General features: G+C 47.5%; 53 protein-coding genes, 3 pseudogenes and 1 riboswitch (1 of these 57 running past the window's edge). Of the genes and pseudogenes, 42 read left to right on the forward strand and 14 right to left on the reverse strand.

Going from position 1 to position 57,671, the window contains the following annotated elements; all coding sequences use genetic code 11:
- The 8 genes and pseudogenes from LQ229_RS16265 to LQ229_RS16300 all read left to right on the forward strand — a co-directional run.
- Positions 1 to 105 (forward strand): annotated as a pseudogene (locus LQ229_RS16265) (IS200/IS605 family transposase); the annotation flags it as partial.
- Positions 106 to 691: 586 nt separating this feature from the next.
- The gene (locus tag LQ229_RS16270; protein ID WP_216538184.1) at positions 692 to 1,426 is read left to right on the forward strand and encodes a hypothetical protein; all 735 of its coding nucleotides are present in this window, start codon (positions 692 to 694) and stop codon (positions 1,424 to 1,426) included.
- An 18-nt stretch (positions 1,427 to 1,444) separates the two neighbouring features.
- Positions 1,445 to 2,395, forward strand: coding sequence for a DNA adenine methylase (locus tag LQ229_RS16275; RefSeq protein ID WP_216538185.1), 951 nt, complete (start codon positions 1,445 to 1,447; stop codon positions 2,393 to 2,395).
- Positions 2,396 to 3,441: 1,046 nt separating this feature from the next.
- Positions 3,442 to 4,131 carry a hypothetical protein gene (locus tag LQ229_RS16280; protein WP_216538186.1) on the forward strand — a complete coding sequence of 230 codons (690 nt, stop codon included), beginning with the start codon at positions 3,442 to 3,444 and terminating at the stop codon, positions 4,129 to 4,131.
- Between the two features lie 14 nt (positions 4,132 to 4,145).
- Entirely contained in the window at positions 4,146 to 5,033 is an 888-nt protein-coding gene (locus LQ229_RS16285; protein WP_230192280.1) for a hypothetical protein, read from the forward strand.
- A gap of 304 nt (positions 5,034 to 5,337) precedes the next feature.
- Positions 5,338 to 5,934, forward strand: a complete 597-nt coding sequence (locus tag LQ229_RS16290) for a recombinase family protein (protein WP_216538188.1) — start codon at positions 5,338 to 5,340, stop codon at positions 5,932 to 5,934.
- Between the two features lie 710 nt (positions 5,935 to 6,644).
- Complete coding sequence (locus LQ229_RS16295; protein ID WP_230192281.1) at positions 6,645 to 6,812, forward strand: hypothetical protein; 168 nt, start codon at positions 6,645 to 6,647, stop codon at positions 6,810 to 6,812.
- Between the two features lie 77 nt (positions 6,813 to 6,889).
- Positions 6,890 to 8,521, forward strand: coding sequence for a recombinase family protein (locus LQ229_RS16300; protein WP_230192282.1), 1,632 nt, complete (start codon positions 6,890 to 6,892; stop codon positions 8,519 to 8,521).
- Positions 8,522 to 8,628: 107 nt separating this feature from the next.
- Here the strand turns inward: LQ229_RS16300 and LQ229_RS16305 are convergent, their stop codons facing one another.
- A complete protein-coding gene (locus LQ229_RS16305) occupies positions 8,629 to 8,778 on the reverse strand; it encodes a hypothetical protein (protein WP_230192283.1) in 150 nt (49 codons plus the stop codon).
- Between the two features lie 552 nt (positions 8,779 to 9,330).
- On the opposite strand from LQ229_RS16305, the gene LQ229_RS16310 reads away from it, so the two are divergent.
- Positions 9,331 to 9,948, forward strand: a complete 618-nt coding sequence (locus LQ229_RS16310; RefSeq protein ID WP_230192284.1) for a hypothetical protein — start codon at positions 9,331 to 9,333, stop codon at positions 9,946 to 9,948.
- Between the two features lie 311 nt (positions 9,949 to 10,259).
- Here the strand turns inward: LQ229_RS16310 and LQ229_RS16315 are convergent, their stop codons facing one another.
- The gene (locus tag LQ229_RS16315) at positions 10,260 to 11,384 is read right to left on the reverse strand and encodes a DL-endopeptidase inhibitor IseA family protein (protein ID WP_230192285.1); all 1,125 of its coding nucleotides are present in this window, start codon (positions 11,382 to 11,384) and stop codon (positions 10,260 to 10,262) included.
- A 199-nt stretch (positions 11,385 to 11,583) separates the two neighbouring features.
- On the opposite strand from LQ229_RS16315, the gene LQ229_RS16320 reads away from it, so the two are divergent.
- The 5 genes from LQ229_RS16320 (at position 11,584) to LQ229_RS16340 (ending at position 14,303) form a co-directional block, all read left to right on the forward strand.
- Positions 11,584 to 11,883, forward strand: coding sequence for a DUF2089 family protein (locus LQ229_RS16320; RefSeq protein WP_216538192.1), 300 nt, complete (start codon positions 11,584 to 11,586; stop codon positions 11,881 to 11,883).
- A complete protein-coding gene (locus LQ229_RS16325) occupies positions 11,883 to 12,170 on the forward strand; it encodes a hypothetical protein (protein WP_230192286.1) in 288 nt (95 codons plus the stop codon). The genes LQ229_RS16320 and LQ229_RS16325 overlap by 1 nt, the downstream gene beginning before the upstream one ends.
- 125 nt (positions 12,171 to 12,295) lie before the next feature.
- Positions 12,296 to 13,000 carry a sigma-70 family RNA polymerase sigma factor gene (locus LQ229_RS16330; RefSeq protein WP_230192287.1) on the forward strand — a complete coding sequence of 235 codons (705 nt, stop codon included), beginning with the start codon at positions 12,296 to 12,298 and terminating at the stop codon, positions 12,998 to 13,000.
- Positions 13,001 to 13,013: 13 nt separating this feature from the next.
- Positions 13,014 to 13,457, forward strand: coding sequence for a GNAT family N-acetyltransferase (locus LQ229_RS16335; protein WP_230192288.1), 444 nt, complete (start codon positions 13,014 to 13,016; stop codon positions 13,455 to 13,457).
- A gap of 18 nt (positions 13,458 to 13,475) precedes the next feature.
- Positions 13,476 to 14,303: a GNAT family N-acetyltransferase gene (locus tag LQ229_RS16340; RefSeq protein WP_216538194.1), complete on the forward strand. Its 828-nt coding sequence runs from the start codon at positions 13,476 to 13,478 to the stop codon at positions 14,301 to 14,303.
- Positions 14,304 to 14,344: 41 nt separating this feature from the next.
- Here the strand turns inward: LQ229_RS16340 and LQ229_RS16345 are convergent, their stop codons facing one another.
- Positions 14,345 to 14,938 carry a hypothetical protein gene (locus tag LQ229_RS16345; RefSeq protein ID WP_230192289.1) on the reverse strand — a complete coding sequence of 198 codons (594 nt, stop codon included), beginning with the start codon at positions 14,936 to 14,938 and terminating at the stop codon, positions 14,345 to 14,347.
- 802 nt (positions 14,939 to 15,740) lie between these two features.
- On the opposite strand from LQ229_RS16345, the gene LQ229_RS16350 reads away from it, so the two are divergent.
- Positions 15,741 to 18,350, forward strand: a complete 2,610-nt coding sequence (locus LQ229_RS16350; protein WP_230192290.1) for an FtsX-like permease family protein — start codon at positions 15,741 to 15,743, stop codon at positions 18,348 to 18,350.
- A 22-nt stretch (positions 18,351 to 18,372) separates the two neighbouring features.
- On the forward strand, positions 18,373 to 19,080 hold the full coding sequence (locus LQ229_RS16355; protein ID WP_230192291.1) for an ABC transporter ATP-binding protein: 708 nt from the start codon (positions 18,373 to 18,375) through the stop codon (positions 19,078 to 19,080).
- 85 nt (positions 19,081 to 19,165) lie between these two features.
- Here LQ229_RS16355 and LQ229_RS16360 read toward each other — a convergent pair whose 3' ends face one another.
- From LQ229_RS16360 to LQ229_RS16370, 3 genes are all read right to left on the reverse strand, one after another.
- Positions 19,166 to 19,612 (reverse strand): YbaK/EbsC family protein, encoded by a 447-nt coding sequence (locus LQ229_RS16360; protein ID WP_216538198.1) that lies wholly within the window; start codon positions 19,610 to 19,612, stop codon positions 19,166 to 19,168.
- Positions 19,613 to 19,791: 179 nt separating this feature from the next.
- The gene (locus LQ229_RS16365; protein ID WP_216538199.1) at positions 19,792 to 20,490 is read right to left on the reverse strand and encodes a response regulator; all 699 of its coding nucleotides are present in this window, start codon (positions 20,488 to 20,490) and stop codon (positions 19,792 to 19,794) included.
- A 16-nt stretch (positions 20,491 to 20,506) separates the two neighbouring features.
- Positions 20,507 to 22,033 carry an ATP-binding protein gene (locus LQ229_RS16370; RefSeq protein ID WP_216538200.1) on the reverse strand — a complete coding sequence of 509 codons (1,527 nt, stop codon included), beginning with the start codon at positions 22,031 to 22,033 and terminating at the stop codon, positions 20,507 to 20,509.
- A 268-nt stretch (positions 22,034 to 22,301) separates the two neighbouring features.
- A riboswitch (cyclic di-AMP (ydaO/yuaA leader) is annotated at positions 22,302 to 22,481 on the forward strand.
- A 118-nt stretch (positions 22,482 to 22,599) separates the two neighbouring features.
- Between LQ229_RS16370 and LQ229_RS16375 the strand changes: the two genes are divergently transcribed.
- The 11 genes from LQ229_RS16375 to LQ229_RS16420 all read left to right on the forward strand — a co-directional run bounded on the left by LQ229_RS16375 (position 22,600) and on the right by LQ229_RS16420 (position 34,177).
- Positions 22,600 to 22,941, forward strand: coding sequence for a hypothetical protein (locus LQ229_RS16375; RefSeq protein WP_230192292.1), 342 nt, complete (start codon positions 22,600 to 22,602; stop codon positions 22,939 to 22,941).
- Complete coding sequence (locus LQ229_RS16380) at positions 22,923 to 23,030, forward strand: hypothetical protein (protein ID WP_230192293.1); 108 nt, start codon at positions 22,923 to 22,925, stop codon at positions 23,028 to 23,030. Before LQ229_RS16375 ends, LQ229_RS16380 begins: the two co-directional genes overlap by 19 nt.
- Positions 23,030 to 23,107, forward strand: coding sequence for a K(+)-transporting ATPase subunit F (kdpF, locus tag LQ229_RS27325; protein WP_356711054.1), 78 nt, complete (start codon positions 23,030 to 23,032; stop codon positions 23,105 to 23,107). The genes LQ229_RS16380 and kdpF overlap by 1 nt, the downstream gene beginning before the upstream one ends.
- A 32-nt stretch (positions 23,108 to 23,139) precedes the next feature.
- The gene (gene kdpA, locus LQ229_RS16385; RefSeq protein WP_216538203.1) at positions 23,140 to 24,810 is read left to right on the forward strand and encodes a potassium-transporting ATPase subunit KdpA; all 1,671 of its coding nucleotides are present in this window, start codon (positions 23,140 to 23,142) and stop codon (positions 24,808 to 24,810) included.
- A gap of 25 nt (positions 24,811 to 24,835) precedes the next feature.
- Positions 24,836 to 26,863 carry a potassium-transporting ATPase subunit KdpB gene (kdpB, locus tag LQ229_RS16390; RefSeq protein ID WP_216538204.1) on the forward strand — a complete coding sequence of 676 codons (2,028 nt, stop codon included), beginning with the start codon at positions 24,836 to 24,838 and terminating at the stop codon, positions 26,861 to 26,863.
- An 18-nt stretch (positions 26,864 to 26,881) separates the two neighbouring features.
- Entirely contained in the window at positions 26,882 to 27,454 is a 573-nt protein-coding gene (gene kdpC / locus LQ229_RS16395) for a potassium-transporting ATPase subunit KdpC (RefSeq protein ID WP_230192294.1), read from the forward strand.
- 78 nt (positions 27,455 to 27,532) lie between these two features.
- Positions 27,533 to 29,863: a universal stress protein gene (locus LQ229_RS16400; protein ID WP_230192295.1), complete on the forward strand. Its 2,331-nt coding sequence runs from the start codon at positions 27,533 to 27,535 to the stop codon at positions 29,861 to 29,863.
- 491 nt (positions 29,864 to 30,354) lie between these two features.
- A complete protein-coding gene (locus LQ229_RS16405) occupies positions 30,355 to 30,840 on the forward strand; it encodes an Rrf2 family transcriptional regulator (protein ID WP_216538207.1) in 486 nt (161 codons plus the stop codon).
- Positions 30,841 to 30,897: 57 nt separating this feature from the next.
- Positions 30,898 to 31,815, forward strand: a complete 918-nt coding sequence (locus LQ229_RS16410; RefSeq protein ID WP_230192312.1) for an NAD(P)/FAD-dependent oxidoreductase — start codon at positions 30,898 to 30,900, stop codon at positions 31,813 to 31,815.
- The gene (locus tag LQ229_RS16415) at positions 31,812 to 33,248 is read left to right on the forward strand and encodes an MDR family MFS transporter (protein WP_230192296.1); all 1,437 of its coding nucleotides are present in this window, start codon (positions 31,812 to 31,814) and stop codon (positions 33,246 to 33,248) included. The genes LQ229_RS16410 and LQ229_RS16415 overlap by 4 nt, the downstream gene beginning before the upstream one ends.
- A 167-nt stretch (positions 33,249 to 33,415) precedes the next feature.
- Positions 33,416 to 34,177 (forward strand): class I SAM-dependent methyltransferase, encoded by a 762-nt coding sequence (locus LQ229_RS16420; protein ID WP_230192297.1) that lies wholly within the window; start codon positions 33,416 to 33,418, stop codon positions 34,175 to 34,177.
- Between the two features lie 300 nt (positions 34,178 to 34,477).
- Here LQ229_RS16420 and LQ229_RS16425 read toward each other — a convergent pair whose 3' ends face one another.
- The 3 genes and pseudogenes from LQ229_RS16425 to LQ229_RS16435 form a co-directional block, all read right to left on the reverse strand.
- On the reverse strand, positions 34,478 to 35,038 hold the full coding sequence (locus LQ229_RS16425; protein WP_216538211.1) for a cupin domain-containing protein: 561 nt from the start codon (positions 35,036 to 35,038) through the stop codon (positions 34,478 to 34,480).
- A 605-nt stretch (positions 35,039 to 35,643) separates the two neighbouring features.
- Positions 35,644 to 35,724 (reverse strand): annotated as a pseudogene (locus LQ229_RS16430) (flavin reductase family protein); the annotation flags it as partial.
- Between the two features lie 102 nt (positions 35,725 to 35,826).
- On the reverse strand, positions 35,827 to 37,329 hold the full coding sequence (locus LQ229_RS16435; RefSeq protein ID WP_230192298.1) for an MFS transporter: 1,503 nt from the start codon (positions 37,327 to 37,329) through the stop codon (positions 35,827 to 35,829).
- Between the two features lie 413 nt (positions 37,330 to 37,742).
- Here LQ229_RS16435 and LQ229_RS16440 point away from each other — a divergent pair, with 413 nt between their 5' ends.
- The 7 genes from LQ229_RS16440 (at position 37,743) to LQ229_RS16470 (ending at position 44,825) form a co-directional block, all read left to right on the forward strand.
- Positions 37,743 to 38,636 carry an arylamine N-acetyltransferase gene (locus tag LQ229_RS16440; protein ID WP_230192299.1) on the forward strand — a complete coding sequence of 298 codons (894 nt, stop codon included), beginning with the start codon at positions 37,743 to 37,745 and terminating at the stop codon, positions 38,634 to 38,636.
- Positions 38,637 to 38,791: 155 nt separating this feature from the next.
- Entirely contained in the window at positions 38,792 to 39,772 is a 981-nt protein-coding gene (locus LQ229_RS16445) for a LacI family DNA-binding transcriptional regulator (RefSeq protein WP_216538214.1), read from the forward strand.
- A gap of 15 nt (positions 39,773 to 39,787) precedes the next feature.
- On the forward strand, positions 39,788 to 40,675 hold the full coding sequence (gene rbsK / locus LQ229_RS16450) for a ribokinase (RefSeq protein ID WP_216538215.1): 888 nt from the start codon (positions 39,788 to 39,790) through the stop codon (positions 40,673 to 40,675).
- Complete coding sequence (gene rihC / locus LQ229_RS16455; RefSeq protein ID WP_216538216.1) at positions 40,672 to 41,592, forward strand: ribonucleoside hydrolase RihC; 921 nt, start codon at positions 40,672 to 40,674, stop codon at positions 41,590 to 41,592. Before rbsK ends, rihC begins: the two co-directional genes overlap by 4 nt.
- A gap of 101 nt (positions 41,593 to 41,693) precedes the next feature.
- Positions 41,694 to 43,121 (forward strand): C4-dicarboxylate transporter DcuC, encoded by a 1,428-nt coding sequence (gene dcuC / locus LQ229_RS16460; protein WP_216538217.1) that lies wholly within the window; start codon positions 41,694 to 41,696, stop codon positions 43,119 to 43,121.
- A 123-nt stretch (positions 43,122 to 43,244) separates the two neighbouring features.
- Positions 43,245 to 43,931, forward strand: coding sequence for a FadR/GntR family transcriptional regulator (locus LQ229_RS16465; protein WP_216538218.1), 687 nt, complete (start codon positions 43,245 to 43,247; stop codon positions 43,929 to 43,931).
- Positions 43,932 to 44,048: 117 nt separating this feature from the next.
- Positions 44,049 to 44,825: an ABC transporter ATP-binding protein gene (locus LQ229_RS16470; RefSeq protein ID WP_216538219.1), complete on the forward strand. Its 777-nt coding sequence runs from the start codon at positions 44,049 to 44,051 to the stop codon at positions 44,823 to 44,825.
- On the opposite strand, the gene LQ229_RS16475 is transcribed toward LQ229_RS16470, so the two are convergent.
- Entirely contained in the window at positions 44,820 to 45,437 is a 618-nt protein-coding gene (locus tag LQ229_RS16475; protein ID WP_216538220.1) for a histidine phosphatase family protein, read from the reverse strand. The two genes, LQ229_RS16470 and LQ229_RS16475, sit on opposite strands and share 6 nt — an antisense overlap.
- Before the next feature lie 339 nt (positions 45,438 to 45,776).
- The gene (gene dapA, locus LQ229_RS16480; protein ID WP_230192313.1) at positions 45,777 to 46,661 is read right to left on the reverse strand and encodes a 4-hydroxy-tetrahydrodipicolinate synthase; all 885 of its coding nucleotides are present in this window, start codon (positions 46,659 to 46,661) and stop codon (positions 45,777 to 45,779) included.
- A 223-nt stretch (positions 46,662 to 46,884) separates the two neighbouring features.
- On the opposite strand from dapA, the gene cyoA reads away from it, so the two are divergent.
- From cyoA to LQ229_RS16510, 6 genes and pseudogenes are all read left to right on the forward strand, one after another.
- Positions 46,885 to 47,796, forward strand: coding sequence for a ubiquinol oxidase subunit II (gene cyoA, locus LQ229_RS16485; protein WP_216538221.1), 912 nt, complete (start codon positions 46,885 to 46,887; stop codon positions 47,794 to 47,796).
- Positions 47,797 to 47,826: 30 nt separating this feature from the next.
- A pseudogene (locus LQ229_RS16490) lies at positions 47,827 to 49,799 on the forward strand (cbb3-type cytochrome c oxidase subunit I).
- 59 nt (positions 49,800 to 49,858) lie between these two features.
- Positions 49,859 to 50,413, forward strand: coding sequence for a cytochrome o ubiquinol oxidase subunit III (cyoC, locus tag LQ229_RS16495; protein WP_230192314.1), 555 nt, complete (start codon positions 49,859 to 49,861; stop codon positions 50,411 to 50,413).
- Positions 50,414 to 50,743 (forward strand): cytochrome o ubiquinol oxidase subunit IV, encoded by a 330-nt coding sequence (cyoD, locus tag LQ229_RS16500; protein WP_216538224.1) that lies wholly within the window; start codon positions 50,414 to 50,416, stop codon positions 50,741 to 50,743.
- The gene (locus tag LQ229_RS16505; RefSeq protein ID WP_230192300.1) at positions 50,740 to 51,087 is read left to right on the forward strand and encodes a cytochrome c; all 348 of its coding nucleotides are present in this window, start codon (positions 50,740 to 50,742) and stop codon (positions 51,085 to 51,087) included. The genes cyoD and LQ229_RS16505 overlap by 4 nt, the downstream gene beginning before the upstream one ends.
- A 52-nt stretch (positions 51,088 to 51,139) precedes the next feature.
- A complete protein-coding gene (locus LQ229_RS16510; RefSeq protein WP_216538236.1) occupies positions 51,140 to 51,679 on the forward strand; it encodes an SCO family protein in 540 nt (179 codons plus the stop codon).
- A gap of 161 nt (positions 51,680 to 51,840) precedes the next feature.
- Here the strand turns inward: LQ229_RS16510 and LQ229_RS16515 are convergent, their stop codons facing one another.
- The 3 genes from LQ229_RS16515 to LQ229_RS16525 all read right to left on the reverse strand — a co-directional run bounded on the left by LQ229_RS16515 (position 51,841) and on the right by LQ229_RS16525 (position 54,860).
- Positions 51,841 to 53,286 carry a PLP-dependent aminotransferase family protein gene (locus LQ229_RS16515; RefSeq protein WP_230192315.1) on the reverse strand — a complete coding sequence of 482 codons (1,446 nt, stop codon included), beginning with the start codon at positions 53,284 to 53,286 and terminating at the stop codon, positions 51,841 to 51,843.
- A 193-nt stretch (positions 53,287 to 53,479) separates the two neighbouring features.
- Positions 53,480 to 53,896: a CBO0543 family protein gene (locus tag LQ229_RS16520; RefSeq protein WP_356711058.1), complete on the reverse strand. Its 417-nt coding sequence runs from the start codon at positions 53,894 to 53,896 to the stop codon at positions 53,480 to 53,482.
- Positions 53,856 to 54,860 carry a DUF2515 domain-containing protein gene (locus LQ229_RS16525; protein ID WP_356711042.1) on the reverse strand — a complete coding sequence of 335 codons (1,005 nt, stop codon included), beginning with the start codon at positions 54,858 to 54,860 and terminating at the stop codon, positions 53,856 to 53,858. Before LQ229_RS16525 ends, LQ229_RS16520 begins: the two co-directional genes overlap by 41 nt.
- A 210-nt stretch (positions 54,861 to 55,070) precedes the next feature.
- On the opposite strand from LQ229_RS16525, the gene shc reads away from it, so the two are divergent.
- Positions 55,071 to 56,945 (forward strand): squalene--hopene cyclase, encoded by a 1,875-nt coding sequence (gene shc / locus LQ229_RS16530; protein ID WP_230192302.1) that lies wholly within the window; start codon positions 55,071 to 55,073, stop codon positions 56,943 to 56,945.
- A gap of 92 nt (positions 56,946 to 57,037) precedes the next feature.
- A protein-coding gene (gene aepX / locus LQ229_RS16535; protein ID WP_230192303.1) for a phosphoenolpyruvate mutase crosses the window boundary here: on the forward strand, positions 57,038 to 57,671 show its 5' portion. The gene runs 263 nt beyond the window's last position; the window shows 634 of its 897 coding nt (coding positions 1-634); the start codon lies at positions 57,038 to 57,040; its stop codon lies beyond the right edge, outside the window.

Below are 57,671 nucleotides of genomic sequence, written 5' to 3' on the forward strand. Positions count from 1 at the left end.
GAATACATTCGCAATCAGCTGGCAGAGGATAAGAATTACGAACAACTCACAATGAAAGAACTGTTCGACCCGTTTACGGGTGAGTCGGTAGGAAAGGGCAAATAAAAAAGCCCCTTTGAGGGGCAAGACCGAGACCGCTCGCGGTTGGCAGACTTTCAGTGCGCCTTCTTAGGCGCTTGCTAGTACCATGCCCTTATAGGGCTGATGGAAGCCACCGGCTAAGCCGGTGGTTATGACTGAACAGACTGAATGTACCGCTGAGTTATTGATTCCTTGGGCAGAATTTGTATCCTGAAATGCCGAAGCACGTTTCGTTCACGGGTGATCATTTAGTAAAATCTCGAGTTATATTTGCTCGGTGCGTATATTTTATCTATGCCGTCAGTTAGGTTTTGAAAATAGCAGTCTTTTATAGGAAATCGGGCATTTTTCATGGAGTTACTGATGGGCACATGCTTCCAAACCCTCCGATCCGTATTCTCTATTAGGGGTACTTTTTGACGCAGATCAACTGGCTTTCCCGCGACATTTTTATGCTTGGTAGCAGTTTGAACGTAGCGGTTCATTGAGTCGGCTATTTTATTATGGATTCCCCTTACCAGATATTTTTGATAGAATTTACCTAGAGGTTATCGACAAGCTTCGAGCTCGTTGCTTGAGGTGTGATAAATTCAACGAGGGGAGAATCTTTATGTTACAGTTGGTCAAGGAGCGCAGCAGTGCCGCCGCTAGCGTACAAGCTAAGGAAATGGCGAATCCAGTAGCTGATCTCTGGGAAATAGAGCTTTTATACGGCAAGCATCCGTCATATTCGGAGAATACATATGCGGTGAACTTCACAACGAAACTTGAGGGAAACGCTTCGAAATGTTTCTTGGTTATTGATCTTCGGGATAGATTCGATGAATACCTGCGTGATCTGAATGTCTTCGGTGTACTTGAGAAATCGGATTTTCACAGAGTTATCGATTATGTAAAGCACTTAAAAATAAACGGTATCTTCAGGCGTGTACCTAATCTGCTATCGGTCATCGAGGGGTCTGCCAGTACTGATGACAGTTTGGAGCTATTTGAAATGATTGTAGACGCTGTTCTCAGCGATCCTGATGCCTTTCCGACGATCAGTAGCGATGAGTATAAGCATGGCGCTTCATCGGGGATACGACTTGACACGGAACAGTATGTCGAAAAGTATGGGAGAAATGCGGTCGGCATCACCACAGAGGCTTTGCTGGATATTTTGAATCTTGAGGGTAGTACCAAGAGCGTCCGTTTTATGGAGATCACGCGCGGCTGGCGGGAGCAAGGCTTCCTTCTTAAACTGAGCCGCCAATCCCGCTTACAGGAGCCTGTAAAGCCTAATATTAGCTCCAAAGAAGTTAAGCGCTTCTACATCTTCAGGATCGATGCCCTTGGGCAGGAATAGCTTGCTGGAGGGGGTTAGATGGGCGTGATTAGGCGTGAAAGTCGGTCAGAGTATAATAACGGGCATCCGCATTCGGTTATCAGTTATATAGGGGGTAAATCTCAGCTAATTTCCAATATCGTTCCGCTTATCATCTATGCAGCTAATACCTACAGCTTGAGTAGCTACTATGAGTTGTGCGGTGGAGGCGCGAGGATGCTCTTAAATCTCCCGACCGCTCTTTTCCAGCATCGCTCTTATAACGATATGGACAGAGGTTTATGTTCGCTATTTGCTTGTCTTGGTGATAAGCAGTACCTGTATGACCTGATGGCGATGCTGGAGGATTTAGGGGTAGGCGAAGATATCTTTCTTCGTGCCAAGCATGCACGGGAGTACGAGGCGCGAATGCTGTCGCAGGGGTCGGACTTCAGGCTTGATCTCGTCACTTCGGCAGCCTATGCTTTCATTCTCGCCATGCAGTCGAGGGCGGCGGATATGGAAACATTTGATTTCTCGCGCGTAAAGGATCAGAAGCGGCTCCGTTCGTATTTCAAGAGGATTCGGGAACTGGACTTGTTCTATCCGACTTTAGAGGATATTGAGGTTACTCGTGGAGACTGCCGCGAACTATTGAAGTTGCTGAATGGCAGGGATGATGTGTTCGCATATCTTGATCCTCCATACACTCCCGAAGAAATGGTGTTAAAGGATCATTACGGCGACCGTTCTTGGACTTTGGATGATCATGAGCGATTAGTCGATCTGTTGCTAAAAACAATCGGTGTAAAGATGGCTCTTAGCGGTTATGACAATCCCTGTTATGACAGACTTGTGTCGGCGGGCTGGCGGAAACTGTACCTCAAGAATGTTTTTGTAGCGTCTAGCTCCGAAGCGCGGCGCAGGAATGATGAATATCTCTGGATTAACTATGACGTTCCTGTTTCCCTTCTAGACCAGATATCCGAGTTTAATTATACGGCATGGTAGAGGAATGGTTCTAAAGCCATTCAGTTGGTTTATAAAACCTACATATCGGCTCTAAAACCATCAAAGCCATTAAAACCTATCGAAATGTGCTTCCTGTTTGTGCTCATGAGGGAGGCACATTTTGTATTTCCCTGTGAAGGTGGCTCTACTTTAGGGAAAGTGAAACTGAGTTAAAGTATATAAGAGGACATAGGAACGCCGAAAATCGAGCAAAGAAGCAACATTGTAAATAGTGCAACACGAATCGGTTAGGTCACCTCAATGGAGCAACTCCGCTTCCCTCCTACATTGGTTTCCTCCCCGCGACTTTCCCTATAATTTCGCTAATATCGGTTGCGCGGCGCAATATTAGTCGCTGGTAGAGTTTAAACGTGGTAGGCGTAGTTAGCCCGCCGCGCATTCACATACATGCAGCCATCACCTTTTTCGCCAGTTAACTTTGCTGGCAGTGATGGTTTGGAGGCGGTCGGCATACATAATTCGCAGTTTCGATGGTTCTTCTGGCAGTTTGGCGGATCGTTTTCCTTCCTTATCCCCTGAGGGGTACCGTTTAAAGCCGGACTTGGCTTGGCAGCTAGGCGCGAGAAGGCTAGTCATCGCCCAATCGTGATCGTATGCGCCTAATCACTCATTCTAATCGGTCAGTCTTATAGGGTATCAATTGAAAAATACAATCTGGATGCAGATCAAGCGATTGTATTTTTGTTTTCAGGGGTATCGCATTTTATGAAAACTTTTCGCCGCCGGGCATCTGAAAGGGCAGTAGCAGCTACGTTACTCTGAAAGCGTACTCCTACAAAAATCTCGGTTTCGTTCTTGTTGTATTTCCGTGAAATCCGAACGCCTTGGTAGCACTGCATTACCTCCTGCACTAATGACCGTAAACAAATATTAGGGCTGTTTTATTGGAGTACGCTTTCACTTTTTCTCGGAGTCCTCTACTCTCGCCCATCGCGGCAGTTAGGGGTACGGATTATGCTTTTTCGTTTGGAGTTCGTCATTTGCTGTATCAGAATTTCGCCAGAGGCGAGAGGGAGGAATTAGGTATGTTGATTTTCAAAGAGCTAGCCGAAGAGGTTAGCGAAGTACAGAATCGTCTGGCAGTATGGGATGAGGGAGAAGATCACGCCCAAGATGAGAAGAAGCTGGACTTGCTCTTACGGCTGGTCGCCTTTACCAACAGCTATGTCTGGTTATCACATGGGAAGTCGCGGGAGAAGCTCGCTTACTTCTTGAAAAACGGGTACGACTACCGTGATACGGCAGTAAAATTCGGAGTATCGGTCAAGTCCATTCATGCATCCGTCTCCTATGCAGCTAATCGCCTGAAAAAGCGTATTGGGCTAGCATTGGAATTGTTGCGTTCGGGTGATCTTGTCGCGGCGGAACGGGAGTTTGCCTTGGGAACAGGTGCTTATAACACGAATCTGTTTATCAGTGCGATCCATGATAGGTTCGTTCCTGTAAAGCATTCAGGGGTAGACCTGAGCACTTGTCACAAAGAACTTGGTCTTTTGTTTCGCTTTACGCATCACCACTTCGGTCGGGTTCTGGATGCCTTAGATCAGCAGAAGCTGGAGCATCTGCTGTTCGTTCTATCGCATAATGATCGCAGCTATATGACAGAACGCTCTATTCTTTTCCGCTGTTTGGAAGGTGAGTTTTCGCCTGATGAGGCGCTAGCTCTGTTGCGTGATTTTAACATCTACTCTGCACCAACTCTATTTGAGGATTGAGGTGGGGTATGGTTATGGACATGGATATAAGTTCTCATCCGTCTTGCTTTGAGTACAGGGGCATAGATGTATTCTTGCCTGGAGCATGCGTTAATAATCGGTTGCACGCCTATTTGTTCAGGTTAGGTCAACAGCGGAAGCGTCTCTATAAGTTTAACTGCCCGCATCCACAGCCGATGATCGGTTCGGATGATGTGAGGGGTATCAGCTTGGATGGGGCGCCGCTTGATACTTGGATCGCCAAATGCCAAGCCTTATTCTTGGCTCAAGGGGGTATCCAGTTGCCCGCTGGCTTTGTAAATGACCATCGGGAATCGCTGGTTAGCTCCTATTTGCTGGGCAGTTCCCTTTGCGTAGCAGAGACAAAATCGGGTGGGCTTTGGGAGTATAGTTTCGTGACCAAGAGTCCTGAGATTCTACGAGCGCACGAAGATCAATTGGCTCCAACTGATCGTAAAAAAGGGTTCGACCGTTTTTCCGAGCAGCTCTCGACCAGTTACAAAGAGCTAAGTAGCGGTTCGTATGCCACAGTCAGGCTATTCGCGGATGTGGATGGGGTTCGCCTTAGCAAGAGGACTTTAGGCGTAAGCAGTTCGCGTTTCATATTCCCTTATTACGGGGTGAACAGCTTTGCTATGCGGTTGAAAAATGCTTTGGAGCGACAAAAAGTACGGTTGACCTATCGTGATACAGGGGGCTTGCGCCCGCCGTTGGTGACTACGCTCGATACTGGCGTAGTTGCTAGCTGGCTTGGTACGACTCCTACAAAGGCTGAAATGACTAAGTGGGCGGATTGGAGCAGCAGTGCTTCTATGGGGTACATGTCACTCCCTGATCTTTCACATCGCGGTCAGTTTGTATCAGTACCGATTCTTCATATAGAGAAGATGGAACGTTGCTAGCGCTTCATAAATATGTGTTTATGGTTTCGCCCTATTTGCTTGCCCTTGAGGGGATTCGGGAATCCCTTTAAGGGTATTTTCTTTTGCTTTGAGAGGTTCAAAAACTATTGATACTGCTCCCGCTAAAAAATGCGAGTTATTTGGGTTCCAGATGGGTCGTTGGTGTTGCAAAAATATTCCCGTTAGCTTTTTCCCACAAATCCTGCAATTTGTTTGGGACAAATCTTCCCGTTTTCCTTGAGATTAAGTTTTAGGATCGGATATTTTTCTAGTCTCCTTATAACCATTAGGAGGCTGATAAGGTATGGCGAGTAAGGTTTGGGGGTATGTGAGGATCAGCAAGGCAGTTGGACAGGTAGAGGATCGGCAGGTTGACCTGCTGATGCAGGAATACGGCATTCCTGAGTCAGATATTTTCATCGATAAGATGAGCGGCGCACGCTTGGATCGGTCGGCTCTGGCGGAACTACAGCGTATCGTTCGCGAGGGTGATGTCATTGTGGTGGAATCGTTAAGCCGCATATCGAGAAGCTCGAAAGATTTATTGGCTTTGCTGTCCGATTGGGAGCAGAGGGGAATCACATTTATTAGCCATAAGGAGAAGCTTGATTTCAGTTCGACAACAGGCAAGCTTATGCTGACATTGCTTGCCGCTCTTTCCGAGTTTGAAAGAGAGACATTGCGTGATCGCGTGCGTGAAGGGCTTGCTTCGGCTAGAGCTAGAGGTCGAATCGGTGGTCGCCCCAAAACCGATAAGAAGGCTTTGGAAAAAGCAGTAAAGCTGTACGAAGCGAAGGCACATTCGATTTCGGAAATTGTTTCACTGACTACGGTGTCGAAATCAGTCCTGTATCGAGAGTTGAAGCGATTGCAGCAACAGGAACTGGTGGAGGAAGCGTAAAAAATTGCAGTTTGATTTTCTTAGACCATTCATTAATCGGTTTTATAGATGGTATAGGCTGAAAACTAGCGGTTGGTCATATGGGTTTCGTTTAGAAAGTATGGTGGGGTTTGCATAATTGGTGGTTCTGGTCAGTGATATGGCAGGTGAGCGGAAGACACTTCATTGAGGTGCTCTAGCGCTAACCTGTCTTTTTATGTGGGCTTGTTGCTCCGTTAGGGGGAGACATTTTGTTTTAGCAGTAGGAGATTCCTCCGTTTTCAGCACTTGATGGGTGAGCTGTTTTATTAGCTATGTAGGGGCAGTCGCTCCTAACTAATCATTTGTTTGGAGGAATGCGTAATGGGGGTTCTTAGTAATTCTGGTTTGAGAGTCGCTAGTTATTGTCGTATGGGCAATGAAAGTCGGTTATTAGAGGCGCGGCGGGAAGAAGCTGAAAGGCGCATGCAACTTATGGCTTCTAAAGCACAGCTCGGAAAACTTCATGTAATTCAAGGAATGGAGTTGTATTGGTTGTTTAGGGGTGCTTCGTCTCAAGAGTTGCGATAATTGCAGGACAATCTAACAATAAAAAATGTAATAATATGTAAATTTCGTGTAATTGAACGAGAACAAATGTTCTTTTATACTTGACTCTCTTTAACAGACCATGCTATTACATACAACAGCATTTGTCTGTAGAGGGTGGTGGTAAAGCAAATTGTAAAGGAATGGTGACCGAAATGGATCATTATACACAAGTTGATTCTTGTGGAACGCAGGGACTGGAAAGTAATACACTGCTGACTTTAGATGAAAAGGAATTGAAGAGAGAAGAGTTGATCGGTGTACTGGCTGGATTGATTAAAAATTATGCGATGAAGCAGCCACAGAAGTAACCTTGTTTGATACTTATCGGGTTTCCAGATTCTGGGAAGCCCACAAACTAATTTTAATAATCATGGAGGAATGTACAATGATGGTAGCAAATAGGAAGCCAAAAGCCGCGTTGTATTTGCGTGTATCGACTGAGGAACAAAAGAAGGAAGGCTTTTCACTTGGTGCTCAGGAAGAAATTTTGAAAGGGTATTGCGTTTCAAAGGGCTATGAAGTTTTCGAGATTTATAATGATGGCGGCTACTCTGGCAAAGACTTCAACCGACCGGATATGCAGCGGTTGTTAAGAGATTCAAGAGATCATAAATTTGATATTGTATTAGCAATAGCAGTGGATCGAATTTCTCGGAGCAATCTGGATGTACTGACTTTTGTTGATCGAGAACTTCATCCACGCGGACAAAAGTTGGTTATTAGTACATGCGATATTGATAGTTCAACGGAAACCGGGAAAATGTTCATTTCCTTGTTGGGAACATTTGCTGAATACGAACGCAGGTTGATTGTTGGACGAGTAAAAAAAGGAATGGAGAAACGAGCAAGCGAAGGCTTAACAAATGGAGGTCGTACTTTAGGCTACGATTCCGTTGATGGGAAATTGGTCGTGAATGCGGAGGAAGCCGCTATTGTGAAAGAGATTTTCGAACTTCGCGCTGAAGGTAAAGGGTTTAAGACCATTGCCACGATGCTAAACAAAAAGGGCAAGAAAACAAAGGGAACAAAGACCAAGCCGGGATCGAGTTTCAGTATTAATGCAGTAAAGACGATTCTTGTAAATGAGAAGTACACAGGCAGCATGAGTTGGGGGAAATTGAGAGATTGGAGTAGCAAAAGAAGGGCGGGCAAGTCAGATCCGACAATTGTTCAAGAGGCGCACGAAGCTATTATAGATATGGAATTGTGGAATAAGGTTCAAGCTGTCAACAAACTGAACAATGAACAATATAGCAGCCAAAGCAATAATCTTAAAGGTGAGTTCATATTAACGGGGTTGTTGCGTTGCCCTGTATGTGGTGCCGGAACAGTGATGAGTAAGTCGCAGAAGAGGGACGGTTCAGGCTACCACTTATACTATATGTGCCAAACGTACCACTCTAAGGGCAAGACGGAATGTGGTTCGAACCTAATCAAGAAAGAACTTGTAGAAGAACAAGTGTTAAAGTGGATTGGGACGATTCTTGCAGATGAACAGATCGTAGACGGTATCATGAATCGGCTGGAGCGTGAAGAGACTCTAGGTAAGGATGAGCTTGAGAAGGATTTGCATATTCAGCAGACCAGTCTTAAGAAGTTGCTGGACAAGCAGAAAAAACAGGACTCCGATTATTATGCTGGCGAGATCCGCGCGGCACTGTATAATCGGTTATCCGAAGCGATTGAAGATGAAATCAATAAGGTCGGGCAATCGATCGCACATCTTAAGCGTGAAATTGAAAAGTTAGAGTCAAAGGTCATCCTCAATAAGGATATAATAATTGAGGCTTTGCAGAATTTCGAGGTCTTGTTTAAGGAAGCAACCAATGATGAAAAACGGTCGCTCCTGCGGGCGCTGATTAAGGAAATTCACGTGGAAGCTGACCGCAAGAGCATTAAGAATATCGTCTTCTGGTTCACAGAAGACGATTCCTTTAGTCATTTTGCTTTACCAGTGAGTGACGTGCGGAGAACCTTATCACAAGTAGGGCGAAGTTTTTGCTGTGTACCCATATAATTATTAATATTGTTTGCATGGTGTGACTTTGATGTATCTGTACAGTACGGTGCGAATCAGCCAGAGTATACATTGTCATGTGCAGGGTGACAGAATGCTCAAAGTGCTCAGGATAAAGGAAAAGCCCCTTGCGCTATTGGTTCAGCGGAAGGGGCTAAGCTTAAAAAATGCTTTTCGGTCTCCTCGTTGAAGGAGAGCTCGACACTGCCGATGTGCTTCCTGTCGTCCAGCGTGATCCTCTTCACGATCAGATGCATTAGGGTCTTGCGCTGCGGGAAGGCCTTTTTGATACGTTCCTACGTACACTGGGATATCCCTAAATTCACCTTAAGCCATTGGCCGGATTCCTGTTCAGATCATCTTGGGAATTATCTGCTCGCGTTGCGAGTATTAGGAAAATGCCGATAACTGACATAACGATGACAATGATAAAGGAGATATGCCATTGTGTACTAGTTTCATTTTCATATGCTCATTCCCTCCTTTTATTGTTTTTACAAAATGAATCTATATTAGCTTTCATTATACATATCAAATGTCGAGAACTTATGCAGATCTCCTCTATTTTGCGATTTTGCGTGGATTTCTTTCAGAGAAAACAAAAACCTGATCCCATGCTCTTGGATGGGACTTTCATTATTGAACTCTTCGCTCAACAAACTGGCAGATTAGTGGAGTAATTAGGAATACATAACAAAGACAATCCACTGGATTATTATAACGCTATATGGGTATTTTTTGCAGTCTTGAAGTTTCAGTCGTTGCCAAGTACCCTAATGTTGATGAGGAAAAAAAGGGGGTGGGATTGAATGAAGCTAGGGGATATTTTCTTAAATAGCAGAGGTCGTAGTTTAAGCGATTACGGTTATAAGCCTGATCCAGGAGGTATTGAACTCACTGCTTCCGGCAAAATAGCCTTTTATCATTACACAAGGGAAGACAGAGTGGAGCAGATTTTATCTGCAAACGGCGGTCTGTTTGCCGGACGTCCGGTTGACGTATGTCCGAATCCACCAGAAGAGTTTACTGGTAGTTTTCTGGCGGAGGGATTCCTTGAGCCTCTTCCATTATGGTTAACAAGTAACCCTTATTTTGGTGACTTAGGAATTGAAATGGTAAAGAAATACATCGGGAATGTTTTGTTAAGAATTGAGGTGCCTTATAATTATAAAGGGCTTTTTATCGCTGATTACGCACATGTACTGGAAGGAAAACACTTAAATGAAAGAGGGTCGACGCCCCTTAACCTAGGTTATGATTGTAGTACGGGTAGAGAGGTTACTCAAGCATATGTTAATTCATATGTTTCTGCAAACCAATATAAAAACAATTATACTGCACCTGTAATGCAAGCAATCCGAAAAGGGCAAGGCATCGTTATTCCAGTTGAATATATAACTTTAGCTGCTGAACAACCGTTAAGCTAACGGAGTACGTTATTTGAACGAATCACTCATAAAAAGAACTCTCCAGACGAGGAGGGTTCTTACATTTTTATCCATGTGTTTGCGGGTGGTGTCAGCTACGCTGGTAATCCCCCTGTTTGGAGGAACTGAGTCCCTTCCGGAAAGCGAAAGTCCATAAGAAGCCGACTTCTTATGGACTGCAATCATAGGCGTTATAATACCTGAACGGGCCTACGCGGCGGAATTTCGAACTAGATATTGGGGCAGGATTGGTCAATGAATTTTTTTAGATGAGAAAAGATATAACGATGAGGGCAACGAATCTACCGGGTTTAACGAATCGCTTCCGGTGAATTGCTCAAACGCCAGCCTTTCTCTTTGCTGTAGACAAAACTGATTGTTTTGGTTTCAAAGCCATCCTCGCCTACTGGCACTTTAAGTGTGTAGGTAACATTTGTTTGCTCGTTCGGCTTCGTTGAAGAGACAACAGTCGCGTCCTTCCAGAACAGCTGACTGCCGGCATCCGCGTCTACTTGTGCCAGTTTACCGGCGATTTCGATTATCGATTTGCCGTTCAGTTTATCCTGAACGAATTTCTCGCTTGCTTCTTTTGTGTATATTTCTTCCAGGTAAGCAAGCAGCTTCTCTTTCGTGTTTAAATCTTCTCCAAAGAAGCGGTAGTTCAACTCGCTGCCTTCCGGTTTGAAGGTACTCACCGGGCCATCCGGCATCCTCCCACCATCAGAAATATGCCAATAACGCTTTTGCGCTTCGGCTGCGAACCGGATGACGGTCTCGTTATCCAGCTTTTGGTTAGGTTTATTAAACGATAGCGGCTGCTCCTTACTGTCGGTAGCGTCTCCATAGTCGGTAATTAGCCACTGGTCATCGAACTTCTTCACGATCACTTTCAACAACCATGGCCCTTCACTGCCTTCTGAAGTCGCCATTTGGAAGTTCACAAGGAATTCTGCGGTAGTGGCATTTACTTGCTTTTCACTTTGAATCGCAGCGCTTGACACCCATGGACTGGAAACGCCGATCACCCAGCCGCCCTCATCGGCAACTCTTTTGTCTCTAATATCCGGAGCGAGAATAGCGTGCAAGAGCGCGCCATTGCGTGTCTTATAGCTAGTGATAAACGACTCTGCGGCTTCTTTTGCGGAGTGGGGAGCAAGGGCTTTCTCCAGCTGCTCGATCCGCAGCTTTTCCTCTTCCTTCCCGGTGTCAATCAATACTGCTTGCCGCTTGGCATCCCAGGTTACCTTCGCTCCTATAATCTCGCCAAGCGATTTGACGGGAACCATTACGTGGTTACGGATATTTTCAGGTGCGCTGCTTGTCTTGATGACATTTCCGTCGACAATTAATTTGATTGGATTGTTGGCAAAGACAGTTCCTGCCACAACCGATGCGATTACCATTGCGGTTGTAATGCTGAGCCAATGTTTTTTCATTACGATCTCTCCTGTTACCGTTAAGATAATATTTCCAATACATAAGACGATTTCGATGATGAAATGTTTCGAGAAGTAGACCAATTTTACTTTTACTATTTATCGATAAGATGATGAACATAAATTAAATTAAATGAAATTTTTATTGAATAAAATTTATATTTGTTTTAATATAATTAATTATCAGGGGGTGAAAAAGATGAATCGTGAAGATGTACCAGCCTGGATATTAGCTCTGGATAAAGAATCCCTTGAATTCATAAGGAAATTTATCATTAATTCCGGGTCATTAAAAGAAATCGCAAAAATTTATGATGTTTCCTATCCAACAGTAAGGGCTAGGTTAGATAAATTAATCCAGAAAATTGAATTGCATAGCAAAACAGAAGATGTAGAGTTCGTAACGATGATTAAAAATTTGGTCATCGATGAGCGGCTTAGTTTAGAAACCGCAAAATTGATTATCGACAAATATAAAAATGAGAGGACGGATGGCTAATGTTTCATGTATATGGATGGTTGATCGCAATTGGAGTGCTGGTCGTTCAATTTTTATTATCTCGAAGAACAAATGTTTACTGGGGAGCGATCTTACCCGTTTTGTATGTGGTCTTTATCATCATCTGGTTACCCGAAAGATTTGGGAAGGAAATCACATTCTCCGTTATATTAGCCGCTGTAGGCGGGTTGGTTTTTCTATTAGGCATGTGGATTAACGGAAGAGAGTATCTGAAAAAGAAAAGGAAGAAAGAATTGGAGAAAATGGAGTTGCACGATATCGAGTAAAGGTGTGATTGGAGTCTTTCTTAAATTTCTTTGAAATTTTTAGTTTTTGATGAACCAATGAGCCCCTTTCTACATCTTAACTCATAGTACAAAAAATCAAGCACAGGAACAGGAGGTTTGACGATGTGACCGTTGCTTACGACTTTCAGCGGGATGTCGGCCTTGCCATGGGTGGAGACAGCGATGCCTTCATCAGGCTAATTATTGCTCATAAGAATAATCTTTATGGCTTGGCACGTACATACCTAAATCGCGACGAGGATTGCGCCGATGCGATACAGGAAACGATTTACAAAGCATTTAGGGGTATAGAAACTTTGAGAGAACCCGCATTTTTTAAATCATGGCTATCCCGAATTCTGATTAACGAATGCATCCAGTTGCTGCGGGCACAAAAACGGGTGCGCATCATCGGACAATCCGAATGGGATTGCCATACCGCGAACGTTCCTTATGAGGCAATTGAATTGAGAGAAGCGGTAGCATATTTAGAGGACGATCTGCGAAACGTCATCCAGCTTTATTACTACGAGGATGTTCCCATTAAAAAAATCGCCAGGCGGCTTGGCGTCCCGGAAGGCACGATAAAATCCCGGCTGCACCGTGCCCGCGAGCTGCTGGCCGAAGTCCTTGAATCCCCCGACGATAGGAGAATGATGTATGACCCGAATCTAATGCAGGAGCGTCGCCGAAATAATCCCATTCCTTTGCCCTGCGTCGTGGTGTGCGAACGAATCGATGCGGCGCTTTCCTGCTTGTCAAGAAGGCTACAGACCGAAGCTTTGCGGTTGGCCGGTACAAATCTAGAACCTGTTTTGTCTCTCTTGTGAAGGAGATGCTTTTATGGAAGATGTCTGGTTAGACGGCGAGATCAAAATAAGTTACGACTACAATGAAAAACATTACGACTTTGTAGCGGACAAACTGTATGAATACAATGCGAAAGCGTCGCAAGGATTGCTCAAAAAACCGGAGCATGACGTCTATTTATTTTTGAAGGAGAAGTCTGGACAAGTGGTTGGCGGAATCTTTTGCGAAACGTACAACTATTGCTTGTATATCGATATGTTCTGGATTGCGGATGTTTACCGCGGCAAAGGCTACGGCAAAGCGATGATCGCGGAGGCCGAAAGGGCCGGCAAGGAAATGGGCTGCGTCTTCGCGCATACATCGACTTTCAGCTATCAATCTCCGCATTTTTATCAGAACATGGGTTACGAGGTTTTTGGCATTCTGGACGACTATCCGGACGGAATCAAACAATATTTTCTAAAGAAAAAGCTGTAGAAGGAGCGAACTTCGAACGTGATTTACAAACTTGATAAAACCGATTATGAGAAAATAAAACCATTGCTGAAAAACGAGCAGCAAAATGACCTGACACTACATGCGATTATAAACGGCAACAATCGCGGCACCGTTTACGTGGATAACCCGGAGCATCCGCGCACGGCAATGATCGACGTTACCGGAACGATCTCGATGTTTGTTGGGGATCATGCGAACGAGGACTTTTTTCGTTTGCTGCCGGATTTTATCGACAACCAACTGAAGATGGATACGCTGGAATCATGCGGCGGTACATATTTCCTGGCAGTGGCAAGCGATAAGGCTTGGGAGCTAGCGATAGAGAAAGCGATTTCGCATCGGGAATACGAGATTGATTTTGAGTGGTACCACACATTCATTGCGGACCGTTTTCATACGCTCAAGAACAGCTTTAGACCGTTGCCTGTCGGTTATGCGGTTCGAAGAATGGACAAAGCGACGATCGAGAATGATCCGGAAGAAATCCTCTCCGAAGTGTTAAGCGAATTTTGGCACTCGACGGACGATTTTCTTGCAAAAGGCTTAGGCTACTGCGTGGTAAAGGGCAACAGGATTATTAGCGCATGCCTTTCCTGCTGTGTGAATGGCCAAGATCATGAGATTAGCGTGGAGACCTATAACGACGAAGACATGAATAAAGGCTTTGCCACATTGGCGTGCGCCGCGTATTTGGAGCATTGCCTGGCAAATGGCATAACCCCGCATTGGTCGGCACTCGAGACGAATAAGGAGTCTCTTCGTTTAGGGGGGAAACTCGGGTTTGAATTTGCATACAAACGCAAAACTTTTGAATTTGAGTTTTAAGTTAATCCCCTGGAAAGGGAGCGACGTTAAGTGAGCTGCAACTAACATTTGGCTGCCAGAATATTGCCGACTCCTCCGAGCCTTCTCATGATCTCTTCGTCGTAAACAACCGCTTTCTCTGTCTCGTTCCGGCCCAAGCAAATCATGCATCGCATAGCCGCGAAATAGCCGAGTATATCTTCGCCGTTAAGCGATTGGAGTTCAGTTTCCCCCGTATCAAGATACGGCTCCGCTCGATCGAGGACGTCCTCCGCTTCCTCAAGTCGATCGAACGTGGCCAGCGACCAAGCATACAGAACAGCGAGGTTATGTATAAGCAAGTTCTCGGGAAATTGTCCGAACCAGCGCAACAGCATATGCATTTCATTACGGAGCAATTCCGAAGCTTCTTGTACAATAAGCTCGCAAGCCGTATTGAAATCGACCGCGGCTACTGCATGTTCGACCGCTTCCACAGTATAGCCGTTGATCCTGAACCATTCACTTGCACGCCGGTGCAGTTCAGGTACGATTTCGGCATACTGACGGGTTAAGCGATTATAGAGCAAACGACCGAACATATGGTGATATCTGTACCATACGCGGTCCCGATCCAGCGGGATCAGGAACAATTCGGCTTGAACCGCTTCATACAACGACTGGCCGCAAACGGAATGTCCGTCGATGAACGAGTAAAGGTGATCAGAATATTAACAAGTGCCAAATTGGTCAGAAAAATTGGGGATCCATTGGGGTATTCAAGAAGAGCGTATGCCAAATTCTTTACCCAACCGGCCCACCAGAAGTTTTATTTTTTCTTATCCAGTCTGCTGAAAGATTATGAGATTAATACCTTCAAAAATAACGTTTCTGCATTTGGTGTCCTAACAGAAAGCGGGGAAAAAGTTAAATTTGCCGATTGCTTGAACCGGTTTTAAGCGAACGGGCAGCATTGTCCATTATCAACACAACATGTACAATAGACGATGCAAATTTAATTTACTTACGCATGCCGATTTTCTCCAAAACCCTAAAATTGTTTGGTCTACAATCGCCGCGAGACCCAGACTAGAGACCAGGAAGTTTATAGTCTCCGGTCCGTGGCTGTGACAGAGAGCAGTGGGGTACAATGATAGCGATAGCGGTTGCAATTGAAATTCCTGCACCCCCAATACCCCCTGCCGTTCGGTGACGTGTTCGTGTTAATGCGCATGCCGTCACCGAGCATGGTGGGATAAACCAGTCGATCCTAACTCAAGAGATTGGTTCACGAAAACATGTCAAATAACCCTACGGAATACATAAGAGCATCTTTAGATTTACGATTTGTGTCTGGACTAAGGGGACGAAGATTATAAGCTCCCCTAAGAGAAAGTTGGTGCTATTATAGGAATATTTTGGAAAATGGGAGCCAGAAATTTCATAGCCCAAATACGGCAAACGCTGCTCACCGTATGCATGGGGTCTATCGGTGTCATTCTGATTTTTTCTTGTTACTTTGTCATTTCATCGATTACACATAGTAAATCACAATGGGAAGAAAAACATTTTGGTGTAATTGGTTCGGAGATTTATTCACGTGTCGGACTTGATTTGACCGAGGCTCAGATTAAAGATGTCAAGACGAAGCTTCAAGCCAGAAATATTGCCAGTCTTCCCTACGTGTCCAAGTTGGTTTCCGTGCACAGCGGGAATAATGATGAAGCCAGGGAAGATAGCATTGTCGCGTTAGGATTTGATTTTCAGCAGGCACAGCAATTAGAACCCAAGCAACCGCTATGGTCTACTGATCCCCTGACAACAGAAGAAGCGATTGTATCGGTTCCGCTAGCACAGCGGCTGGAACTTCGTGTTGGCGAAACGATGATCATCTCGTTTGCCGGGCAAGGAGTGCCTGTAACGATTCGTGACATAGTAGAGGAGCGCGGATTAACAGGTTTTCGCGGAACCATGCGGGCGCAAGGGACTATTATTCTCTCGGACAGGCTTGCGCATCAGCTATTCGGCGTTCCGGAAGCAAGCGCACACAGTATGTTACTAGCGACGGACAAGATGTATTCAGCATTACCGGGCACTTCCTTCTTTACGGATCTCACGGAGAGAGCAATCAAAAAAGAAGCGCTAGCTCATATGTCGCTGGTGCAGGGTATTTTCACGCCTCCATTTTTGTTTTTTGTCGCTGTTTCTTTGTTCGCTGGCATTCTGCTATTGGCGCAACTGTTCAATATTTTGAAAGAAAGGCGCAAATATTATCTTGGCGTGCTTCGATCGCTTGGACTTAGTAACCGCAACTGCTTTGTCATCTACTTGAGTGAGTGTGCGTTATTGTGTGCGGTCACTACCATCTCGGGAGTTGTTCTCGGAAATGTACTCGGTTTTGGCTTGCTGTCTGCTAATGTATTTTATATCGAACAATTACTGGAACAATATGCCGCTTACACCTATCCCATCCAACCCTACGTGGATGTGAAGGCAACATGTGGGATTGCATTAACCATGTTTGTTATTTTCTTGCTTCTCGCTTGTTTTGTCGGGCGTTTCATTAAGCGCACCTCCATTCTGCACCTAATGGGCAAGGAGGATAATCGTGTGAAACCGGCACAGAAGCGTCTGCTCAAAATTCTTGGCAGTCTCCTTGTCATAGTGGCTTACATTTATTTCAATTATTCCGCCACGGAGGAGCTTACTGCTAACGATGGGCTTAATGCAAATGTATTCGGTTCGATTATAAGCTGGCTTGTTGGAGTGCTAACAACTGCCTATCTGATGTTTCTCCTTGTACCTTGGATGAAACGGGCGGCCTCTATTTTGCCGCATCGATGGCTGGATCGTCTGGCTGTTACGTTAGGTACGCAGTACCCGCATCTGCGGTTTGGTCGTTCGTTCGGCATCGTTTTGTTGTTTACGGTATTATCCTGCTGTTTGATTGTGATGATAAGCTTCGCTTCCAATGTTGAAGATTTTGCCGCTGCAAACAAGAGAGATTCTTTTATGGCTACCGACGCCTATATGTCTTATGTTGATGAACGGGAAAAAGATAAGCTGACCGGCAATATGAATGAAGTGCGAGAAATTGTCCATGGGGTTTCCTACGTGGATACGTACAGAATAAGAGTTTCATCTCCCGACAATACACTTGAACTTACCGAAGTAACCCCTACAAATGATAACAAATGGGCATATTCGCAAGTTGTGTGGGGAAAGTGGCTAGGGGAAGGTTACCAATTACCGCTCACCTCCCGCGCGCCGCAATTTCAGAGCGATGCAGAAGTATTTCAGGCCATGAAGAATCAAGCGTCTGTCGTTCTCGTGGATGATAAATTGGAAGGTACATACCAGGCAGGCGATCAGATTCCGCTTCGCTTACTGAAAGGCGGAGGCAAGGAGGAGAACCTGATTGGAGAGGAAGTGGTCACGATAGCGGGAACATTTGCCATTGGTGACGCTAACCCCTTAAATGGCAGGGTATTTATAGTTTCTAACGAACTTTACAATAAATATAGTGCAAACGGCGCTTATAAGCACCCTGGAGAGCCCAAAGGCTATGCGCTATTGCAGCTTACTGATACAGATGTGACGGCGGCAGATCCTATAAAGACGCTGAAGTATCATTTTACAAAAACAGCTGGTGTTACGGTGAGTACGCCTGGTGAGGAACTGAAAATCATTACGACGATTGTGAAAGCCGAATTCACGCTGTTCTCTTACATTATGTCATTCATGATGCTTATGGCCTTGCTCGGCATGTATGTGATTCAGATTCGCTCGGTACAGGAGCGGGCTCCGCATATGGTTATGTTATGGCAGATGGGGGTAAGTCACAAGTCGTTGAGACAGATTTTTATCGTAGAGGGTTGTCTGATTGGGATCGTTGGGTTGATTAGCGGTATTGTGGTTGGAAGGCTCGGTTCGGAGATGCTGATGCGTCTGGCGTGGATGGGTGTTGAGTTTTCGTTCCCTTATCTGAACGTGGCCGGTCTCGTCATCGGATTGCTGATCTTCATCTGGTTGTTCAACCGATTCAGCACAGCCGGATTAAGACGTTTACAGATCAGTCGGACAGAGTAACATGGGAGGAGGTTTCTAGATCATGATTGTAGCCAAAGCTGTTCATAAGAACTACGGCATGGCAGCGACTCCACAAACGGTCGCATTATCAGGGGTGGATTTACACATCCATAGGGGCGAGATGGTAAGCATTATGGGGCCATCCGGTTGTGGCAAGTCCACGTTGCTTTATACGCTGTCGGGTATTGAGCCGGCCGACAGTGGCGAGATTTGGTTCGACAAGCAAGCGATACACCAAATGAGCGAAAAAGATGTCTCCGCGCTCAGGCTGACGTCGATGGGTTTTGTCTATCAGCAATACAATCTGATTCCTGTGTTGAATGTCATTGATAACGTGGCATTGCCGCTTATCAGTCAGGGCGCTCAGAGGTCAGTTGCCCACAAAGCTGCTAAGGCGGCACTCGAAGATGTCATGCTATCGGATAAGTTGAAGGCCATGCCGCATGAACTGTCCGGAGGACAAGCCCAGCGGGTTGCAATTGCCCGCGTTATTGTCCATAATCCTCGCGTCATCTGGGCTGATGAGCCTACCGGAGCTTTGGATACTGTGACATCGGAAGCGATCGTAACTCTGCTGCGCAAGATCAATGCAGATAAGCAAGTGACCATCGTTATCGTCACGCATGACCCGATAGTTGCATCAGCAACAGATCGTGTCATCCGTATGAAAGACGGAAGACTAACCGATTCTGTTGAGCGCGACAGGGTGGAAGAAACGGGCGGAAGATAAGCCATGAGCGTGTTTAGTAATGCTAATTAATGCTGCCCGTTCCTAGATGATGCTGCATTCAGGAACGGGCAGCATTTTCAGATGATTAAAGAAGAACCGCTTCAACGTGATTTAATTCTTCCAATGCTTGAGGTTGTATTTTTAGTGTGTACGTTCGCTCGCCAGTACCTCCATAAATGAATGGGTAATGGTACAGGTTTTTATCTATAACGAAAGGTAAGTTTAGACCAATTAAAGGAATGCTACCTACTTCAAATCCTGTTGCTTTCTTAACTTCTTTGCCTGATGCTAATTTAACTTCACTACACTCCAATATTTCGGCTAATTCATCAAAATTGACTTTCCCGCGACTCCCAGACACAACGACCGCAAAGAATCCTTTATCGGTATTTATGATTAATGTCGGGGCTGTTTGTCCAATTTCGATTCCAAAATAGTCTGCACCGTCTTGTGCCGAAAGAATTGCCCTTTCATGTTTCATCAACTCGTACGAATATTTACATTTCTTCAAAATTTCCTTTAAGTGTTCCATACCAACACACCTCCACTTGGTATATTTTAACATACCCTTTAGACGGAAGCGAAACATTCCTCAAACACGGCATGCCTGAATTGTTCAGGATAGTAACACATTCATTCGCTTGTTCCATCTCTGATTGTGTCAGTTTGAAAGTTAAGCTTGCCCTATACAACATTCGAAAACGTTCGCGGTCATTCAGCGGCGAGAAAGCGATATCCAACGCCGGGTTCTGTTACAATGTATTTTGGTTCCGCAGGATTGTCTTCAAGCTTCTTCCTCAAGTGCCCGATGTATATGCGCAAATAATGCCGATTGGAATCGTCGTGTTCGTTCCAAACTTGTTTCAACAATTGGCTTTTCGTAATGACTCTTCCAGCATTAAAGGCTAGAATTTTCAACAAATCAAACTCCGTCGGAGATAGCTTGATCGGTTCTCCCTTCAATTCCACACTTCTTTGCGCAACATTGATCATCAGTTCTCCATGGTGCAGGACGGGCTCTTCTTGGGACCCGGCCGAGTGTCGAAGCGCTACGCGAATCCGCGCCACAAGCTCTCCCATCCCGAATGGTTTGGTCACATAATCGTCAGCCCCGTTATCCAGCGCAATGATTTTATCCGCCTCCCGGTCAATTGCAGTAAGGACGATTACAGGCAAATTGGACCATTCCCGAATTCGCCTTAGTACAACCAGGCCGGATTGATCCGGCAATCCCAAGTCGAGTATCATGAGATCCGGAGCGTCAAGAGAAGCTTGCTCTATTCCCTCTTCCCCGGTTGACGCTTCATATACGGTGTATTTATGAGCTTGCAGCGTCACTTTGAGCAATTTCCGTATCTGGGAGTCGTCTTCCACAACAAGAATTCGAATGTTATGTTCATGGTTCATCATTCGTCACGTCCTCCTATTAATTGGTGGCATATTGGTTATCTTGGTCAAGCGGAAGGGATATTGTTATGATCGCTCCTTTTGGCTCGTTAGGCTTTGCGGAGATGGTTCCCCCATGCAATTCCGCGATCCCTTTGCTGATGGCCAGCCCCAAGCCCGTTCCCGTGAGCTGCCCGGTTTGTTCGGAACGGTAAAACTTTTCAAAAATGCGTTCCAATTCATCTTCCTTCAGCCCGATTCCTTGATCGGCAACAGATAGTTGGGCGAATTCGCTGTCTACCTTGACAGACAAGACGATCTCACTATGATCTGGGCTATATTTGATCGCATTGCTGAGCACATTGATTAGCATTTGCTCGAGCAGAGCTTCATCGCCAAGAACGATGGGGATCTCATCGGGCAGGTCAAGGCGAATCGTGCGATGCTCCTGGTAGCCTTTCAACTGCATTAAAGTCGAGCCGATGATTTCCTCCATTTCGCATTCATTTTTCCGTAATGTAAGCATGCCGCCTTCGAGCCGGGCCATACCCAGCAAATTCAAAACCAACCGATTCATACGAAGCGCGCCATCCCGAATGGTGACAAGAAGTTCCATTCGTTGCTCGGCGGTAAACAGTTTCTCGCCATCGATCAGCCCCGTTGCCGAACCGATAATGGCTGCGAGCGGAGTACGGAGCTCATGCGAGACGGAATTCAGAATGGCGATGCGAAGCCGCTCGGATTCGGCGGTCAGATGAGCCAGTTTTGCCTCTTCCTCGAACTTGACGCGTGCGACCGCACTGGCCGCCAGTCCGCCAACCGCTTCAAACAACAAGGCTTGTTCCGGTAAGGTTTCGCTTCTCTCGCGCTGGGAAATAAGAACCATAACTCCGAATCGGTGTTCCTCGATCTGAAGAGGGATAAAGTGCCCGATGAGTCCGCCCGTATGGGAGATTCCTTTTTCCAATGGCTTACCTTGTTTGTAAACGCGTTTAGCAAGAGCAAGCTCGGCTTGTTCCTGCACATGATGGGCAAATGGGCTGGAACGACGGGCGAGCGTAAGCTCATTGTTGTTTTCAACCAGATAGATCGTGACGTCCATTTTCAGGGTTTCAGATAGCTGCCGGGTAAAACGGTCCAGCAATGATGGCATATCGACGGCAGAACCGATCTGTTTACTGAGCGCATAGAGCGTAGCGGTTTGCTTTTCTTTTTGCTTGGAATAAAGCACTTGTTGTTTAAGCCGCGCTGCCAAACTGGCTGTTATAACCGCGACCGCCAAATAAACGGCAAAGGATATCAAATACCTTAAATCTGCGACCGTGAAACTGATTACCGGCGGCACAAAAAAGAAATCAAAGGACAACAAGCCGAGCAAGGCTGCAAAGAATGCCGGCCGCAGTCCCCAAACTGCGGCATTCAAAAGAACGGGGAGTAAGAAGATCAGTGCAATATTGGTCGTTTCAAACGCGATACCAAATGGCTTTAACAGGATCGTCATCCCGGCGATAAGCAGTACGGAAATGATGTAAGGATGCCAGTCGAATTTTGAAAGGGACTTTGTCATGGTCTGTGCCTCCCATATCAATGATGAATCACTTTTACCATAAGCGTACTGTAAATAAAGCGTAAAAGAAACGTTATCCGGGGGTAAAAGTTCCGTAAAAATCTTGAAAATGAAAGAAAACAAGAGTAAAAGGGAGGAAAAGGAAGATCCCGAGCGATGAAGCATTCAATTGCAATTAGACAATAAAATTTACACCAATACCCGCCGTGCATGGCTTTACAATTTTTTGCATTCGGCGTAACATACGATTCATGAATTCAATGATTCACCGTTTTATTCGCTGAATTGCCTTTCAGGCAAACGGGGGAACCAATTGCGGAAGCTTGTGTGAGAGCGAGCATTCGCGCGGGGTGAATCCTGCCACCGAGATTCGACTCGTTGGCAGGTAGGGCGACTCTCACCGCCCGAATCCGTCAGCTAACCTCGTAAGCGACATAGGAGAGGCAACATTTATCAAAACCAGACACGGTTTATTCGCTGTGTCTTGGAAGTTGATGAAAAGCGACCTCTTTTCGTCAGCTTCTTTTTTGTTGCCTCCCCGTTTATGGACAGGAGGGACACGCGTGATGATTCAAGACGATTATTTTCTCGTTTCAGCGCCGACGGAAGGCGGCCAAGCATTTTTGCGGACGTTGGCGATGAAAGAAATGCCATATGCTGCATTGACGAACAATAAAACCGAAAAGCAAGTTCTGGAGGAAATCGGAGTCAAGCATATTCTAATGGTGAATGCAAAAGAAAGTCGCGCACCGATGATACCCGAGATGCCAATCAGGAAGGTTTACCTGTTTGAACAAAGCTTGAATTGGTGTTGCAGGTACATTCAAATATGCCGTCTCTGGACGACAAAACGAGAAATCGTAAAGTCTGAAAAAGGAGGCATGAATGTATGCTGGATATCGGAATGATTGCCTTGGCGGCTGCACTGGCCGCATCCATGATTGGCCTTGCCGGTTGGGCAGGCAAGGTTGTCGAGGAAGGACGTGGGGAAGCATGATGTGGGCGCTGGGGATCGTCGCAATCTTCATGTTTGTCTATCTGGTTTACGCTTTGGTTAAACCGGAGAAATTCTAAATCCGCTTGTTTTTAGGAAGGAGTATCGTGATATGGCCGGAATCATTGCCATTGTTGTTACATTATTGCCGGTGCTGCTGCTGGCTCGGCCCACCGGACTATATATGGCCAAAGCTTTTGATTATAACCAGTCAGGACTCGATCGATTTTACGGTCCATTGGAAAAATTGATTTATGCCATCGGAGGCATTCGCCAAGAGAATCAAACCTGGCGGAAATACGCCGCGACATTAGTGGTCAGCAATACCGTCATGATCTTGCTCGTTTATCTCGTGTTCCGAACACAGGCGTATTTGCCGTTGAATCCGGCCGGCATTGCCAATATGGACCCAAGTCTTGCGTTCAATACGGCGATCAGTTTTATGACCAACACGAATTTGCAGCACTACAGCGGTGAGAGCGGATTATCGTATTTGTCGCAAATGATTGCCATCGTTTTTATGATGTTTACGGCTCCGGCCACTGCGCTTGCCGCGGTGTTCGCTTTTATGCGCGGGCTGGCGGGCAAGCCGCTAGGCAACTTTTTCGTCGATATGACTCGCGCCATTACGCGGGTTTTGCTGCCGATTGCCTTTGTCACGGCATTCATTCTAATTGCGCAGGGGGTTCCGCAAACGCTGGAACCCGCGGCGGTCGCTCAAACGCTTCAGGGCGGAGAACAAACGATTGCCAGGGGCCCGATGGGTTCGTTCTTGTCGATTAAAGAGCTTGGGAATAACGGCGGGGGATTTATGGGCGTCAACTCGGCCCACCCGTTTGAAAATCCCAATGCGATCAGCAATCTGATCCAAATCTTGCTGATGATGCTGCTTACGACATCCCTGCCGTTTGCATACGGGAAGATGGTTGGGAATGCCAAGCAAGGACGAGTGCTGTTTGTTTCCATGGCCACGCTTTTTATTGTTTTGCTAGGCGTTTCGCTGACAGCCGAGAATGCCGGCAACCCTGCTTTGAACGCGCTCGGTATTCAGCATAATCAAGGGAGCATGGAAGGCAAGGAAGTCCGATTCGGTCTGGCGCAGTCATCGTTATACTCCGTCGTCACCACAGCCTCGGAAACGGGGGCGGTGAACACGATGCATGATACGTTAACGCCAATTGGCGGTATGATCGCCATCGCCAACATGATGCTGAATACCGCATTCGGCGGTGTCGGGGCCGGCTTTATGAACGTACTGATGTACGCCATGATCGGTGTGTTTCTATCGGGCTTGATGGTAGGTCGTACACCGGAATTTCTGGGTAAAAAACTGGAAGGCAAGGAAATGAAGCTGATTGCCGTCACGATGTTGGTTTCGCCTTTTCTAATTCTGGTTCCAACAGCTGTCGCGCTGTTCAGCTATCCCGATACCATCTCCAATCCGGGCTTTCACGGCTTAACGCAAGCGATGTATGAATATACCTCGTCTGCGGCCAACAACGGTTCCGGGTATGAAGGGTTGGGCGATAATACGTTGTTCTGGAACATTACGACAGGAATCGTGATGTACGTGGGCCGTTTCTTCTCCATTGTCGCCTTGCTTGCAGTAGCCGCTTCGCTTGCCGCCAAGAAGCCGGCGCCGGAAACAACAGGCACCTTCCGGACAGACACAGGTTTGTTCGCCGTAGTATTTTTGGCCGCTGTGCTGATCGTTGGTGCGTTGACGTTCTTTCCAAGTCTCGTACTCGGTCCGATTGCGGAACAGTTAACATTGAAGCCATAAGTTTGATTTAATGGAGGTTCTTAAGATGCAAACCAAAAAATCCATGCTTAGTGGGCCGATTATTCGGAATGCTGTCAAGGAAGCGTTCATGAAGCTGGACCCTAGAGTCATGTTTCGTAATCCGATCCTGTTTGTGGTGGAGATTGGTTTTATCATCACGTTGTTTCTATGCTTTGTTCCCGGAGCGTTCCAAGGTTCGACACCGGGTTGGTTCAATATGGTGGTCGCCGCCATTTTGCTGGTGACGTTGTTGTTTGCGAACTTTGCGGAGGCATTGGCTGAAGGAAGAGGCAAGGCGCAAGCCGATTCGTTAAAACAAACGAAAAAAGACATTGTTGCAAACAAATGGGTTGGGGGAGAGATGAAGCAGGTTGCTTCAACGGATCTACGTAAAGGAGATATCGTCGTCATATCACAGGGAGAAATGATTCCGGGAGATGGCGAGGTGATTGAAGGGCTCGCATCGGTAGACGAATCGGCCATCACGGGAGAGTCCGCGCCTGTTATTAAGGAAGCCGGAGGCGATTTCTGTTCCGTAACGGGCGGAACGCGTGTCATTAGTGACCAGATTAAAGTGAGGATCACCAGCGATCCTGGCGAATCGTTTCTGGATCGGATGATTGCACTTGTTGAAGGCGCAAAGCGGCAAAAAACGCCGAATGAAATTGCCCTGAATACGGTTCTGATCAGTTTGACCCTGATTTTCCTGATTGTCGTTGCGACACTGCCGTTTTTCGGGAACTACTTGAATATTGAAATTGATGTGGCTGTCCTCATTGCCTTGCTCGTTTGCCTCATCCCGACCACAATCGGAGGGCTATTGTCTGCCATCGGAATCGCGGGAATGGACAGAGTGACCCGGTTTAACGTGCTCGCCATGTCGGGGAAGGCTGTGGAAACTGCCGGAGATATCAATACGATCATTTTGGACAAGACCGGTACAATCACGTATGGCAACCGGATGGCGAGCGAGTTTATCGCGGTTGGCGGCGCAAAGCAAAGCGATGTAGGCGAATGGGCGGCTATCAGTTCATTGAAGGATGAGACGCCGGAAGGGCGTTCCGTACTGGACTTGATGAAAAAGCTGGAACTCGGGTACAACGAATCATCTGCTTCCGGTGGGGAGTTCATCGAATTCAAAGCGGAAACACGAATGAGCGGGATCGATTTGACAGATGGTCGCAAAGTGCGCAAAGGGGCTGTCGACGCGATTAAAAAATGGGTAGCTGCGCAGAACGGGACTATACCGAACGATCTGGATGCGGCAGCTGATAAAGTTGCTTCTGCCGGGGGAACACCGCTAGCAGTGGCGGTCGATAACCAAATTTATGGCGTCATCTATTTAAAAGATACCGTCAAGCCCGGCATGCGCGAACGTTTCGACCAAATGCGCCAAATGGGCATTAAAACGGTGATGTGTACAGGCGATAACCCGTTGACCGCCGCTACGATCGCACAGGAAGCCGGCGTCGATGACTTTATCGCAGAGAGCAAGCCGGAAGATAAAATTGCTGTGATTCGGCGGGAGCAAGCGGAAGGCAAGTTGGTGGCCATGACGGGGGACGGCACGAACGATGCTCCTGCATTGGCGCAGGCGGATGTGGGAATCGCCATGAATAGCGGTACGGTAGCCGCTAAAGAAGCGGCCAATATGGTCGATTTGGATTCCGATCCTTCAAAGATAATCGAGGTCGTTGCAATTGGAAAGCAGCTTCTGATGACGCGCGGCGCACTTACCACGTTCAGCATCGCCAACGATATCGCCAAGTACTTTGCAATCTTGCCTGCTATGTTTATGCTCGCCATTCCGGAGATGAATGCGCTGAATGTCATGCAGTTGGGATCGCCAATGTCGGCTATTCTATCAGCGCTCATTTTCAATGCGATCATCATCCCGCTGTTAATTCCGCTGGCGATGAAAGGCGTTGCCTATAATGCAGTCAGTTCTGCGCAACTGTTAAAACGCAATATGTTTATTTATGGCTTAGGCGGTGTCATTGTCCCCTTTGTCGGCATCAAACTTATTGACCTTGTTATCCATTTGTGGGTATGACGAAAGGAAGGACTGGAAATGAAATTATTGGCATCCAGCTTGCGAATCAGCTTGCTGTTCATGGTATTATGCGGACTTGGTTATAACTTGGCGGTCACCGGGATCGCGCAGATCATTTTCCCCGAACAAGCCGATGGAAGCCTGGTTCAAGACGACGATGGGACGGTAATCGGCTCCAAGTTGATTGGACAGTTGTTTTCCGAGCCGGAATATTTTCATGGCCGCGTCTCCAGTATTGACTATCAGGCGGATGGATCGGGATCGCCGAACTATGCGCCGTCGCATCCCGAATTGATGGAACGGGTGACAGCATCTGTGGAGGAATGGAAAATGAATAACCCCGAGGTTCCTGTCAGCGACGTACCGATGGATCTTCTGACCAACTCTGCATCCGGCTTGGACCCTGATATCAGCCCGGAGGCGGCACGTGCTCAAATTCCAAGGATTAGCCGTTTGACCGGTATTGAACAGAAACAATTGGAAAGCCTTGTGCAAGAGCAAACGACCGAGCGTGCGCTTGGTTTTCTGGGCGAACCTGCGGTAAATGTATTGCAACTCAATATCGGGCTGCAACGACTACTGGCGAGGTAAGCGATAAACTCTCCCTGCCTTATTTTTCCCGGCAGGGAATTCCCGTTTGTAGTTTGTTTCAAGGAATGAGGAGATGACATGGAGCCATTCAAACGAAAAACACCGGAAGAAATCTTATATTCCATTTACCGGCTTCATCGAGGCCGTTTAAAAGTTTACATTGGCGCGGTCAGCGGTTCAGGCAAAACGTATCATATGCTCCAAGAAGGACAAATGTTAAAACGGCAAGGGGTTGACGTGGTGATCAGTGCCGTTTCAACCGGACAACGCCCCGAGACGCTGGAGCAGATTGGCGATCTGGAGCGGATTCCAAGCATCCATTGGGTAAAGGATGGCGTCGACTACAAGGATTTGAATCTGGAATCGTTGCTGCAGCGCAATCCGGAAGTGGTCCTAGTAGACGGTCTGGCCCATCGGAACAGGGAAGGGGCGCATCATTCGACAAGAGTGGACGACATTCGCTATCTGCTGGATCGGGGAATCAGTGTCATTACGACGGTTAATGTCTATGAGCTGGAAGGGGTAATCGAACTCGCTCATAAATTAACGGGCATCACTGCGGAGCATACGATTCCCTCCGATATACTAGATTCGGCAGATGAGGTTCGCCTGATTGATGTGACGCCGGAGGCGATACTTGAGCGGTTATCGGATGGTCGTTTCCGGCACCCTGATCCGACCCTGTTCAAACGGGGGAATTTGGCGAAACTTCGGGAGCTTGCCTTGCGGCTTGTGGCCGAAGGGGTGAATGAATCGCTGGAAAAGCATCGGGAAGCTTCCGGGTTATTCGGTCCTTCCGGCGCGGCGGAGCGAATCCTTGTGTCTGCGCAATACCATTGGAACGGTTCGATTTACGTGCGCAGAGGTCAGCAGGTGGCCAAACGGCTCGGCGGCGATCTGCTTGTCGTCACCTTTATCAATCCTAAACAAACCCTGTCTAAAGAAGCTATGGCCTTTAAACGCTCATTGCTTCAATTGGTTGAAAAAGTAGAAGGATCATTCGAGGAAGTACCGATTGCTTCCCGGCGAGAACTGCCTCGAAAATTGGTCCATTACGCAGCTAGCCATAATGTTACCCGAATCGTCATGGGACATTCCAAGATGAGTCCATGGCAAGAGTTTTGGAGAGGATCGCTCGCAAACCGGCTACTGAGCAAAATCAAAAATGTCGACCTCTTGTTTATGGCCGATAGTTCGGAACGGGAAGGCAGACGAATATTGCCTGCCAGGACGCGCCAAAAGCGGGATACGAGCGCCTATCATCGGCTCACGGATCAGGAAATGGAGGAACGAATACAGAAAATTAGGCGCGGGAAGTTTAAAGTCTATATCGGTGCGGCCCCCGGCGTTGGAAAAACGTACACGATGCTGAGAGAGGGAAATGATCTCCTTAAAAAACAAATCGATGTTGTCATCGGACTGCTGGAGACACATGGCCGCGCTGAAACGTTGGAACAGGTAGGCGCGCTACCGATCGTCCCTAGAAGCAAAACGCCTTATCGAGGAACAGAACTCGAAGAACTGGATGTTCCGGCAATTATCATGCGTAATCCGGAGGTCGTGCTAATCGATGAGTTAGCCCATACCAATGTCCCTAGCAGCAAGAATCGCAAACGCTATGCCGATGTGCTGGAAATTCTGGACGCCGGTATTTCGGTGATTTCCACCATGAACGTCCAGCATCTCGAGAGTTTGAATGATGCCGTGGAGCAAATCACTGGCGTTCGGGTACGGGAAACCGTTCCGGACCATATTCTGCATTTGGCAGAGGAAGTCCAACTCATCGATGTATCGCCTTCGTCCTTGCAGCAGCGCATGAGAGAAGGAAGGATCTATGCGGCCAATAAAATCGAACAGGCATTAGGCTCCTTTTTCAAAACCGGAAATCTGATTGCCCTGCGCGAGCTGGCGCTTCGAGAGATTGCGGATGATGTGGATGAACGTTTGGAGTCCTGGGAGCGCAAAGCGTCGCTTCGGGGGCCCTGGCGCAGAAAAGAGACGATTTGTGTTGGGATAACGCTTAGTCCAAACGCGGAGCGTTTGATTCGAAGGGGGTTTCGCATCGCTTATCGTCTGAAAGCCGAATGGTACGTGATTTATGTTCACAAGGGCAGTTCGATTCCGGATGAATTGAATAAACGTCTCGAACGCTTAAAAGAATTGTCTGCGCGTTTGGGAGGCACATTCGAAGTGCAGTTTACGGCAAGGGAACGAGACATGGCTTCCATTCTGATCGGCAAATCGGACGAGAGAATGGCTACGCAAATGGTTTTGGGGCAATCCGGCAGGAACATCTGGAAGCTTATGTGCCATGGTTCGATCGTCAAGACTGTACTGCGCCATGCCCGGCATATGGATGTTCTAATTGTTGCGGATTTTGATCCTCATGCTAAACCGTTGGAGAATTAATCAGTCATTTCTTTTGAGGTTGAGGTGAATGAGATTGCCGCAAATCTAATGCCGTTTTCATCGGCTTTTCCGGGGAAGGCATTCTTCCTTTATCGACAACCAATTGAAGATGGATACGTTGGAATCATGCGGAGGCACTAACTAAAGGAATGGGTATATAAATGGATGAAGACAAACAACCGTTTGCTATTCCAATCCATCCATCGTATTGGGTTTCGCAGCGCTTCTGTTCGTATTGTTCTCTTTATGGGATTAGCTATGCTCCGTGCCTTTTCTACGGATCAAGCGTTGTAGGAAAATGAAATGCCAAGCGAACACAAGCATAAGAATAGGTACCTATTTTTCCTATACCTATTCTTGTGCTTTACAAGCCAACGATGTAATAGTAAAGACTCAGAGGCAAGGATGTCGTTGCAAATTGGAATTGAATCGTTTATTATGGATATTGTAGGTCTACATTAATAACGATCTTTGGGAGGGAGGAGGGAAACATGCAGTTCTCCAAAAGTACAGATTACGCCTTGCACGCTTTAATTCATTTGGGTCATTCGGAGTGTTGCAACAACGTAGGGATCAAGGAATTATCTGCGACACTTGGCGTTTCAGAAAGCTATTTATCCAAAATTATGTCCAAGCTGAGGCAGGATGGTATCGTACGCGCTGTGCCGGGAGTGAATGGCGGTTATGAGCTTGCCAGGCCGGCCGATGAGATTACTTTTCTTGATGTGATTCAAGTGATTGAAGGAAGACAACAGTTGTTCGAATGCTCGAATACGAATTCGCGGCAGCATCGGTTGTTAGCGGAAGAGGGGGCTGCAGGGCGAGATCAGGAACGCTCAGGAAAGTGCGAATGTCTGGTTGAGAAAGTGATGGACGGCGCAGAGCAGCATCTGCACCAATACTTGCGGGAACACACGATCCAGTCGGTACTGGATGAAGCTATCAAGCGTTGCAGCCATGAGGTAAACAAGAAGTGATGCACTTCTTGCGCTTTAATTATGGATATTATAGATCTATGGAGGTGTATGGTGAGAATGGAAAAACAGCTTCTCGATGTAGCGATTATTGGCGGCGGCCCGGCAGGGTTGAACGCCGCCCTCGTGCTTGGGCGGGCGAGGAAACATGTGGTGGTAATCGACGAAGGCCGTCCCCGCAACGCCGTGACACGCGAGACCCACGGGTTTCTTAGCCGCGACGGAATAAGTCCCGGAGAATTTCGACGAATGGCGGAGGAAGAGATCGGCGCCTATTCCTCCGTGTCTTTCATGGCGGATACGGCCGTGTCGATTGCGGGAACGGACGGCCAATTTCAAATCGAGACTACACGAGGACAAACTTTTGCAAGCAAAAAGGTATTGTTTGCCGTCGGTATGAAGGATCGGCCGCTTAACATTCCGGGACTGGCGGAGGTATACGGAATAAGTGCCTTCGTCTGCCCGTATTGCGACGGCTGGGAGTTAAGGGATCAGCCGCTTGTTATCATTACTAAGGGAACTGAGCTCTTGCATTTTGCTCCACTCATATCCGGATGGACGAACCGTTTTTCTGTCTGCACGAATGGCCCCGATGAGCTGACGGGCGCCGAGCGCGAGGAACTCCAGCGGCATCATGTGCCTCTGTACGACACGCCGATTCGGTCCATCGACTCTAGCGACGGGATCGTGCGGCAAGTCGTTCTCGAAGACGGGACGATCATTCCTTGCAGGGGGCTCTTTTTTAAACCGGAGCTGGTTACGGGATCGGACTTGCCGCGTGCCATCGGGTGCCGGATCACGGAGGCGGGAATGGTTGACGTTGATGACTTCGGGAAAACGAACGTTCCGGGCGTCTATAGCGCCGGGGATGCGGCATCGCGACTGCATCAGGCTATTGCTGCCGCGTCTATGGGGGCATTTGTCGCCGCTGCCATGAACAATGAACTGAATATGGAGGCTTGGAGGAGAATCGGATGAACATTTCGGAAAACATCAAGCGCGGTCCGATCATGTTCGCTCTTATCGTCGGAACGTTCGTCGCCGCTTTGAACGAGACGCTGATGGGCAACGCTCTCCCCGAACTGATGAAATCATTCGGAGTGTCTGCGGCGACGGTCCAGTGGTTGGCCACCGCCTACATGCTCGTCGTCGGCGTACTCGTTCCGGTGACGGCGGTACTGCAGCAATGGTTCACGACTCGGCAAATGTTTCTGTCGGCGATGAGTATGTTCTTCGTCGGCACGGTGATCTCGGCGGTGGCGCCGGAATTTGGCATGCTGCTGGCCGGGCGGATTATTCAGGCGATAGGAACCGGCATGCTGTTGCCGCTTACGATAAACACCATCATGGCCATTTATCCCCCGGAAAAGCGGGGAGGGGCGATGGGGATGTTCGGGCTCGTCGTCATGTTCGCGCCTGCGATCGGCCCGACCGTTTCGGGCTTGATTGTTGACGGCCTATCGTGGCGCTGGCTGTTCTATCTTGTAATGCCCTTGGCACTGCTCTCGATTATCGTCGGGGCCGCCGTCCTGAAGAACGTGTCGGACGTCACGAAACCGCGGGTGGACCTGTTATCCATCGGGCTGTCGACGATCGGCTTCGGCGGAATTGTCTACGGGTTCAGCAAGGCTGGTGAGCATGGCTGGTCGGAGCCGGAGGTGATCTGGACGATTGCGGCGGGCGGCGTCGCCTTGGCGCTGTTCGTCTGGAGGCAGCTGTTGCTTACGGAGCCCGTCATGGATTTGCGAGCGTTTCGGTATCCGACATTCGCGCTTGTCACGGCGCTTCTATTCGTGCTTTTGATGACGTTCTTCTCGTCGGCGATCATGCTCCCGATGTTGATGCAGGGCGTTCTGATGATGACAGCGTTCAAGTCCGGTTTGATCCTGCTTCCCGGGGGGATTGCGAACGGGCTCATGGCTCCGATCTCGGGCAAGCTGTTCGACAAGTTCGGACCTCGCGTTCTTGTCATCCCCGGACTTGTTATTGTCGTCGTCTCGCTGTGGCTGTTCACCCGATTCGATGAAGCGACGACGACCGGCTTTCTTGTGGCCGTGCACATCGCGCTGATGATCGGCATAGCGCTGGTGATGATGCCCGCACAGACGGCTGGGCTTAACCAACTGCCCCGTCATCTGCACCCGCACGGAACGGCGATCCTGAACACGCTGCAGCAGGTGTCCGGTGCGATCGGCACCGCCCTGTATATCAGCATCATGTCGGGCGGACAGAAACAGTACTTGAGCGGATCGAGCGTCCCGCAGTCTCCGGCGGAACTAGCCAAAGCGCTGGCGGCCGGCATAAACAACGCGTTCTGGGTTGGTGTCTTTATCGCGCTAGCGGCGCTCGTTCTCGGTCTTTTCCTCCGCAGGGCGAAATCGCCGGAACCGGAAAACGAAGTGTCGGCATAATAATAATGGCCGTCTGTCTAGGACGGCCCCAAAAACCTGTCAATGCGGAGATAACGGCTAATTAAGAAGAAGGAAGCTTACATTCTCTGAATGAGTAAGAGTCATTAATTTGGAAATCAGTGGATGTTTGTAGAAAATGGACGTTTTCGCGATGGGAGGAATCGTGTATGGAAGATGCCCAGTATGAGCGAGGAAATTACGGCATCGACGCTCCGAAAGCTATTGGCAACCTAGTGCTCCTTGGAATTGGTTTTCTTATTCTAGGCGTTACGGCGTTTTATGTCTTTCCGACGAGATTGCATTGGCTTGGCGATACAATCGGGAGTATTCTGTTATTGTCGTTTCTGATCGTGATCGTTGAATCGCTTTATATGGTATGGAGCAGCAAAGTTGGGAAACTGCGCATGCGGGAGAAATTGATCGAGCTAGTACAACTTCGCGGGGACGAGTTACTGCTTGACGTCGGTTGCGGCCGAGGTTTGATCCTGAACGCGGCAGCGCGCAGATTGACGACGGGGAAAGCCTATGGCATCGACATCTGGAACAAACAAGACCAGTCGGGTAATGACCCGAAAGAAACGATTGAGAATGCCCGGATCGAAGGAGTAGCCGAACGCGTTGAAGTAGTGAATGGCGATATGCGCGACATTCCGTTTCCTGACGACCATTTCGACGTGATCGTTTCCAGTCTGGCTGTTCATAATATTTACAATCGTGCGGAGCGGTACAAGGCATTGGGCGAAATGATAAGAGTATTGAAACCGGGCGGCCAGTTGGCTATTCTCGATTTCCAGCATGTGCGGGAATACGCGGATGCCCTCCGTGAGCTTGGAACGCTCAATGTCCAACTTACCGGACCGTATTGGACGATGTTTCCTTCAGTGCGAATCGTCACCGGAAGCAAAAAGACAGCGATATCAACCCTCTGAATGTTATCAAAGTTTTTGGGAACCGGTTGACCACACATTAGACGAAAACGGCGTTGTACCAAACGTCTATTAGCCTAATCGAACAACAAAGCCTTCAACGTACCTTTGTAATCATTTCTAAAGAGGCCGGGATGGACGAGAAAACGATTCGAAATATTTTTCACGATTACGTTAGTTTAAGGGACTCTTCCGGATGGTTGGGACGCTGGCGAGCCGCCTGCAATCCTGGCAGCCGACCTATACGTTGAACCAAATTGTTTTGATAATTTTACCATATTCACTATTTTTTCACTCGATTCATTAGTAATGTTGCTTACTTTCCGCAGACATGGCAACTGCTTTTGTTTCTTGAACTGTACCGTATGGATGTTCAGGCGGAGCATAGATAACGTAAATTTTAAGTGGTTTGTTTCCTGTATTGGTTACATTGTGCCATTTTCCAGCCGGTATCATAATTGCATAACCGTCATATGCCATTGCCCGAAAATCTAATTTATCTTTGCAATCGCCCATTTGAACGAGTCCTTGACCTTCCTCAATGCGTATAAATTGATCCGTTGTTGGATGGACTTCTAAACCGATGTCATCTCCGACATTAATACTCATCAAAGTCACTTGAAAGTGTTTCCCTGTCCATAAAGCGGTGCGGTAAGTATTATTTTGCTTAGCAGCTTGGTCAATATTCACTACGAATGGCCTTGATCCATAATCTCTTAATTTGATGTTTTTAAAATAAGGATTCCAGTTGTTATTGTACCAATTATAATAATGAGGATTCAAAGTATTGCCCCATGTATTGTTATCCCAGTTGTCATGCATAGGATAATGCCATTGATTATGAAAATAAGAATTGCGGTACATGTTCATTCTCCTTTGATGATTACTTATTTACTTTTTATCCTATGCAGTTGCCTATTTAAATGAATGTAAAATGCGCAATAATGGGCAAGTGCCTAAAAATAGGAAATGTTGCTCATCATGACCTGGGAGATGTATCGAAGTTTTTGTTCCTGGATTTGCCAAAGGCAGGAATCGAAAGTTCCGGAACTAGATCATCCTTAGCGGTCCGGGCAAAAGGCTCATCAAGCGGACTCTGAACACTCACGATGAAAGAGTTGATCGACCCCTGTATGAAAAGAAAGGGAGCGCTTCGCCGCGAAAAAAGCGGATGAAGCGCTCCTTTTTTGTTGCACTGGGTAAGCGGTCGGTCTGATGGACGGACCATAGTCCGCTAGTGTGTGTCTTATCCGTTTGCACCGGTTTGCCGTAACTCTCGAACGGCGGCCAAGAAATTGACCAAATTGTAAATGCCCATCCCAATTCCGGTTTGTTCACGCGGCAGCGCGGAGGAGACGACTTTGGCCAGAGCCGCCCTGCACGAAGGTGACCGAAACGTTGATCAACGGCATAGAGCAGCAATCACCATTTGTTCCAACATATAGGTTCCAATGTCCATGCGTTCAAAACCGATACCCTCTCTTGGACTTGGATTCCGGCACCGGATTTCGGCCTGGTAGCAATGTGAGCCGATCAATCGCGGCCAACAGACTTTCTATTTTATTAGAATGAGTTCGCTTAAAGGAGAAAAAAGGTCAACCCGCAATCCTACTCCTAGTTGAACTCATGCGAAACTGCCGTAACGTAACGGGTTAATGGGGGCGGGCTGCACTATCGGCTGCACTATCCGCTCTGCTATGTTTGGATTTGGGCAATAACAGCGTTGCTAGCACACACACTATTGCTAACCCTAGAAATACGACAAAAATATCATGGATGCTGGAAACAAGAATATGTTGCAATTGAGAAAGCATCGAAGGGGAGAGCTGATCGATGCCCGACGCGTTGATCAATCTGTTCATTTGATTGATATCCGCACTTTCCAAGTTTTCGGCTGCCATGTGTTGAACAATCCGGGAGTTAAAGTAGCTTCCGAACATGGAAATCCCCAACATTTGTCCTAACGAACGAAACAGCGAATTGGTCGCTGTTGCCACTCCGCTTAAGGAAGATTCGACTGCGGATTGAACGACAATGGTATACAAGGTCACCGTGATGCCAAAACTAATGCCGAGCAATGCGGAAATCAAGTAAAAGCCGTACGAACCGCTCGTTAATTGCATGGCCGCCAGCCACGCTCCGCATAGAATCAGAATCATATTGCCTGTGAACGAGGTCACTCTTATCCCTTGTTTCACGAGCATTTTCCCGCATATATAGGAACCGAATGCCCAGAGAATCGCTAAGGGAGCGAGCATGAGCCCTGCTTCCATCGCTCCCGTTCCCAGTCCCCCTTGAAACCACATCGGCATATACACTAACGTTCCCATCATGATCGCATTCACGAGAAATTGAATAACGTTGGCTGACCAGATTTTAAGCTCCCGGAACATGTACAAGGGCAAGATCGGTTCCTTCGCTTTCGTTTCTATCCATAAAAATAACACCATCAACACGACGAAAGCGGCTATACACCAAAGGACAGGCCCCGATAGCCAATGCCCCTGCCCACCCTTTTGAACGGCATATAATAAAAATAGCATGCTGAATGAGAAGGTAAGGATGCCCCAGTAATCCATTGTTTTTTTGCTTTTCTCAAATTTTTCCCGTAGAAATATCACCATGAGAAGGATGGCCGCCAGACCGAACGGAATATTAAACAGGAAAATCCAGTGCCAGGAGACATAGTCGACGAGGAAACCGCCGAGCAGAGGCCCAATCACACCCGCTCCTCCCCAAACGAAAGCCGTAAGTCCAATCATCTGAGCCCGCTTATCTTCCGAGGGATAAATATCCGCAATGATAGTCTGTGTGACCGGCAAAATAGCACCGGCACCGATTCCTTGAACAAGCCGGAATGCAATCAATTGCTCCATCGTCTGGGCTAGTCCGCACAGGGCGGAACCGACCAAGAAAATAGCGGCGCCAACGGCGAAAATAAGCTTTCTTCCGTACAAATCGGAAAGCTTGCCGAATATCAATACAGTAATGGTAGAGGCCAGCAAATAGACCGTAAATACCCCATTCATAAGCTCGATGCCCTGAAGGGAAGCTACAATTTTAGGCATGGCCGTCGTAACAATCGATGACTCTGCAGCCGCTAAAAAGGTAGCGACAAAGATAGAGATCATAACCATCGATCGATTCATGTTCATAGTAACAAGCATCCTCCTTTATTTGGTTTAGCATGTACCGCTTCCAAATAAGGGGGGACACTTGTTTATACATAACAATTTCGTCATAACGTTCATCACTTCCCAACATCGACATTACGCTATGAAGTGCGCGAGTTGTTCACGGAAAGATTTCCTCGTCAATGAGACCCATCTCAACTTTTTAAATATTTATGTTTAAATAGTATCTTTAATAACTAAACTTTGTCAATTCATTTTCTTAACATAGCTTGAGTCGGGTGAACGCTCTCGCACATACGCAAATAGGCCTTGCAAGTACGGCCCAAGTGAAGTATTTTGGACATGTAGTCTTTGAAATCATAGAGCTTGATATCAACCATGAGATTCTATCACAGCAGATGGATAGGCTGGAGTAAAGAACCCGGAGTGATACGATGTTAACGCTACGACAAATTGAAGATTATTTGCGGCGTTTAGGTCTGGAACGGCAGCGGCCAACGCGAGAGTTTCTATTCGCACTGCACCGTGCCCACGTAGAGAGAATTGCGTGGCAAACGATTGATATATTTGCGGGCAAGCCTGTTCCGATCGACGACGAAGGCTTGGTTCATCATATCATTCATCAGGGGGGCGGGTATTGCTTTCACCTTAACGGAGCATTCCGTCGTCTACTGTGTGCGTTGGGATATGAAGTGTCGTTACATCGGGCTGGGGTGCAATCCCATGGCCAAAAACCAAGAATCAATTCATTTCATGTAAGTCTATCCGTTCGTTTGCCTATCGAAAATGATGAAGACGCAAAGCCGCAAACATGGATTGTAGACGTTGGATTGGGCGACATGCCGTATGAGCCCATTCCTCTTCGATTTGGGGTGTATAAGCAGGGCTTTCATACATATAAGCTTACGCAGTCCGGCGTCATTACTCCGGGATGGCGCTTGGAACATGATCCTCAAGGAATTTTTACCGGCGTTGATATCGATCCGGAAGCTGTTCAAAGTATGGATGAATTCATACCGAAGCATCATTATTTAAGCTCGTCCCCGGATTCCGCCTGGATCAACCTGCTGCTGGTGCAGAACAGGCATAAGACAGGCAGCAATGAGCTGAGAGGATGCGTATACAATCGACGCGATGAGCGCGGCCTAATCAAAAACGAAATTACCAATCGCTCGGAATGGTTCGAGCTATTGAGCGACGTATTTGGAGAGCCGCTGAATCATTTCAGCAAGCACGAAAAGGACGGCCTATGGACAAAAGTATTAAAAACCCATGAGGAATGGAAAAGGAATCGGCAAAATCGGGATCAAGCCGGGGAAATGGAGTGACGAACGCTGGTGGCGGCGTTACTGAAATGAAAGAATGACAAGTTATGTCTTTCATGTTCCTTGGCAAAGTTTACTGTAAAAATACTTGTTGACTTATAGCAAAATACAGGGTATATTTTGTGTGTAACCGGTTACCTATAAAGTGGAGTGAACATATGATCTCAATCAAAGATGTTGCCAAGCATGCAGGCGTATCTGTAGCAACCGTATCTAGAGTCTTGAACAATAGCGGTTATGTAGGCCAGGATACGAGGATGAAGGTAGAAAAGGCAATTCAAGAGCTTAAATACAAGCCGAACGAGGTGGCGAGAAGCCTGTTCAAGAAGCAGTCCAGCACGATCGGCTTGATCGTGCCCGATATTACGAACCCCTTCTTTCCCGAGCTTGCGAGAGCTGTTGAAGATACTGCAATTCAGTTGGGATATAATGTAATTCTTTGCAATTCCGATGAAGATGAACAAAAGGAACAAAATTACCTGGACGTGCTGCAGCAGCAATATGTCAAAGGGATTATTGTTTCCTCAAATACGATGACTGCGAAACAAATCGAGCAGTTGAACATTCCGGTCGTCAGTATCGACCGCGTTATTAGCAAAGGCTTGCCGACGATTGTCGTAGAGAACAAGAAAGGGGCCATGATGGCAACCCGCTTTTTGCAGAGCAAAGGCTGCCGCAGGATTGGCCATATCAAAGGAAACAGCGGCGTAGTCAATGCTGAAGAACGCTGCGAGGGCTACAAGGAAATCGTCGGTGGGGAGCCTTGGTTCGAAGAGACATACATTGCGTATGGTCAATACGATATGCAATCATCCATTCAAGCGACAATGGAACTGCTGCAAAGGCATCCGGATATTGACGGTATCTTTGCGGCGAATGACATCATGGCGATCGGCGCGATTAAAGCTGCGTATCAACTGGGCAAAAAAGTGCCCCAGGACATAGCGATCGTCGGCTTTGACGGCATCAGCCTGTCCAAAGCGACGACGCCGGAGCTGACTACCGTGCAGCAGCCCATTTATGAAATGGGCGAGAAGGCAACCAAGATGCTGGTGAGCTTAATGGAGCGTCAGCAGACCATGGATCAGGAGAACTATAAAATATTGGACGTATCGCTGATAGAGAGAGAATCAACCTAAGAAGGAGAGATAGGAATGGAGCGGAAACCCAAAATTACTGTTGTTGGCAGCATCAACATGGACCTAGTCACCATAACAACTCAAATGCCTCAAATGGGAGAGACGCTCCTTGGCAAGCAGTTTCAGATGAATCCCGGCGGAAAAGGAGCCAATCAAGCGGTAGCGGCAGCACGACTCGGTGCGGATGTTCGTTTGATTGGCTGCGTCGGCAATGACCGTTTCGGTCAGGACATTTTACAGCACCTCAGAGAAGAAGGTATTGATGTGTCCAATGTGGAACCGGTTACAGATCGTACGGCAACGGCTACGATCACGGTCTACAACGCAGATAACAGCATTATTGTCGTGCCGGCGGCCAACCATCATGTAACCGCATCTTTTGTAGAGTCCAAGCGAAAAGTTATCGCAGATAGTGATGTTCTTCTCGTGCAGTTGGAAATACTATTGGAAGGTGTGCAAAAAGCAGTAGAAATTGCCAAAGAGAACGGAGTTACCGTCATTCTTAACCCGGCTCCCATTCAGGAGCTGCCTGCAGAATTGATACGGCAAGCGGACTACCTTACGCCGAACGAACATGAGCAAAGGGTATTGATGCAGCAGCATGGCAAGGACATCGGCGATAAGCTGATCGTTACGAAGGGAAGCCAGGGCCTGTCGATTAGGCAGGAGGGCCGCGAACTGAACGTTCCCGCCTATCGAATCGATGTCGTGGATACGACTGGAGCAGGGGATTCTTTTAACGGCGGACTAGCCGTTGCCTTAAGCCAAGGTATGACGCTGAAAGCTGCTTGCGAATACGGCAATGCCGTTGCGGCCTTGTCAACCACGAAGCTCGGGGCGCAAACCGGAATGCCAACCGCAGAAGAGGTAGCACAGTTTATTCAAGGAGGAAGAAACCAATGAACAAAAGACCGATTATTATTGACACCGATCCGGGAATCGACGATGCAGTTGCATTAGCGATTGCCTTGTACAGCGAAGAGCTGGATGTGCGCTTGATCACTACCGTAGCCGGTAATGTGGGCTTGGATAAGGTGACGTTGAACGCCTTGAAATTGCTGAAATTTTTCAAGCAAGAGATTCCGGTGGCGATGGGCGCCGACAGACCGTTGATCAAAGAACCGATTGATGCGAGCAACGTACACGGCTCAACGGGAATGGACGGCTACGATTTTGAAGAGCCGACGAAGGAACTGCTCTTGAAGGAGAATGCGGTCAATGCCATGTACCGGGTCATCATGGAAAGCGAGCAACCGATCACCCTCGTTCCGATCGGTCCTTTGACGAATATTGCGCTTCTGCTCAAAATGTATCCGCAAGTGAAAGAGAAAATTGCCGAGGTTGTACTCATGGGCGGCTCAACGGCACGCGGCAATGCCGGAGTGATGGCGGAATTCAATATCTATGCCGATCCGGAAGCGGCCAAAATTGTGTTCCAGAGCAGTCTGCCTGTCGTCATGGTCGGGCTTGACGTTGGATGGAAAGCGCTCGTGTACCCGGAAGACAGCGAGCAATTGAAAAGCATGAACGAAACCGGAAGAATGATCTATCAGCTGTTCCAAAAGTATAGAGGCGGCAGCATGAAGACAGGATTGAAGATGTACGACAGCTGCGCGATCGCTTATCTCCTGCAGCCTGAAATGTTCACGGTGGCGGATACGTTCGTGGATGTAGAGATTCACGGCCCGCTAACGTCAGGCTGTACCGTTGTCGACTTGAAAGGATATTTGGGACAGGCCAACAACGCCAAAGTATGCGTCGATATCGATCCGCAAATGTTTAAAACGTGGTTCATGGAAAGCTTGAGCAAGTGCAACTAAGCTAAGCCTTGCTCTGCCGGCTCAGTTGTACGAATGGCCGTCCGGTCCGCATCTGATCCGCTTTATCAGCACCCAATTTGCATATTAGGAGGAACGCCATCATGGGCTCTAATATAGTCATGTACGGCTCAGCGATTATTGCTGTACTTATCGTTATTTATATGCTAATCAAGAAAATGGATATCAAGATTACGCTTTTTCTAATGGGGATCATTTTAATTCTGGTCGCCACAGCTATGGGCAACGATATCGCCGTTAAGGATTTCGCATCGACGGGCTCGATATGGCTGGATCCGCTCCAGGTCATCGTTACCCAGTTCAAGCAGACCTTAACTTCTGCGGGCTTCATCATTCTTCTGCTTGGAGGTTACACGGCCTATATGTCCTCCATCGGAGCGAATGAAGTGACGGTCAATGCATTAACGAAGCCTATTTCCAAAATTAAGTCGCCTTATATTCTGGTGCCGATCGTCTTTTTGCTAGGAAATCTATTGTCCCTCGTTATTCCGAGTGCGTCTAACTTGGCGATCATTTTGCTGGCAACCTTGTTTCCGATTTTAAGAAAAGCGGGTATGTCGGCGCTTTCCGCGGCAGCGGTCATCGCTACATCCGCCACGATCGTTCCTACGCCGCTGGGAAGCGACAATGTCGCCATCGCCGAGGAATTGGCCAAGCATGCGCTGTTCGCCAACTTGACGGTAACGGACTATGCGTTCAGATATCACGCTGTCGTATCCATTCCGACCTTGATCTTTATCGCGTTGGTTCATTACTTCTGGCAGAAGCGCATGGACAAGAAAGCAACACGCTTGGAGAACGAAGCCGAAGTGAACCATGAATCCAAGGAAGACATCGAGATCCAAGGCGGCAAGCTGTTCAAAACGGTCTATGCGATCCTGCCGATCTTCCCGATCATTCTGCTGCTTGGCACTTACGCGGTTCAAATTACGACAGGCAATGCCATAGAACTGAGCGTAGAGTCGGCGACCTTGGTATCGCTCGTGCTGGCCATCGTCTGCGAACTTATTCGCCACAAAGGCGACAAAAGCGTGCTGGAAAAAACGGAATCCTTCTTTAAAGGAATGGGCGGAGCGGTACCGATCGTCGCCCTGCTGGTTGCAGCCTCCGTCTTTGTTACAGGACTGAAATCCATCGGCTTGGTGGATGCGCTGCAGCAATCGATGCAAAATATCCAAGGCAACGGCTTGGACTTCGTTCTACCGCTTGTCCTGGTAGCCATTACGGCGCTCATCGTTATTCTTAGCGGCAGCGGCACGGCCCTGATCTTCGCTATGGTGCCGCTGATGGTTCCATTAGCCGATGCAGCGGGCATTAGCCCCATCGCGATCTCGGTGCCGATGGGACTTGCGGGCAACCTCTTCCGTGCGGTATCCCCGGTTGCGGCCGTCGTGCTGATCGTTGCCGGTACGGTGAAGACGGATCCGATCGCTATCGTAAAAAGAACGTCGGTTCCAATGATCGCAGGCGTGATCTTTATGTTCGTCCTGTCAATGGTGATCTTTCTCTAAATTGAAATCCATCATCATGTAAGACAAGAAGAGCAGGCTTAGGCCTTGTTCTTCTTTTTTTATTTCTTTTTCTTGTCAAAATCCAGCGAATATGTTAGGATTCTGAAAACAGGAGATGATCTGATGAATGGTAAACTGACATTTAAGACGTTGCATCCTCATAAACTTGTGGATGATGTAGTTAATCAGTTGCAGCATAAAATATCAACGGGCGAGATTCGTCCCGGAGATAAGATTCCGCCGGAACCGGAACTAATGGAGCTCTTCGGGGTTGGCCGGTCCACGATCCGGGAAGCGATCCGGGTTTTGGTGCACGCCGGCTTGCTTGAGAAAAAACAAGGGTACGGCACTTATCTGAAAGCCAGCCCTGTCATCCAAGAGCCCCTTACCCATCGACTGCATCGCGCAGAGCTTATAGAGGTATTCGAGGCAAGAAAAATGCTGGAGTTGGAAATATCCAGATTAGCCGCTCAACGCCGCGATGAAGATGATCTGCAAAACATGCGCACTCATTTGGAGGCGCGCAACTTTGCGTTGCGGCAAAATGACCGGGAACTGTATGCCAAGTCGGATATAGAGTTTCATATGGCTATAGCGATTGCCAGCAAAAACGGAGTTATTATTGATTTATTTCGAACCTTTTCTCATGTTTTATCAAACGCGATGAACAAATTAAATCAAGAATATAGTTCGCATGATCCGCAATCCTATTATCATGAGCAGTTATATGAAGCGATTAAGCGTCAAGACTCTGAGCTTGCTTTAAAATGGACGCTTCTTATCCTGGAGGGAACAATCGCCGAGTTATAATCCGATTTTTTTAAAATCAAACAGCAGATGATATGATGTTTCATTGTCGCTTGGTATACTGGCGATCACATTCAAATTTCAGCAACTACTACCCCAAACGCTTAGGAGGAACATAAAGTGTCAAATATTATTGAGGTCAAAGACGTCCTTTGGGAACGCGAGCATAAATCCATATTGAAGAACGTCAATTGGACGATCCGTAAGGGGGAACATTGGGCGTTGCTAGGGCTGAATGGTTCCGGAAAGACGACGTTATTGAATATGATAACCGGCTACATTTGGCCGACAAAGGGAGAGATTTCCGTCCTAGGCCATCAGTATGGAACCGTCGATTTGCGGGAAATGCGAAAACGGATCGGATGGGTAAGCTCTTCGTTCCAAGAACGAATTCATCCCAATGAGAAAACACAACATCTGGTGATTAGCGGGTTGCATGCTTCCGTTGGATTATTTGAGCAACCAACGGAAGACCATATGCAAAAAGCCGTTTCCCTCATGGAAACACTCGGCTGCGCGCATCTTCTCGACCGCCCATATCAAACTTGTTCGCAAGGGGAGAAACAAAAGCTTCTTATCGCCCGAGCGCTTATGGCCTCGCCTGATTTGCTTATTCTGGATGAAGCGGGTAACGGACTGGACTTTTTGTCCAGAGAATCCTTGCTCCAAAGCATCGCAAGTCTGGTTAATCAAAAGGATGCCCCAACGCTGTTGTACGTGACGCATCACGTAGAAGAAATATTGCCTGAATTTACACATTCCTTGCTGCTCCGAAAAGGAACGGTTTTTGCATCCGGAAAAACAGAGGAAATTCTCACTAGCGAACAGTTATCGGCTTTATTTGAAACCCCTGTTCAAGTAAGTTGGAAAAATAACCGGGCTTGGCTTTCGCTATGAAAGGTAATGCGAAACATCCCCATACAAATCAACTTCCGGTGTATCTTCATTCATAGTAATCTTGCACAAAGCAGTCGGGTAGATATCGGGCAAGTTTCCCATTTCATCAAGCTGTTTATTCAAAAAATAACCCATAATCGCTTTTAATGTGATCCGGTGCGTTACAATAAGAACCTCTTTGCTTTTATGCTTTGCAATGATATCTTTGATCGCAGGGATCGTTCTTCCAAGCAATTCGCGATAACTTTCCCCGTGTCCGGTAGGGGTGTATAAATGCGGTTGATTGAAAAACTGTTCATATTGAACGGGATATGCTTGTTGAATATGTTCTACATTTTGACCTTCCCACAGTCCCATATTAATTTCTTTTAGTGAATCAAGCGTCGAAATGTCAATCGGGCGATTCCCCAAAAGAATCCGAGCCGTGCTTACCGCCCTTGGACTGGAACTGGAATAAATGGCGTCAAAATCGACGTTTCCCAAACGTTCCTTCAACCATTCGGCTTGCCGAATACCGAATTCCGTAAGCGGGGAATCTTTATGCCCTTGCATCTTTTTTTGCAAGTTCCATTTCGTTTGACCATGACGGGTGAAATATAGTGTTGTTTTCATAGATGAATATCCCCCTATCGTTGCGATATGAATGCACGCTTTGTATATAGTAAAAACATAAAACACTTTCTATGAAAAGTAACCATCCAATTGTACCTGTATTAGACCAAGCCGTTTCGGAAGGGCCCGCCCCGGACGCACTTGTGAATGCCTTCTATAGCCCGAATTCCATACATGAAATCTGGCTTGCCGTTAAATAGCAGAAGCCGAAACCGGTAAAGCAGAGAATAATTCGACTAATGGAAAGGCAAGAACGTTGTATCATGTTCTTGCCTTTTTACATTCGCGCCTTTGCCTTCGATATTTGATTCGTGCCCCTAAAAGAACTTTTCACCCTGTCTAATAGTTTGTTTGAACCAGTTGAGTCCCGATTCTGGTTGCTTCCATGCTGATCGTTGTCATAGGCAGACGGAGCCGGTCCGAACGGATATATCCCCGTTGAGCGAGAAGCCATTTTAATGGAGCCGGATTCGGCTCGGAGAATAGGAATTCAACGAGCGGCAGCAACTGGTTAAACAACTCATTCGACTCCTCTATTTTTCCCGCTCGGAAAAGCTCGTACACTTGAACGAACTGGTCGCTGTCCAAGTTAGCGCTGGCCAGAATTCCCCCTTTAGCACCGCAGCATAAGGAAGCAAAAAAGAGAGCGTCTTCCCCGCATAGGAGCGGTTTTGACATGGATCGGGCCAGTTTGAAAATACGTTGTATATTGCCTGTGCTTTCTTTAAGCCCAATCACATGATCCATTTTCATAATGTTCTTTACCGTCTCAACAGTTAAAGAGACCCCGGTACGGTGAGGGATATCATATACAATAATAGGCAGATCCGCTTCGGCCAAAGCTTGAAAATGCCGGATGATGCCTTGTTGTGACGGACGGTTATAGTATGGGGTGACAACAAGGGCAGCATCGGCTCCGAGAGATTTAGCTTGTTCTGTTCTTTTCATTGTAGCTAGAGTACTATTAGAACCGGTTCCAACAATAAGCGGTATGTTATACGATGCCGCTATCGCCTTGCGAGCCGATACAATAAGGGACTCCAATTCGTGAGATTCGATCACTGGGGATTCCCCGGTAGTTCCATTAATAATGAGACCGTGAATTCCCCTGCTCACTAAACTTTGAACCAGTTCTTCAAATGACTTCATATCCAAATTTCCACGATGATCGAACGGCGTAACAATGGGAACCATGACGCCATGTAAAGTATCTTCTGTGAGCACAGCTTTCAACTCCTTCCCCTCAATTCGCGATATGAAAAAGCCTAAAACACTTCCAATGAAAAGTAACCACCCAATTGTCTATGTAATAGACCGAGCCGTTTCGGTTGAACCGAACACTCTCGATATTGGTTGGAATGAAAAATAAGAGAAATGGATGGTTACGCTTCTGCTTCGTTCCTTTACGATCGGTTTGTACTAAATGTTAGAGATAGGAGATGAGAATATGAAGACCTCCACAGCGCTCAGACGGATCACTTGCTTGGCCATGCTGGCGTTGCTGCTTTTGACGGTCACAGGGTGCAGCACGGAAAGCATCGTCGTACTTGATCCGAAAGGGCCGATTGCCGGCGGGCAGCGGGATTTAATGTTCATTTCAACGGTATTGACGTCGATCGTTATCGTGCCGGTTCTGATTATGACCGCCATTATTGTTTGGAGATATCGCGACAGGAAAGGCAGAAAAGCGAAGTACACACCGGATTGGGAGCATAGCACGAAGCTGGAAGTCATCTGGTGGGGGATTCCGATCGTAATTATTGCCATTCTGGGCGTGATTACAATCAAGAGCACGTATGACCTGGAGCCGTCCCAGCCCCTCGAGTCGGATCGCAAACCGTTGACGATTCAAGTGACTTCGCTGGACTGGAAATGGTTGTTTCAATACCCGGAGCAGGGGATTGCCACCGTGAATGTTGTCCATTTTCCGGAAGACACACCCATCCGATTCGAGATTACGGCCGATTCTCCCATGAATTCTTTTTGGATTCCCCAGCTTGGAGGACAAATTTACGCCATGTCCGGCATGGCGATGACGCTTTATTTGCAAGCCGATGAAGTTGGAGACTATTGGGGATCCGGTGCGAATTTCACAGGGAAAGATTTTGCCAAGATGAATTTTGATGTGAAATCGACAACGCAGGAAGAGTTCGAGCAATGGGTGAACGAGATTAAAGCTTTATCACCGGAACTAACTTTGGACGGCTACAAACAGCTGGCAGAGCCGGCCGCTTCCGAAGTTCAAACCTTTTCCGCTTTCCCGGAAGGCTTGTTTGAGATGACCGTAACCAAATACGGCGCTTCTCACAATCATGGCTTATCCTGGAAGGACATGCAAAAAATCAAGCTCCAGGAATAGCGGGCTTCGAATTGGAGGGAGAGAATGCCCATGTGGGACAACATCAAAAGCTTTGCTTCGGAATTTTTTGTTACGGGCGATCCGTTAATTTACGGCGCGGATGTCAGCATTATTATAACCATTATTGGCATTGTATTTGGGCTTACTTATTTCAAAAAATGGGGATGGTTGTGGCGTGAATGGCTAACGACTGTCGATCATAAAAAAATCGGCATTATGTACATTCTTGCCGCTTTTCTTATGCTGTTCCGCGGCGGCGTGGACGCGCTTCTGATGCGGGCGCAGCTGGCGGTGCCGGAGCTGAGCTTCTTGACGCCCGATCATTATAATCAGGTTTTTACCACGCATGGCGTGATTATGATTCTGTTTATGGCGATGCCGTTTATGTTCGGTTTGTTTAACGTAGTAGTACCGCTTCAGATCGGTGCGCGCGATGTCGCTTATCCTTTCCTGAATGCGCTAAGCTTCTGGCTCTTCTTCTTCGGAGCCATGCTGTTTAACTTGTCCTTCGTCATCGGAGGATCTCCGGATGCGGGGTGGCTCGCTTATCCGCCTTATTCGGAACGGATGTTCAATCCGGGTGTCGGCCAGGATTTCTACATTTGGGGGATACAGATTTCAGGGATCGGCAGCTTGATTTCAGGGATCAATTTTATCGTGACGATTCTGAAAATGCGCGCTCCCGGTATGAAGCTGATGAAAATGCCGATGTTCTCATGGTCCGTTTTATCAAGCTGCATCGCCATTATATTTTCTTTTCCCATCTTGACGGCAACCTTGGCGCTGCTGTTTCTGGACCGCTATTTGGGGGCGCATTTTTTCACCCTGGACGGCGGCGGCAATCCGATGATGTATATCAATTTGATCTGGATGTGGGGACACCCTGAAGTATATATTATCGTGCTGCCGGCCTTCGGCATTTTCTCGGAAATTGTATCCACCTTTGCGAAGAAAAAACTGTTCGGCTATAAATCCATGGTTTATGCCATGATGATTATCAGCATCTTATCGTTTTTTGTCTGGGCGCATCATTTCTTTACGATGGGCTCCGGCGCGGGGGTCAATTCCGTCTTTGCGCTTACGACGATGCTCATTGCCATCCCGACCGGCGTTAAGGTGTTCAATTGGCTGTTTACGATGTTCCGGGGAAAGATCACCTTCGAAACTCCGATGTTATGGACGATCGGCTTTATTGTTTGCTTTGTCGTCGGCGGGATGACCGGGGTGCTTCTGTCGGTGGCGCCGGCGGATTTTCAATTCCATAACAGCTATTTCCTGATCGCGCATTTTCACAAACGATCATTGGCGGTGTAGTATTCGGTTATTTCGCCGGCCTGTATTATTGGTGGCCCAAGCTGTTCGGCTTTAAGCTGAATGAGCGAATAGGGAAATGGGCGTTCTGGTTCTGGAATATCGGATTCTATGTATGCTTCATGCCGCAATATGTGCTCGGGTTGATGGGAATGACGCGGCGCCTTGTCACCTACGGATGGGACAAGGGATGGTGGGAGATGAACCTGGTCTCCACGATCGGGGCCGCGCTGATGGGACTGGCCTTCTTGTTTCAGGTATGGCAAATCGCGTACAGCGTCAAGCATCTGCAGAAAGATGAAACGGGCGATCCGTGGAACGGACGCACCTTGGAATGGTCGCTTCCGTCTCCTGCGCCGCACTACAATTTTGCAACGCTGCCGCAGGTCTCTTCCCAGGATGAATGGTGGGAGGAGAAGCAGCGCAGAAAGAGCGGTCAATTCTCTCCGGCTCCGGTGAAGCTGGAACCGATCCATATGCCCAAAAATTCCGGCATTCCATTTGTGATGTCGATGTTCTGGTTCGCGGCCGGATTCGGTTTTGTATTCGACTGGCTTTGGTTAACGATATCCGGTTTAGCGGGAGTAGCGGTATGCATGCTGGTTCATTCATTCAACTACGATACCGATTATTACATCCCGGTGAAGGAGATTAAACGAACAGAGGGGGTAACGGGCGAATGGCTTCATTGAACGAATCTGCGTATGACGATCAACCGGCATTCCATTCGGATCGTCACGAGCATCCGGATATGGAGGAAATGCGCACCTTCGGATTTTGGATTTACTTGATGACGGATGTAATTATATTCGGGACGTTATTCGCTGCCTATATTGTCTTGCAAGGCAACAGAGACGGCGGGCCCGGACCTGAAGAACTGTTTGAGCTGGGCGGTATTATTGCAAGCACTCTTATTTTGCTGACCAGCAGTTATACGAGCGGTCTCGCCGTGCTGTCTATGAATAAAGGCAATCGTCAGGCCCTAATGGGCTGGCTCGGCGTCACGGCATTGCTCGGTGCGGCATTCATCGTACTGGAAGTCAATGAATTTGTTCATCTGGTACACGAGGGAGCCACCATCGGCACAAGCGCTTTTCTATCGGCTTTCTTTACCTTGGTTGGGACTCATGGGCTTCATGTATCTATAGGATTGGTCTGGATGGTTGCCTTGATTCTTCAACTGGCCAAGCATGGCATTACGCCGGTAACGAAACGTAAAGTGAATGTGATTAGCCTGTTTTGGCATTTTCTTGACGTCGTCTGGATTTTTGTCTTTACGATTGTCTATTTGATGGGGGTGAGCTAGATGACGAAGCATGATATGACCGCTCCGCATGACGCCGGAAGCCACGGCTCCTTGAAATCCTATACGATCGGTTTCCTGTTCTCCATTATGTTGACGATCATTCCCGTTGCGGTCGTTGTATTTGGCTGGCTCGAGGGAATGGCGAACACCATCGTTCTGATGACGGCGGCCGTACTGCAGTTTGTCGTTCAACTCATTTATTTCATGCATCTGCGGGAGGAGAAAAAGCCTCGTTACAATCTGGTGACCTTGATTCTTGGTTTGTTCATTTTGCTCCTTATCGTTGTCGGCTCGATGTGGATTATGATGTTCAATCAGGTGGCAACATGAGCAGGACTTCCGCAAATGTTACGATTTTTCTTATTGTTATGATTTTGCTTGTCATCACCGCGTGTAATAAGGAGACGAGGAACCAGGTTCATCATGAGGGAACGACTCCCCCTGTTGAAGCAAACGCAGCGGCATTATATAAGAAACAATGTTTGTCTTGCCATGCTGCCGATTTAAGCGGAAAGGTGGGACCGGATTTGCGGGGGATCGGTTCTAAAATGGCGGAAAAGCAATTATTTGAGATAATTCATGATGGTGCAAAGGGCATGCCGGCATTTAAAAAAAGTTTGAGTAAAGAGGAAATGGAAGCTTTGGCGCAATGGCTCGCGGCAAATAAATCATAAAAGTGAGGGATTTTCGTTGAAAAAGGCGGCACTCTGCGTGTTGTTCTGTTTGATGATCATGATAGCTGCCGCATGCGGCAGCGGAAAGCCGAATCAGCTTGGTTATCAGGTTGTACCTTTTGAAGCCGTCAACCAGTCTGGTGACCCGATGTCCTTGTCCCATTTAAAAGGCAAGGTTTGGATCGCAGATTTTATATTTACGTATTGTGCAACAGTGTGTCCGACCATGACGGCTAATATGTCCGAATTGCAAACGCGGTTAAAATCAGCAGGCGTTGAGGCAGAGTTAGTTTCTTTCTCTGTGGATCCGGAACGTGACGATCCCGCAGCGCTAAAACAATACCTTTTAAAATTTGATGCCGATTTCTCGAATTGGCATGCGTTAACCGGCTACGAGTTTAACGAGATCAAAACATTTGCTCTGGATTCGTTTAAGACTGTCGTTGCCGAGGATACGTCATCCGATCAAGTCATTCACGGTACTTCGTTTTTTCTGATTGATCCGTCGGGGACCGTGGTTGCCAAGTATGATGGAATGACGGATACGCCTTACGATCAAATTATAAGAGATGTGAAGGCATTGCAGCGATAGGTTGGTAGAGATTGGCGGCTTGCTGCTTGTCGTTGTGGGCATTTTGCTGTACTTTGATAAAGTGAGTATAATCAATTCGTGGTTTTAAATCGTCTTTGCTTACAATGAAGGGGAATGAAAAGCTTATATAGATCGGATCTATACAAGCTTTCATTCCCCTTTTAGCTTGATTTGCCAAGAACGCCCCGTAGCGATGAGGCAAATTTCAATGTGCCCGCGACGATTTCTTCTGCCTTAGGCCTTGCATAAGTGAATCTCACATATCCGGAATCGGAACCATAGACGCTGCCGGGAACAAAGATAACTCCATTACGGATCGCTTCCTCCAACAATTTATGATCATTCACCTCGGGAGCTATCTTGCACCACAAATGCAAGCCTCCTTGCGGAATCGAGAAGCTGACCAAGTCCGGCAATTCTTTCTGAAGCGTCTCGATCAATAAATCCCGTTTATAGAGCAGATCCGTTCGCAGCCGCTCCAAATGAGGTTGGACATATGAAGATCTCAAGAACTGCGCGGCAACCTTTTGAGGAACGACGCTAAGTCCGAAATCCATCTGCTGTCTGGCATCGGCCAGCCGCTCTACAACGGAATGAGGAGCGACCATCCACCCGACGCGCAACCCGGAAGCTGCGATTTTGGAGAAGGATCCGATGTAAATGACGGAGCCGATTGAATCATTTGCTTTCAGCGGCATCGGAGGAGTTCCATGATAAGCGGTGAGGCTATAAGGGTCATCTTCCACAATCGGAAGGCCCAACTCGCTCGCAACATCCAGCAGTTCCATTCGGCGTTTCTCGTCAAGAACCGTTCCTGTTGGATTGTGATAGTTGGGATTAATGAAGATCATCTTAATCCGATGTTTTTTATATAGAGTACGAACATCCTTGGGGCGGACACCTTTATCGTCGACCGGAAGACGGAACAATCGAAGGCCGGCCGATTGAAACATCGGCAACGAGTAGCAATAAGAAGGATCTTCAATGGCTACCGCATCCCCGGGAGTAAGCAAACATTGCGTAATTAAATATAATGATTGCTGAGAGCCGGATGTAATAAGAATCGACGATTCTGTCGTTTGAATACCCCGATATTGATCTAAATACGCGACGAGTATTTCTCTAAGTGGAACAAACCCTTGCGGATTGTCATAACCAAGATATTCCGTATAGTGGTTTTCATCGATCAGAGTATTGATTTCTTCCACAGGAGAAATGTCCGCGCCCAGTTCGCCGCTGGCAAAGTCAATCAACGTTTTGTCTTTTTGGAGAGCTTCCCGGATCCGTCGCAAAAAAGGCAGATTGGGTAAAAAACTTCCGCCTTCTACATACCGATGCCAGTTGGGGGTATGCTTCGGAGTAGCTCCCCATTTATATTTACTAACACGGGTCCCGCTTCCGGTACGGCTTTCGATGATTCCAAGCGCACGCAGCTCCGCATAAGCAAGGATAACCGTGCTTCGATTCACTCCTAATTGTTCGGCTAATTTCCGCTCCGAAGGCAGCAGACTGCCTGGCGGAAATTCGCCATATGAAATTCTTCGTTCGATGTCGTCGGCAATTTGCTGATAAAGCGGTTGGTTGCTGTTACGAATCGGCTTCCAGATGATAATCACCTCCTCCGTATAAGTTTCAGATAGAGTGTCGAAAAATCATCTTTATCATAACATTTGGCATGTACATGGAGAGCCGCTCAAATTGACGAATGTATATCAATCTGTTGAACTTGGATGGTGGTTTGGTTTGTAAATTGGATGGTCTCTGTTTACGAAGAGGTGCTCTCTTCGCTTAGTACGGGAGTTATTCCTGTTTTCTCAGCCCCAAATAAACTCCTGAAATGGCCGTAAAAAACAGGAAATAACCGAAGAAGCTGTATAGATGCATCCACTGATCGGAATGAATAAACATCCCTAGCCGCTCTGCTACAGTTTCCAACATCGGCATCAACAGGCTGACAAAGAGGATCATGCAGGCCTTCCCCCATCTATTCGCTTGGGAAAGGCAGTACAGGAAAACGATTGTGAATAGAGGCAGCACGATTAAAGTGAAGACGATATGAATCGGGAAGATCTCCGGCAAAAGCCTGTGCGGAAAATGGTACAACCCTTTACCGACAAAATAGAGATCCAAATACGTGCCGACCAATGATGCCAATACGGCACATGCGAAGCTATCTTTATTCCAAAAGGCTGATCGTTTTTTTGGCAAGCGCGGCAACTTCGAGCCGCTCCAATGTTTTACAGTATTCATCCTTGATCTCCCCGTCCATCATTTCCAGGTCATCCGCTAAATAATCCGCCACGCTTAGATCTTGAAACCAATCCCCCGGTTCCGCTTCCGGCTGGCTGATATTTTTCCAGGCATGCTCAAGCCTCGGGCTATAAACTCTCCTCGCTCCCTTGCGAAGCCGGCACGATTTCAACCGCAACGGATAGGGAATTCCCGGCGCACCTTCATGTACGTCATTGAATACATGCGGCCAGTAATCCTTCCTTGATCCGGTATGCGGATGACGTTTCGCCCAATCCAATACCTGACGATGGAAATCGTTATTTTTAAACAAAACGGCATACAGCTTTTTTCCAAGTAAAATTCGCTCATGGAGTGATTGGAATTCACGGAGTGTCTGTCCCTTTACATTCTCACCCTCCGCAGGAAAAAGAATTTGATTAAAGGACAGCCAATTCTGAAGATGAAATTCGAGTTTGTTTAACACTTCTTTTTGATAATGGGGATTTTGAACAACCCTTAGTTCCAGGTAGCTTTGTTCGTTGACGACTAACGCTATGCAATGCATATACGTATCTCTGACTTTCCAAAAATAGTTCCAAATCGTTTCCATAAATATGGAAACATTTAGTTGAGGCAGCAAATAAAACAGGGGTCTATTCTGTTTTAAACTTTCCTCGTAGAGTAGAAATTGCGGGTAAACATCCTGGAAAATCAACCAGTTGCCGCGTTCCAAAAAATGAAAAAAAGCTTCCCGATCTTTTTCCGGCAGCAGTTTGGTTAGAAATTCTCCCTTGAGATCGGTCATATTCCATCCGCCATTCCGCGATACCATATGTCCCAAAAATGCCCAGTGGATTTCGGGATGCCGGAGATAAAACTCGAGATAGGCTTTCGTTCTGGTCACATTATTTAGGTTGTGGCCCTGTGTAATGGATCTAATGTCGCGCACAAGCTTTTTTTCTGTAATAGTCAACTCTTTCGGGATGGCAGGGGAACGTTTCTTTCTTCTCTTTAATTCCTTGCGGATCGTTTCAAGCGGTGTTGTTTTGCGGACTCTTGTAAACAGGATAGCGGCTTCCCTCCCTTACGAATTCTCTATGGCAGTAACGAATATGTATAGCTTTAAGATGCTTTTGTACGAGGAAGGAGCACTGGAATGATGGATACCGCGAAAGGGATCGGATGGATGATCGAAACGCTTCGTAAAGACCAGTCCCCTGACGGCTCATGGGCTTATCCGTTTGAGACGGGGATTTCCACAGATGCCTATACGATCATTTTATTACGCACTTTAGAGATTGATGATGAGGAATTCATCGAAGGGCTGTGCCGAAGAATTGTAAGCAAACAACAGAAAAACGGAGCGTGGAAGCTCTATCGCGACGAAGGAGAAGGCAATGTAACCGCCACGTTGGAAGCCTATTATGCACTGCTGTTTTCCGGATACTACCGGAAAGAAGACGAGCGCCTTCACGCCGCCAAAACGTTTATCCTCGCTAACGGCGGTTTATCGGAAGTAAGTGCGTTTACGAAAATTATGCTGGCGCTGACCGGACAATATCAATGGCCTTCGTTAAGCCCTCTGCCGATTGAAATGATTCTGCTTCCGCGCAGCTTCCCAATCAATTTCTATTCTTTATCCGTTTACGGGCGTGCCAATCTGACTCCGATTATGATATTGGCCGACAACAAGTTTTCCATGAAAACAACCTATACTCCCGACCTGTCCGATTTGAAACGGATCGGCGATGGCGAGGACGAATGGGTTCGCTCAAAGGAATGGCGCTCGCTGCTCTCCTTGATTCGGGACGGAGTCGCAAGATTGCTCGGCATCCCGAGGGAATTGCACCGGTTAGCGCTTGAGCGCGCCCAACAATATATGCTGGACCGTTTGGAGCGGGACGGAACGTTGTACTGTTATTACAGCAGTACCTTTTTGATGATTTTCGCCCTCCTTTCCTTAGGGTACAAAAAAACCGATCTGGTCATTATCAAAGCCGTTGCGGGAATTCGGGCCATGAAATGCGAAATGAACGGTCTCCCCCATATGCAATACACCACGGCCAATGTGTGGAATACCTCGCTAATCGGTTATGCTCTTCAGGCAGCGGGGGTTTCGCATCAAGACCCGATGGTGGCGAAGGCAAACCGGTATTTGCTAAGCCGCCAGCATGACCGCTTTGGCGACTGGGCCGTGCATAATCCGGGCAGCTTGCCGGGCGGCTGGGGATTTTCCGACGCGAATACGATGAATCCGGACGTGGATGACACGACGGCCTCGTTAAGGTCCATATCCGGAATATCGTTGCAGAACCGGGCGGCCTGGGACCGGGGCGTCAATTGGCTGTTGTCAATGCCAAACGATAACGGCGGCTGGGCTGCTTTTGAAAAAAATACCGATTCCAAGCTGCTGGAATTCCTTCCGATTGAAAAGGGCCGCTTTTTGCTGACGGACCCCTCTTGTGCGGATTTGACCGGGAGAACGCTTGAATTTTTCGGGAACTATACGAACGTTCCTACCAGCCATCCCGTGATCCGGAACGCTATCAATTGGCTGTTGAAAAATCAACGGAAGGACGGGTCGTGGTACGGACGCTGGGGCATTTGTTATATTTACGGAACATGGGGTGCGATGACAGGTTTGAAAGCGGCCGGCATATCGCCAAGCCACCCAAGCATGCAAAGGGCGGCGGCATGGCTGGAAAGCATTCAAAATTCGGACGGCGGCTGGGGCGAGTCGTGTCAAAGCGACATGCAAATGACCTACGTTCCGTTACGGACGAGCACGCTGACGGATACGGCTTGGGCGCTGGATGCCTTGATAACGATTGCCGACAAGCCGGCTTCAGCCATTCGTAGAGGAATCGCCTATTTGCTGGATTCCCTTGAGAAAGAGGATTGGACGACAGACTATCCGAAGGGCCAAGGGATGGGAGGAGCGTTCTATATCCATTATCATAGCTACCGGTATATCTTTCCTCTGCTTGCGTTAGCGCATTATCGAAGGAAGTTTGAAGCCGGTTCTTCAGAATAACATGAATTTGCACTGTCTTTTCCGCTTTAATCCCATTCATTTTCAAATTCGACAACATAGATTAGATCATCATTTATTGAAGGGGCCAGCTTATGAAAAAAACATCAAAATTAAAGCATTTAGTCCAAACGCAAAACTTGGAGTTTTTAATGGAAGCCCATAACGGACTGTCGGCCAAAATCGTTGAGGAGACCGGATTTAAAGGGATTTGGGCCAGCGGTTTATCCATATCTGCGGCAATGGGCGTGCGGGATAATAACGAGGCTTCTTGGACTCAAGTTTTGGATGTGTTGGAATTTATGAGCGATGCGACTTCCATTCCCATTTTACTCGACGGGGATACGGGATATGGAAACTTCAACAATGCAAGGCGATTGGTTAAAAAGTTGGAACAACGACAGATCGCAGGGGTTTGCATTGAGGATAAAGTGTTTCCGAAAACGAACTCGTTTATTAACGGCAATGCCCAGCCGCTAGCGGATATCGATGAATTTTGCGGCAAGATTAAAGCGATGAAAGACGCTCAATTAGACGAAGACTTTCTCGTCATCGCGAGAGTGGAAGCATTTATTGCCGGCTGGGGGTTGGAAGAGGCGCTGAAACGCTCGGAAGCTTACGGTCAAGCCGGCGCCGATGCGATCCTTATGCATAGCAGCAGGTCGGACATTGCGGAAATTGAAGCATTTATGAAAGAATGGGATGGCAGGCGCCCGGTCGTTATTGTAC

Source organism: Paenibacillus sp. CECT 9249 (genome assembly GCF_918697855.1).
In the GTDB taxonomy this organism is placed as follows: domain Bacteria; phylum Bacillota; class Bacilli; order Paenibacillales; family Paenibacillaceae; genus MSJ-34.

Bases quoted from the DNA above. Each gene is read 5' to 3' on its own strand.
- LQ229_RS16270 (WP_216538184.1), top strand. From the start codon at position 692: ATGTTACAGTTGGTCAAGGAGCGCAGCAGTGCCGCCGCTAGCGTACAA.
- LQ229_RS16275 (WP_216538185.1), top strand. From the start codon at position 1,445: ATGGGCGTGATTAGGCGTGAAAGTCGGTCAGAGTATAATAACGGGCAT.
- LQ229_RS16280 (WP_216538186.1), top strand. From the start codon at position 3,442: ATGTTGATTTTCAAAGAGCTAGCCGAAGAGGTTAGCGAAGTACAGAAT.
- LQ229_RS16285 (WP_230192280.1), top strand. From the start codon at position 4,146: ATGGACATGGATATAAGTTCTCATCCGTCTTGCTTTGAGTACAGGGGC.
- LQ229_RS16290 (WP_216538188.1), top strand. From the start codon at position 5,338: ATGGCGAGTAAGGTTTGGGGGTATGTGAGGATCAGCAAGGCAGTTGGA.
- LQ229_RS16295 (WP_230192281.1), top strand. From the start codon at position 6,645: ATGGTGACCGAAATGGATCATTATACACAAGTTGATTCTTGTGGAACG.
- LQ229_RS16300 (WP_230192282.1), top strand. From the start codon at position 6,890: ATGATGGTAGCAAATAGGAAGCCAAAAGCCGCGTTGTATTTGCGTGTA.
- LQ229_RS16305 (WP_230192283.1), bottom strand. From the start codon at position 8,778: ATGCATCTGATCGTGAAGAGGATCACGCTGGACGACAGGAAGCACATC.
- LQ229_RS16310 (WP_230192284.1), top strand. From the start codon at position 9,331: ATGAAGCTAGGGGATATTTTCTTAAATAGCAGAGGTCGTAGTTTAAGC.
- LQ229_RS16315 (WP_230192285.1), bottom strand. From the start codon at position 11,384: ATGAAAAAACATTGGCTCAGCATTACAACCGCAATGGTAATCGCATCG.
- LQ229_RS16320 (WP_216538192.1), top strand. From the start codon at position 11,584: ATGAATCGTGAAGATGTACCAGCCTGGATATTAGCTCTGGATAAAGAA.
- LQ229_RS16325 (WP_230192286.1), top strand. From the start codon at position 11,883: ATGTTTCATGTATATGGATGGTTGATCGCAATTGGAGTGCTGGTCGTT.
- LQ229_RS16335 (WP_230192288.1), top strand. From the start codon at position 13,014: ATGGAAGATGTCTGGTTAGACGGCGAGATCAAAATAAGTTACGACTAC.
- LQ229_RS16350 (WP_230192290.1), top strand. From the start codon at position 15,741: ATGGGGTCTATCGGTGTCATTCTGATTTTTTCTTGTTACTTTGTCATT.
- LQ229_RS16355 (WP_230192291.1), top strand. From the start codon at position 18,373: ATGATTGTAGCCAAAGCTGTTCATAAGAACTACGGCATGGCAGCGACT.
- LQ229_RS16360 (WP_216538198.1), bottom strand. From the start codon at position 19,612: ATGGAACACTTAAAGGAAATTTTGAAGAAATGTAAATATTCGTACGAG.
- LQ229_RS16365 (WP_216538199.1), bottom strand. From the start codon at position 20,490: ATGATGAACCATGAACATAACATTCGAATTCTTGTTGTGGAAGACGAC.
- LQ229_RS16370 (WP_216538200.1), bottom strand. From the start codon at position 22,033: ATGACAAAGTCCCTTTCAAAATTCGACTGGCATCCTTACATCATTTCC.
- LQ229_RS16375 (WP_230192292.1), top strand. From the start codon at position 22,600: ATGATTCAAGACGATTATTTTCTCGTTTCAGCGCCGACGGAAGGCGGC.
- LQ229_RS16380 (WP_230192293.1), top strand. From the start codon at position 22,923: ATGCTGGATATCGGAATGATTGCCTTGGCGGCTGCACTGGCCGCATCC.
- kdpF (WP_356711054.1), top strand. From the start codon at position 23,030: ATGTGGGCGCTGGGGATCGTCGCAATCTTCATGTTTGTCTATCTGGTT.
- kdpA (WP_216538203.1), top strand. From the start codon at position 23,140: ATGGCCGGAATCATTGCCATTGTTGTTACATTATTGCCGGTGCTGCTG.
- kdpB (WP_216538204.1), top strand. From the start codon at position 24,836: ATGCAAACCAAAAAATCCATGCTTAGTGGGCCGATTATTCGGAATGCT.
- kdpC (WP_230192294.1), top strand. From the start codon at position 26,882: ATGAAATTATTGGCATCCAGCTTGCGAATCAGCTTGCTGTTCATGGTA.
- LQ229_RS16400 (WP_230192295.1), top strand. From the start codon at position 27,533: ATGGAGCCATTCAAACGAAAAACACCGGAAGAAATCTTATATTCCATT.
- LQ229_RS16405 (WP_216538207.1), top strand. From the start codon at position 30,355: ATGCAGTTCTCCAAAAGTACAGATTACGCCTTGCACGCTTTAATTCAT.
- LQ229_RS16410 (WP_230192312.1), top strand. From the start codon at position 30,898: ATGGAAAAACAGCTTCTCGATGTAGCGATTATTGGCGGCGGCCCGGCA.
- LQ229_RS16415 (WP_230192296.1), top strand. From the start codon at position 31,812: ATGAACATTTCGGAAAACATCAAGCGCGGTCCGATCATGTTCGCTCTT.
- LQ229_RS16420 (WP_230192297.1), top strand. From the start codon at position 33,416: ATGGAAGATGCCCAGTATGAGCGAGGAAATTACGGCATCGACGCTCCG.
- LQ229_RS16425 (WP_216538211.1), bottom strand. From the start codon at position 35,038: ATGTACCGCAATTCTTATTTTCATAATCAATGGCATTATCCTATGCAT.
- LQ229_RS16435 (WP_230192298.1), bottom strand. From the start codon at position 37,329: ATGAACATGAATCGATCGATGGTTATGATCTCTATCTTTGTCGCTACC.
- LQ229_RS16440 (WP_230192299.1), top strand. From the start codon at position 37,743: ATGTTAACGCTACGACAAATTGAAGATTATTTGCGGCGTTTAGGTCTG.
- LQ229_RS16445 (WP_216538214.1), top strand. From the start codon at position 38,792: ATGATCTCAATCAAAGATGTTGCCAAGCATGCAGGCGTATCTGTAGCA.
- rbsK (WP_216538215.1), top strand. From the start codon at position 39,788: ATGGAGCGGAAACCCAAAATTACTGTTGTTGGCAGCATCAACATGGAC.
- rihC (WP_216538216.1), top strand. From the start codon at position 40,672: ATGAACAAAAGACCGATTATTATTGACACCGATCCGGGAATCGACGAT.
- dcuC (WP_216538217.1), top strand. From the start codon at position 41,694: ATGGGCTCTAATATAGTCATGTACGGCTCAGCGATTATTGCTGTACTT.
- LQ229_RS16465 (WP_216538218.1), top strand. From the start codon at position 43,245: ATGAATGGTAAACTGACATTTAAGACGTTGCATCCTCATAAACTTGTG.
- LQ229_RS16475 (WP_216538220.1), bottom strand. From the start codon at position 45,437: ATGAAAACAACACTATATTTCACCCGTCATGGTCAAACGAAATGGAAC.
- cyoA (WP_216538221.1), top strand. From the start codon at position 46,885: ATGAAGACCTCCACAGCGCTCAGACGGATCACTTGCTTGGCCATGCTG.
- cyoC (WP_230192314.1), top strand. From the start codon at position 49,859: ATGGAGGAAATGCGCACCTTCGGATTTTGGATTTACTTGATGACGGAT.
- cyoD (WP_216538224.1), top strand. From the start codon at position 50,414: ATGACGAAGCATGATATGACCGCTCCGCATGACGCCGGAAGCCACGGC.
- LQ229_RS16505 (WP_230192300.1), top strand. From the start codon at position 50,740: ATGAGCAGGACTTCCGCAAATGTTACGATTTTTCTTATTGTTATGATT.
- LQ229_RS16510 (WP_216538236.1), top strand. From the start codon at position 51,140: ATGATCATGATAGCTGCCGCATGCGGCAGCGGAAAGCCGAATCAGCTT.
- shc (WP_230192302.1), top strand. From the start codon at position 55,071: ATGGATACCGCGAAAGGGATCGGATGGATGATCGAAACGCTTCGTAAA.